Origin of the sequence: Neisseria arctica, from assembly GCF_022870905.1 — a bacterium.
Classification (GTDB): Bacteria; Pseudomonadota; Gammaproteobacteria; order Burkholderiales; family Neisseriaceae; genus Neisseria; species Neisseria arctica.
In genome coordinates, this window is sequence record NZ_CP091510.1 from 346,028 (window position 1) to 403,698 (window position 57,671).

The window sequence follows — 57,671 nt, forward strand, 5'->3', positions numbered from 1 at the left end:
TCGCAAAACATCATTTTGGGATCCTGTTTCAAATCATCCGTTAGGTCTTGAGGAGATTTCAGGGCTTGGGCGCCGATTGCACGGCTACCGTCATACGGTTTGACAAAACACGGGAATACAATGTCTCCCAGCTGATAAATCTTGGGCGCTTTGATATTGTATTGTTGGAAAAGGTCAACGCTTTTACGCTTATCGCGGCAGTATTGCAAGAGTTCGCTGTCGGATACGATCAAATGGATATTTGCGGCGGCAAAACGATCCCGTTCTTTTGCCAGCTTCATCAATTCAGTGTCAATTGTCGGTATGATTAAGCCGATTCCTTTGGCAACGGCCAGCTCGAAAATAGCATCCGTGTAATGGCTGTCACTGATACGGGGAACAGCAAATGCTTCATCCGCAACATGGCAGGCAGAGGACAGCTTGGGGTTCAAATCTGTACAATACACCCGAATATTTCCAGAAAATTTCGCCGCTTCGGTTTTGAAGCTTTCAACCAGTTCGACGCGTCGTCCGGCCGATAAAATTAGGATATTGTTAGGGGTATTGGTATTTCCTTCGAAAAACGGCATAGTCGCATCTCCTTGGGCAGAAATTCCTTCGCGGATAAATACTTTTTTAATGGTTAGAAAGAGTATTTTTATATCTAATAATAGGTTTTGGTTTTCTACATACCATACGTCGTGTTGGAATTTTTCATCCCAAGAAATCGCATTTCTACCGTTTACCTGTGCCCAACCGGTGATGCCGGGTTTGACCTCGTTGCGGCGGCGTTGGAAATCATTGTAGAGCGGGAGATACTGCATCAGTAGGGGGCGGGGTCCCACTAAGCTCATTTCCCCTTTTAAAACATTCCAAAGTTCGGGCAGTTCATCTAAGCTGGTAGCACGCAGCTTTTTGCCGAAAGGAGTGAGCCGTTCGCTATCTGGTAATGGTTTGCCTGATGCATCAACGGCATCTCGCATCGAACGGAATTTAATCATCTTAAACGGCTTGCCGTCTTTACCTGGGCGGGTTTGGGTAAAAAAGACAGGAGAACCCAAATTTTTCCGGATCAAATAAATAAGCAGCAGGAATACGGGTGAGAGCAGAATCAGCCCGGCGGCGGCACCAACTATATCCAATAAACGTTTGAGCAGATTATTCATGTGCAAGCTTCTCAATCATGTTAACAATTTTTTGGTAAGCCACATCACGTTTGAAGCGGTGTACGATCTCATCCGACTGCACAGGATCATTTTTGTGTTGCAAAATACGGCGGGCCGCGCCGATAAAGCTATTTACATCTCCTGAGGTATAGTTTGCATGCGGAAGCAGAGTAAGTACTTGGGACACTTCATCATTAACTTGGCTGTTTAAAATGGGCTTTTGCAGGGCCATGTAGTCCGACAGTTTGTTGGTGATGGATTGCATGGCGTAGGAATGGATGGGGTTCACCGAAATATCACAACCTTTGGCAATCGACATCATTTCCGCATAAGGCAGATAGCCGTAGAAAATAATTGATTCGTTGGCGTAAGCCTTTAATTTTTCTAAATCCGGGCCGCCACCCATAATGTGCAGCTCAACTTCCTCTCCTGCATCCAAGAGGGCTTGGATACCTTTGCAGACTGTTTCTACGTCGTAACTGAAGCTCAGAGTGCCTAGATAAAAAAAGCGTGTCGTGCCGGTGGCGAAGGCTTTGGCTTCAACGGAATCTAAAGTGTTGAAGTCGGCACCGATATAAACGACTTCGCCGGGTACTTTAGGATTGGCTTCTTTGGCACGGTCGAGATAGGTTTGCGACACTGCCACTAGGCCGTCCGCAGCCGCATAGGCAGTATTCGCACGGTATGCGAACGGCAGTAGGTTGTGAGGTATTTTTTTCAAAACGGGCACGACGGATGAAAATGATTCCGGCCATACGTCTTGTACATCAATAATCAGTTTGTAGCCTAAGCGTTGTTTATGTTTGCCCAGCAATAGGTTGGTTGCTATAAGGGGATAGGCCGAAAAAACGATATCTTGATCGCCCGGGCGGCAGCTTTGCAGCCATTGTTCGAAATTTTTGACAAAAACATGATGGCTTTGAACACGCTGTAACGAAACGTTTTTCTGATATCCGCTTTCGGCCAGCAGTTTGACTCGCAATCTGCCCTTGGAGGCATTTTCCGCATCTTCAGGCCGTCTGAAAGATTTGTCATAATGTTTGAAATTGCTGGTTAGCAATAAAACATCATGTTTTTGGCTTAATAATTCTGCTAAATACCAAAAGCGGTTGAAATGCGGTTCGCTAGGTAGGGAGCAATACGGGGCGACAATAGTAATTTTCATGTTCTACCTTACATATTGTATGCAGCAATAGTGGTACGGTAAATTTCATCGTCCGAGCACAAGGTTTCGACATGTTTGTGCAGAGCTTGGCCTAATTGACGGCGTAAGTCTTTGTTGTGCACCAATTCAGTAACGGCATCGGCAAACTCTTCGGCATTGCCCAGAGGAATGCAGTAGCCGGTTTGTCCGTTGATCACCATCTCCGAGATACCCGCCATGTTGTAGGTTACTACCGGAGTATCATACAGGCCTGCTTCGAGAATATTATTACCAACGCCGGCTCCGTGATCTCCCGCGCAATTGGGCGTATTTACCAAAATATCCACATCTTTGAAGTAAGCGGTTAAATCGCGTACACCGCCTAAGAAGGTAACTTTATCGGCAATACCCAAATCATATGCCTGTGCCTTGAGATTATTCATTTCTTCACCGATACCTGCGATCGAAAGACGCACAGGCAGGCCGCGATCTACCAGGGTTTTAAAAATAGGCAGCATCAGATGTACGGCACGCACTTTATCTAGGCGAGATAAGGTGCCGAGCATAATGTAGTCTTTTTCAGTTTTTTCCGGAACATAGTCGGGTTTGTGCAAGGCATTATAGGTGTATGTAATACGGTTGGCGGGAAAGCCGTAGCGGATCAGTTTTTCTTGTTCGTGTTTACAGTTGCCGATAATGTAAACGCCTAGCATTTTGAATAATTTGGCAATTTTAGGGTAGGTTTCCGGATCCAAGCCGCGGGCGTGATAAAAAACTTTAGTTTTGGGAGAAGCGATTTTTGCCGCCAAAGCACATGCAGGCACAATGCGTGCCATTTGGCAGTGGATAATGTCGGGTTTTTCCTCTTTCAGCATTTTTGTATATGCAGCCATACCTTTCAGATAACCCGCTAAGCCGCCTTGGTAGAAATTTATTTCATACCAGCGGATACCTAATTCTTGTGCCTCTGCAATAAGTGGGCCGTCTGAAGATGCCAAAACGATATCATGCCCCCGGCTTTTCAGGAGGCGGCTTAAGCGAAAGGTTGCATTTTCAGTGCCGCCGAGGCCGCTCATAGAGGTAGTTAGTACAATTTTCATAATGTATAGCCTCGCTTGGTTTGTAAGTGTTTGTTTTTCAAATTAGCTGCTAAATAGATGAAAATGAAGAAGCAGGGCAGCCAAATGAAAGGTAATCGCAAAATAGTAGAAGGAATGAATCCGGCAATTAGGAAAATACCCATGCAGGCCAGGCCAAACACACGTTGTTTGGAAACCAAGCCGGCAGTCGTGAGAATAACTTTTGCATAGCGCAGTAAATAAGCCAAAAAGCCCAATAGAGAAGCCATACCGAAGCCTAGGTACAATTCAATGATAAAACTGTGCGGATTGGCAAAACCGAGGCTGTCGCTTAAGTGCCCGCCGAAGTATTCTTGGAAGTTTTTAGGCCCATATCCCAAATATAAAAACGGAGGGTTGTTCCAAAAGTAATTGTAGATTTCCTGACGGTACGAAATGGAGTTGTCGCTTTGAAAATCATATAAGAACAGATACAGCCTGGATGAAAAACGTTCCAAAAACTCATTGCCGTTTAGAGAAAGGAGAAAATCTTTAATCCATTGGTCAGGAATCATCATTAATACGCAGACGGCAGTGGCAATCGCTATTAAGGTGGTTAGGCCGTTGTTGCGGTAGATGAGATTGAGTGCGAGCAATAGCAGATAGCAGGCGATAGCGGTACGCGAAGCACTGGCGAAGATAACTGCGCCCAATAGGATAAACAGCAGCCAGCCGCGCAACATATCTTTACGGCTTTGGGCAAGCAGGTTGAAGAAAATGAGAATAGCAGGCGCGGTACATAATGCCGTAGCAGCCAAGTTGTTCGGATTAAAGAACAAGCCTTTCAAACTACCGCTGTCCAGAGACAGGGTTTCATCTGAAGCGACGAATTGAAAGCCCAGAATCAGTTCGAGAAATGGGGGCACCGCTATAAAAAGAGCAAAAATTGTTAAAAATTTACGGATGAACTGCAGCGGATCGCGATGGCGGGAAAGTATCAGATATAGAGCATAAAACAGCGGAGGGAGCACCATAAAAAACATGATGTCCATAAATTGCGTCGGTGTGAGCGGAGAAAATAGGAGATGCATCAAACTCCAGCCGCTCATAACAGTAATGGCAAGCAAAGCTATAAGGATATCCCGTGGAATCCGCTTACTTTCAAAGATAGCGGCCATCCCCATCGCGGCGATAAATAATACCGTTAAAGGATTATCGATTCGCGGAATGCCGGCTACATAGGCAAGTGTAGGCCCCAGCATGTAGGCACAAATGATGCTGTAAAATAAAAAAATGTATAGTTTCTGAGAGTTGATTTTCACAATTTTCCCAAGTTTTTATTAGTTTTCTTGCATTAGGTTCGTATCTGATTAACCTGATGGTTTGGTGCAGGTTTTAAAATCAGTTTCGACCGGTTACTTGCCGGTAAATTGCTTGTAGTTGTCCGACGATGCTCTTTTCACCAAATTCGGCCAAGCAGTTTTTGCGCAAAACTTCGGGGACGTAATTGCCGCTGTTGACAGCCATATCCAGTAAGGCGGTAGTCAGTGCTGCTTGATCTTCAGTATCGACCAAGATACCGTTTTCATTTGTGACGATACTTTCGGGGCCTCCGCATCGGGTAGCAATAACGGGCAGTCCTTGGGATAAGGCTTCAATAAATACTACGCCGAAGGTTTCGACCCTGCTGGCTAAAACAAAAGCATCGCTGGTGTACATCAGATTTAATACTTCTTCATTTTTTAAGCCGCCCAAGAATTCCACTTTATTGCCTAGATTTAATGAGGCTGCCAGTTGGTGAAACTGAGCTTCGTCGGGGCCTGTGCCGCCGATTTTTAACTTCATATTCGGGTTGGTTTTTAGAGCATCGGCAAAAGCGGGTAATAAAATATCAAAGCCTTTATTCAACCGCAGGTGCGCCACCGAACAGAATGTAAACTCTGGGTTTCCCTGTTTATTTTGTAAGTTGACGGGCGCTTCGAATTTGTTAGACAAGATATTTGGTAAATATTTCCACTCCAAACCTTGATATTCTTTTTTCAACAGATCGCAAAAATCATGGCTGACGGCAAGGCGCGCCGCACAATGCTCGGCGGCCGGCTGCATAGCGGGTCGTTGCCAGTCATGAATTAGCTTTCGTGCATAGGTAGAACTGTGCTCTGTGATAACGTAGGGGATGCCTGTTTCTTGATAAATAGCATATGCTAAAAGGCCGCCGTAATTCATGCAATGCGCATGTATGAGGTCTGGTTTGCCATGTTTTGTGACATAGCGCATGAAAAGCTTTTTTCCTGCTTTGAGCCAACGGCTACGGTCAAGCTGAAGGCGAGGGAAGAAATACATGGTTTGATAAACGAATGTCGGTATGCCCTGTTCGACATAATCTTTGTAACCGTACATCTTTGAAAAGATTGTATCCGGGCGTCCGCGTAGAGAGCGAAACTGGGGAGCGATAACGCCTACAGTTACCCCCGCTCTTTGCAGCGCCTGTGCCTGTTGTCGGAAAAAGATACCGTCAACATCATCGGGAGTTTCTGGATACCAAGATGGTAGGATTAATACATGCATAACTATTATGTTTTCCCTTGGCCATTAATTGCTTTTCAGACGGCCTCTAATCATTAATATCATAGTGTGCAGTTGGTGCTTGTGCCGGAGATACAAGCCGATTGTCACGAGCAGCCAAAACGCCGCAAAAATAAAATAGTTTGTCGGATTACCCCAGCAGGTATAAGCAATACACGATATTAAGCATGCCAAGGTAGTGCCATACAGCTTCTTACGCGGTAGCGGCTGCCAAAGACGTATCGAACATTCGGTTTTCATAACGAAAAACAACCAAAATGAAGTTGCTGTAGCAACTGCCGCGCCTCTGGCTCCAAAAAGCCGGATTAACCAATATAACAACGCCAAGTTGCAAACTAAGGCGATCAGGGAAATAACTGTAATCAGCCATGTTTGCTTACTCACATTAATACCGATGCCGGTTACTTCTGTTAGGGTATACAGCAAAGGAAACAAAATGCTCGAGAGTAGTATAAATTGCACAGGTGCATAATTTGCCGGCAAAATCATCGGAACCAACGGTGAGAATAGTCCGATGACACATAAAATCATGACGATCAAACTCAGCATCGAATCAACAATGGTGCCGATTTTTTTAAAATTTTCCTGCTCACCTTCTATCCATTTAAATACCATCGGTGCCCAAATGGTAGAAAAAATACTTTGAAAGATTAAAGCAATAGCCCCAAAGCTGACTGCCATGGAATAGACGCCCAACTCAGAGAGGCCGGCTAGTTTTTTTAAAGCAAACCTATCTATTGAAGAAAGTCCCCAGTAGGCTAATCCGGCGGCTGCCAGAGGGATGCCATAACGTAGTGTCTCTTTCAGTTGCTTAGTGTTTCTCTCGGCTTTCGCAGCGGCCAGCAATTCGTGCCGCGTTTGCCACATTAAAATGACTGCGCAACACCATTGGGCTACGGTATAGGCAGCAATCAAATAAAATGTGGTTTTAGGTGCTTGTACGGCTATGTATAGTAAAACGAAAAATAAAATTAAAACCTTGGGTGTAAATTGGCTAAGGGAGAACGCAAACGCCCTTTCTTGCATACGCAGTATCAAAGAAAGGTAACGGGGTAGTAAGATGCCTCCGAAAAACAATAAACACCACAAACCTAATGTTGCATCGTCGAGTGCCAGTATTTGTATTGATAGCCACTCCGGATACCAAAATACGGCAAACATACCGGCAAATGCAAGAATCATAGGTGGTACTACAATAGTTTTAAACAGTTGTGCCTTATCGGGCGCACTGTAATACTCGCGTATATATGCTTGATCCAAACCTAAGCCAAGTACCAATAATGTCAGGCTCGATACTGCTTGCAGCAGCACGATCCGCCCAATATCATCAGCACTGAAATACCAAGAGATCAGCGGCAAAGATAATGCGCTTGCGGCGGCACTACCTAGGGGGCCTAGGGCGTAACCAAATAATTTTTTTGCATTCATGCTGCTGTATATAGGGGATGGCAGATTTTGCGATAAAGCATTTTATCGATTTAATCAGCCATACCCCGGGTTATACCGGGATACGGCTGTCGTTCAATATCAGGCTTTTACTACATTGTCTGCTTTGCCCGGGAAGCGTCCGCGGGTATCTACGATCAATTTGGCATGTTTTTTCAACAATTCATAATCAAATTTATCGTGATCTGTAGTCACTACGATGCAATCAAAATTAGCAATATTTTCAGCTGTTAGGTTTTCACTCTTCAGATCAAAGTAACTATGGCCGGGAATGTGCGGGAATACCGGAACATGAGGATCGGAATAGGCAATCTTCGCACCCAGTTTGTGTAAGCGCTCCAATACTTCGACAGACGGGCTTTCACGCATATCGTCAACATTTTTCTTATAGGCGATACCCAGTACCAAAACTTTGCTGTCTTTGATAGATAGGTTGCGTTCGTTGAGAGCCAAGCTGATTTTGCTGATTACATAATCAGGCATGGCAGAGTTTACTTCGCCGGCCAATTCTATGAAGCGGGTATTCACACCATATTCACGAGCCTTCCAAGTCAGATAGAATGGATCGATCGGAATGCAGTGGCCGCCTAAGCCAGGACCCGGGTAGTAGGCGACAAAGCCGAAAGGTTTGGTAGCTGCGGCACCAATCACTTCGTGAATATCGATATCCATTTTATCTGCCACGATTTTCATTTCGTTTACCAGGCCGATATTAACTGCACGGTGAATATTTTCCAGCAGTTTGGTTAATTCGGCGGCTCGGGTGGAACTCACCGGTACAACGGTATCGATTGCAGGTTGGTAGAGGGCGATACCCACTTCCAAACATGCGGGAGTGTGGCCGCCGATTACTTTGGGAATGGTCCGGGTTTCAAAATTGGGGTTACCCGGATCTTCGCGTTCGGGTGAGTACACCAAGAAAATGTCTTTACCGACTTTCAAACCACCTTCTTCGGCGCGCGGCAATAACTCCTCTTCGGTTGTGCCAGGGTAGGTGGTTGATTCAAGTGATAATACTTGACCGGCGCGCAGATATGGTTTTACTGCATCGGTAGTATCGATCACATAGCTCATGTCCGGCTCGCGATATTTATTTAGAGGAGTAGGTACGCACAAAATAATGGCTTCTACTTCGCCGATACGGGAAAAATCGGTAGTTGCTTCAAACAAACTGTTTCGAGCCGCAGCAATTTTTTCGCTGGGGATGTGTTCGATATAGCTTTTACCTTCGTTAAGGCTGGCAACCTTACCCTCGTCAATGTCAAAACCCAATACTTGATAGCCTATGTCAACATAGCGCAGCATAAGGGGCAGGCCAACATAGCCTAAGCCGACGATGCCGATCTTGGCAGTTTTATCGGCAAATTTTTGAATGGTAATATTTTTCATGACAGTTCTCTGTGGGGTAAGTTAACAAAATAATGATTGTGAAGCTATTGCCGATCTTTGAAAGGCCGGCAATGTAAATAATTTTTCTTATGTTAAAAATAGTTATTTAAGTAATTAGATTTATTACTCAATTTCATATAATAATATACGCAGGAAGTGTACGAGACAATAGAGATGTTGTTCGGTAGAGAAAAGGTACTTACTTAATGGTTGCATAGGAACTGATGAAATAATTAATGAGTTTATTTTTATTTGTTAAGATTATTTTTAAAGTTTTCGGTTTGAAGAGGGAGTGATTTTTGTTCTCTAAGCAATTAGTATCGGTGGGATAGTCGGAGTACATATGTTCATAGGGCCAAAGGTTATTGACGTAGTATCCAACGGATATCGCATCCTATCGTAGTGACCCCTATGGTTTGCCAATTGCTTTTCTGAGTTAATACTTGCGGTCGTTCGGAAAGTATGAACAGACCTCTGCCAGCTCCTCCTAATATCTTAGGCGACTGATAGACTACAATTTCGTCTAAAAGTTCCTCTTCTAGAAAAGCACCTGCCAAAGTAGCACCTGCTTCCACCATGACTTCGCCGAAACCGAGATCGGCTAATTTTCCGAGTAGTTTGGGGAGATCGATCCTGCCGTTTTTTTCGTTTGCGGCGATCACAGATACATGGGGATGATGCAGATATGGTTGGAGTTTTTCGGTTTCCGTTACTAAAGTAGCGATAATAGTGGGAGCGGTGCCGTTTTGGATCAGGTTGCTGTTAAGAGGAGTTTGCAGACGGCTGTCTAAAACTATGCGCGTAGGTTGGCGTAGCGTAGGGAAGTCCCGAACATTTAATTGCGGGTTGTCGGCTAATACTGTGCCGATGCCGGTGATTACGGCGCAACTTTCCGCACGTAGAATTTGTACGTCAGCCCGTGCTTGCTCGCCTGTAATCCATTGGCTTTGGCCGTTTGCAAGTGCGGTTTTTCCGTCTAGGCTGGCGGCACATTTAAGACGCACAAACGGCCTGGCTCTTTCGATGCGGGATAAAAAGCCACGATTAAGTTCTCTGGCCTCGTTCTCCAAGAGGCCGCAACTCACTGCGATACCTGCTTTTTGCAGCATTTCCAGTCCTTTGCCGCCCACAAGGGGATTAGGGTCGCGCATAGCGGCGACAACACGAGATACGCCTGCCTCGATCAGGCTTTGGGCGCATGGAGGCGTGCGCCCGTAGTGGCTGCACGGCTCCAGAGTAACGTAGGCAGCCGAACCTTGAGCCAAGCTGCCGGCTTGTCTAAGGGCATGCACTTCGGCATGCGGCCCCCCGGCCATGATATGAAAACCTTCTCCTACAATTTGGCTGCCTTTGGCCAATACACAACCGACCCGAGGATTCGGAGAGGTTGAAAAACGCCCTTGTCGTGCAAGGACAAGGGCGCGGTACATCATTTGGCTGTCGAGTTCGCCAAATGTATCAGCATGTTTATGCATTTCAGACGGCCTTATTTGATCAGGTTGACATCTTTCAATACGCCGGCCAACTGTTCTTGCGTTGCACTTTGGCTGTTGGCGCATACATTGAACAAATTGTTGCTCTCGATGATGGCGATGCAGTTTTCTCGTAGCTCGTCACCATCTTCGGCAGCTTGACTGAAGCGGTAGTTCATGCGGTTTTCAGTGGCGGCTCCGACTTGTACGTTGCTGATTCCCTCGGCTTTATTCAAGGCTTCTTTGAGGTCGTTAAAATAGGTTTTGCCATTATTTTTAACTGTGCCCAGGTTGGTTACATAGATTGTGATGTCGGATGTTGTATCACGTTGGAGTAAGGTTAATTCTTCTTTGCCGACTCCGTCCGGGCGTGCGGATTCATCGTTGCTAATATCGGTGAACTGTCCGCCTTGGATCACGATGCGGATTCTGTTGTCGCTGCTGTCGAGTGTTTGGACGGTATTGGCCGCTTGTTGTGGGGTTTGTGTCGTAGATGCGGCATTTTCGGAAGTAACTGAAGTTTCGGCTTGTTGTTTACAGGCGCTCAGTCCGAGTACGGCGACGGTAATGAGGGTGAGTGCTTTCAATTTCATAATTATTGTCCGTGCAGTGGAGAAATAGCTTGGATAAAAATCAAAAGTATAGCTGTTTTGATAAAACCTTTTACCCTATGCGGGCAGCTTGGGTGCTGCATAGGCTTTTTTTGTCAACTTAACTTTCCAAGAAGCCTCAGTATAGCAAAATAAGCTTATGCTTGGGGCGGATTATTCGATACAAGAGGTAATGTGGCGATGGCTTGCGTAAATTCGGAAACATCGTTAAAGCTTTTGTACACGGAGGCAAAACGTACATAGGCAACTTGGTCGAGTGCGGCCAGAGCCTCCATCGCCATTTCGCCGATCAGCCTTGAGCTGACTTCTTTTTGGCCCAAACGGTAAAGGCGTAATTCGATTAGTGCGACCGTATCATCTATTTGTTCGTCATCTATGGGGCGCTTATGTAAGGCGCGTGCCAAGCTGGTTCTCAGTTTGTGGGGATTGAAGGCGACTTTGATTCCAGTACTTTTCACAATTTGGGGCATCCGCATTTCTACCGTTTCAAAAGTGCTGAAACGTTGGCCGCATGTCGAGCAGCGCCTTCTGCGGCGAATGCTGTTGGTTTCTTCCAGTAAGCGCGAGTCGGTTACTTGGGTGTTGGAATTTTGGCAGAAGGGGCATTTCATAGAAGGTCGGGTTGCATATGTGAAGCATTATATTGTAACGCAAAGGCTGTTTTTCTGTCAGCCGCCCGCATAACGGGCAGGGAACTGCCGTCGCGGAAGGATAATTATGCTGAAAACATACTGTGCTTGCGTAGCTGCTTGGTTTCAGACGGCCTTGTTTGCTTAGCGCTTGGATGGCTTGCTAAACCGATACACCTGCCGCCCGGGCGATGGCAAGCCCCTCTTCAATACTTAAATAACGCGGAGAAGAGGGAATATCACGGCGGATAATGTCGCCTTGCCGGAACATCACCAATTCATTTTCGGCTAATTGTGTCCAATGTTCATTGACAGTCAGCGGCAGGGTGGCAATGACGGCGACTTTATCGTTGGGTGTGGTAACAGCAGAAAAGTCGATGGCGACATCATCATCCAACAATTTCGCTTCGCCGAAAGGCGCTTTTCGAACTATATAGTGCAGCAGGGTGCTGGCATGCGCCATCATAAATTCGCCGTTGGATACGACGAAATTAAATAAGCCGTGGTTGCGTATTTCGTGGGTAAGCGATGCGATTGTTTCAAATAAGGTTTCTTCGTCGGGTTTGTGGCGGAAGCGTTGGCGCAATTGTTCCAAAATATAGCAAAACGCGCGTTCGGAATCGGTATTGCCAACCGGGCGGTAATATTCTCCGGCTTCGGGGTAGAAGTTTTTCAGATGGCCGTTGTGGGCAAACAGCCAGTATTCGCCCCATATTTCACGCATAAACGGATGCGTATTGGCCAAAGAGGTTTGGCCTTGGGTGGCTTTGCGGATATGCGCTACCACATTTTCGGATTTGATTTGATAGGCGCGTATCAAATCGGCTACGGGGGAGTGTGCGCTCGGTTTGTCGTCATGAAATAGGCGGACGCCTTTGCCTTCGAAAAAGCCGATGCCGAATCCGTCGGCGTGGTGGTCGGTGAGGCCGCCACGCAGGCGGAAGCCTTCAAAGGAAAAAATAATGTCGGTAGGTGTGTTGCAATTCATGCCCAAAAGCTGGCACATGGTGTTCCTTATTATCTAAAAATAGTGTGATTGGGGCGGTACGGTTAAAAATGATAAAACTACCCCGATTGCATCAGATAGTCAAATACCGCCGAGAAGATTTCACTTGATAATCGGTTTTATTCAAAACGACGAAAATATAGAAAAAGGCGGCGGTTGCAAAAGGTGAGGATAACCGGCAGGCCGTCTGAAAAAACAGCGGATCGGCGGTGGCTTTATATTTGCCGAATCGTCGGTGGAAGAATATATAGGTTTTCAACCATACGGATCGGACTCTTGATTTTCAACGGTATGCAACCATATTCGGAGTCAATCGAATGAATTATACACAGAAAGAAATCCTATGACTGCAAAGACTCCTGCAGCTGCCGTCAACCACGCCGACTGCCGCACGCGTTTTATTTTTGACGATATGCCCGTGCGCGGCTTGCATGTTCGTTTGGAAGACGTTTGGCAGCATATTGTCAGCCGCAAGCATTACCCTGTTGCTATCCGTAAAGCGTTGGGCGAATTGTTGGCGGCAGGCGCACTGCTTTCTAGCAATCTGAAAATAGACGGCACGTTGACAGTGCAAGTGCAAGGGCAAGGCCGTTTGAAAATGCTGGTTGTGGAAGCGACTTCGGAGCAAACCTGCCGCGCGACCGCCCGCTGGGATGAACAGGCTGAAATCGGTGATGAAGAAAGCTTGTCCGAATTATTGGGCGAGAACGGCGTATTCGTGATGACTTTGCAGCCGCAAGACGGCGAACCTTGGCAGGGTGTGGTGCCTCTGGAAGGCGGTATTATAGCCGAATTGCTGATGAATTACATGAAACGCTCCGAGCAGCTGGATACGCATATCACTTTGGCCGCTTCGAATGAAGTGGTAGGCGGTTTGTTGTTGCAGCGTTTGCCTGAAAAAGAAATAGACGCCGAGGCGTGGAATCATGTAGAAACATTGGCTCAAACGGTCACTGCCCCGGAGTTAACTTCCTTGGACGCGCAGCATTTGTTGTACCGTTTGTTCCATGAAACCCCGCCGCGTGTTTTTGAGCCCGAAAGTTTGGAATTTGCTTGTACTTGTTCGCGTGGAAAAGTCAGCGATATGCTCTTGATGCTGGGAGGTCAGGAAGTAGGTGAAGTTGTGGCCGACCAGGGAAGCGTAGAAGTGGACTGCGATTTTTGTAACGAAAAATATGTATTTGACGAAACAGATGTTAACGCACTGTTTGGTACGGATGTGGTAAGCGCGGCTCGTTCAGAAAGACAGCGTTTGCAATAATCCGTGGGTAAGGCTGTTCATCGGCCAAATAAAAGCTGTTTTGATATTTTATGAAAAATGCCGTCTGAAAAATTCAGACGGCATTTTTTCAGGCGGCCTTTGATAGCCGTTTATTTTTTAGCAAGACCTTGTTTTTGTAAAAACGGCAGGATGTCGGGGCGGACTTCGCGACAGAGCGTATCACGTACTTGTGCCGACCAATCCAAATCCAGATTGCTGCGACGTTGGTAGTAATCGTATACTACCTCGTCGTAGGCTTCCAGCGTTTCACTATCGAGCGGTTTGTAACAGTTTTCAGAAACGATGGTATCCAGAGGCAGACGCGGACGGTAGAGGGGATCTTGGGCTGGATGACCGAGACACATGCCAAACAGCGGTACGACATATTCTGGCAGGTTGAGCAGCTCGGCGACACGGTTGACATCGTTACGCAGGCTGCCGATATATACGCCGCCTAAACCCAGTGATTCGGCGGCCAGCAAAATATTTTGCGCCATGATGCCGGCGTCTACGGTACCGATGAGGGTAACTTCAGTCCAATCGGTTTGTACCCCGGAATCCACTTTTTTATGCTTGGCGAAGTCCATACAGAAAACCAGAAATTCGGCACAGTTTTCGATATAACGTTGATCTGAACCGACAGCCCGCAAGCCTTTGCGTAATTCGTGATCGGTAACGCGGACGATATGTACGACTTGTAAAAAGCTTGAAGAAGACGCTGCACGGCCGGCTTCTAAGACTGCATTAAGCATCTCGGGTGAAATTGCTTCATCGGTGAATTTACGGATAGAGCGGTGGGCGAGGGCGGTTTCTAATACGGGTTTGCTGGGTAAAGTAGTCATTAAAGTATCCTCTTCGGTGTGGGTAGGTGTTTCAGACGGCATGCAATCACAACAAATCAGGTATGGCAGGGGTATATTGCCCGTCTTACGGATGGTCGGTATAGGCCGTCTGAAAATTAGCGGGCCAGTTTGAGTGCCAATTCGGCCAGGCGTTTGCCTTGGGCAAATGCGGCTTGCTGTTCGTCTTGGCTGAGCCGGTTGTCGGGGGTGCTGCCGGCTACATGTGATGCACCGTATGGTGTGCCGCCCGTTTGAGTATGATTGAGGGCGGTTTCGCTAAACGGAATACCGCTAATAATCATGCCGTGGTGCAGTAGGGGCAGCATCATCGTCAGCAGGGTGGATTCTTGCCCGCCGTGCATGCTGGCGGTACTGGTAAATACGGTTGCAGGTTTGCCGATCAGTTCGCCCGACAGCCATTGGGCAACAGTGCCGTCAAGAAAATATTTCATCGCCGCTGCCATATTGCCGAAGCGGGTCGGGCTGCCCAGAGCGAGGCCGGTACAGTTTTTCAAATCTTCGGCAGTTGCATAGGGTGCGCCTTGCGTAGGAATGTCGTCTTCTACGGCTTCGCATACGGCAGATACTTTTGGAACGGTACGCAGTACGGCTTCGCAGCCCGATACGCTGTCGATACCGCGGGCTATTTGGCGGGCAAGGTTAAGGGTAGAGCCGTTTTGCGAATAGTATAAAACCAGAATTTTCAATGGATTTTGGGTCATTGCCGGGTTTCCGTTACAATAATGTCAGTTTGATAAGAGGAAAGAGTATGCTGAATTTGGAACGCTGGCAAGCCCTACTTGACTCGAAGCCGGTCGGGTTTGCACGGTTTTTGTTGCGGCGGTTTGTGGAGGTACGCGTACCTCAGGTATCGGCCAGTCTCACGTTTACCACGTTGTTGGCATTGGTGCCGGTTTTAACGGTCACACTGGTGGTGGTCTCGGCATTTCCGATGTTTGATACATTGTCGGAATCATTCGTACAGTTCATCAACCAAACTCTGGTACCGCAAGGCGCCGGCACGATTTTCAGTTATATCGACCAATTCAAAGGTAAGGCCAGCAATCTGACGGCAATCGGTATATTGATGTTGCTGGTGACTTCGTTACTGTTGATTCAAACCATAGATCAAACATTTAACCGTATTTGGCATGTGAAGGCACAGCGTCCTTTGTGGATGCAGTTTTTGGTATATTGGGCATTGTTGACTTTCGGGCCGTTGGCATTGGGTATCAGTGCGACCGCATGGGCGCTGGTGTTGAAAGAAAGCCGCCTTGATATATTGTTTCCGGTGTTGGCCGAGGTGATGAAGGTTGTCACATCAGTATTATTCAGTACGGTTATCCTGTGGTTGTTATACCGTTTGGTGCCGAACCGTTTTGTACCGGCCAAGCATGCTTTATTGGGTGCGGCGGTTACGGCGGTATTATTGGAGGTAGCCCGTGCCGGTTTTGCCTGGTATGTGAGTACGTTTAACGGCTATACCTTGATATACGGTGCTTTCGCGGCTATTCCGGTATTTCTGTTGTGGCTGAATTTATTGTGGATGCTGGTGTTGTCGGGTGCGGTGTTGACTGCGGCTTTGTCTTATTGGCAGGGAGATGCTTTCCGCCGGGGTTTCGATTCGGCGGGTAGGTTTGATGATGTGTTGAAAATTTTATTGCTGTTGGACGATGCTCAGCAGGAAGGCAAAGCATTACCGGTACAGGCGTTTCGCAGCCATATCAATATGGGCTACGATGAATTGGGTGATTTATTGGAAAAATTGGCACGGCACGGCTATGTTTATCAGGGTAAACAGGGTTGGGTGTTGAAAACCAATGCCGATAGTATTGAAGTGGACGAGTTGTTTAAACTGTTTGTATACCGACCGGCCAGATTAAGCCAAGATCATGTGAACGATTCGGTAGAGCAAATTATGCAGCCTTGTTTGGCAGCGATGGATATTTCGCTAGCTGAGTTCAGCTGTCATGCCCAGGCAAATAAGCGTAAGCGTTTGCAGGGGGAGCATCAACAATTATAGAGTTGTGTTTGATTGTTATGTACGAAGAATTGAAGCCGTCTGAAATTTTACAGGCGGCTTTTGATAACGTTGGAGTGTGAAATACAAGTTAGCATTGTTATTTTTAGTATTGGTATTTTGTTATTACCTGATGAAAACATGCCGTCTGAAAAGTTTCAGACGGCATGTTTGATTATCGGTTAAATAAGCCGATTAATAACATTTTTATTGTTGTTGTGCAGCGCGTACGGCGTTGTGATCAGGATTGATCAGGATTTCAACACGGCGGTTTTGTGCGCGGCCTTCGGCGGTAGCGTTAGAGGCAACCGGTTGGCGTGAACCATAACCCACTGTACTCAAGCGAGCAGTAGCTACACCGCGTTGGTTCAAGTAGCCTGCTACCGCTTGTGCGCGGCGTTGAGACAATGGCTCGTTGATCGCATCGCTACCGGTATTATCGGTATGGCCGGCTACGGTCAAAGTGGTATCGGGGTATTGAACCAAAGTTTGAGCGGCTTTGGTCAATGCATCTTGTGCAGAGGTGCTTAATGATGCGCTATTGGTAGCGAATGTTACGCTCTCAGGCATCACCAGTTTGATTTGGTCGCCTTGGCGGCTTACTTCCACGCCTGTGTTAGCCAGGCTCTCACGCAGTTTTTTCTCTTGGTAATCCATATAACCGCCAACACCGGCTCCGATAGCGCCACAAGCTAAAGCGGAATTACGCGCGCCTTTGCCGCCGTGAGTGAGTGCGCCTACGATGCCGCATACTGCCGCACCGCCTAAGCCGTAGGCGGCGGTTTTACTGATTTGTTGTTGTCCGGCAGAGTTGGTAACGCAGCCAGCCAAAGCAACGGAAGCCATAGCGGCAAGAGCAACGGGTTTCAAAATTTTCATAGTTTTCCTTTCGGTTAGGTGCGGGCGGCTGTTGATATGTAAGCCGCGCTTGCTTGTTTGTAATGGTATGTTCAGATACCGTTGGTTTCACTATAGTCCACAATTTGGGCAAATTGAAGCGGTCTTAACTTGATATTACGCGACACTACTTTGCCTTTACGGCAGATGCCGCTTATCTGTTTTTTATGAGGACAAGTGGCAAAAAAAGCGTACCGTAAACGATACAGTACGCTTGATTTCGACAGTTGGTGTAAAAATGAAGTTCCTCAGGAAAGTATTTTTCCGACGATTTCGGCTACATCTTTGGACAGACCTTCTTTATTACGGATACGTGACAGTTCTTTTTGCATTAATGCACGACGGTTGGACTCGAGTTTGTTGCAGATGTTGAAAGCCTGCACCAGACGGGCAGCTACCTGCGGGTTGAAACTGTCGATTTCTATAACTTTGTCAGCAATAAAAGTATAACCGCTGCCGTCTTCGGTATGGAAATGGGGAACGTTGCGGCTGAAACTACCTAAAAGCGCGCGCGCTTTATTGGGGTTTTCTAAACTGAATTTAGGGTGATTAAGTGCGGCTTGGGTTTGAACCAAGGTGTCCGACCGCCAGCTTGAACCGATCAGCATAAAATATTTGTCCATAACCAGTGCGTCATCGGCATAGCGTTCGGCGAAGCGGTTGAGCAGTAAATCACGGCCTTCTTCATTTAGGTGGTTGACGGTGTGGAGGATGCTCATTTCATGTGTCATGTTGGGGGTGAGCTGCTCATATCGCGTGATGTAGTCTTGCAGTCGTGCACATACGGTTTTTTGGTGTGCCGCGTTTTGTTCGTCCGAGTAGGCGGCAATGTTCATCATGCCGTGCTGCTCTTCGCGGATGGTGTAAAGACGTACGGCAGCCAGCAGTGAACGTATACCCGCCAACTGAGGGTGATATTCGTAAGGAGCTTTGATACCGCTGAGTGCTTCTTGTTCCAATGCCCATGTACGGATATAGACGAGGCTTTCCAAACATTGTTTGGCGATCTCATCGAGTAAGGCTTCTCGAGCCTGATGGTAGTGTATGGGATTGATGTTTTCCGAACCTTCCCATAATTCAGAGGCGGAAGGCATTTGCAGCAAGACTGCTTTGAAAGCCGGATCGATTTCTTGTTTGAGCATATGTTTGAATGCCTCAATCAAACCGTTGTGGGCAGGCAGTGGGGTGCCTTCCTCAATGGCGGCAAGATTGGCGGATACGGCGCGGCGGTAGAGTGTTTGCATAGCTTCCCAACGGGCGAACGCATCGGTATCGTGCGCGGCCAGTAAGTTGAGTTCGTTCTCGCTATACGGATATTCGAGATATACGGGAGCGGAAAAGCCGCGTAGGAGCGATGGAACGGGCTCTTCAGGAATTCTGTATAGTACGAATTCTTGTTCGGCTTGGGTTAAAACCAATACGGTTTCGGTTTGCGAAGGAGCATCCGCCTGATCGGAAAGCGTAAATGGCAATGCCTTGCCTTGCCGGTCAAGCAGGCCGATTTTCACGGGAATCAACATCGGCTGTTTATCCGACATATCCGGTGTGGCGGGGATAGTTTGGCGGATGTTGAAAGTAAGGGTTTGGCGTTGGCTGTCGTAACGGCTGCTCACTTCAAGTTTGGGCGTGCCTGCCTGGCTGTACCATAGAGCGAATTGGCTGAGATCGGTTTCGTTGGCATCAGCCATCGCGGCGAGAAAATCATCGCAGGTAACGGCTTGGCCGTCATGGCGTTTGAAGTACAGCCGCATGCCTTTTTGAAAGCCCTCTTCGCCTAAAAGCGTGTGATACATGCGCACGACTTCGGCGCCTTTCTCATACACGGTCATGGTGTAGAAATTATTCATTTCTTCGTATGAGGCTGGACGTACGGGATGTGCCATCGGCCCGGCATCTTCGGCAAACTGAAGCTGGCGCAGCAGGCTGACATTCTCGATACGGCGTACGGCACGGCTTGCCCGGTCGCCTGAAAATTCTTGGTCGCGGAAAACGGTCAGACCTTCTTTGAGGGAAAGTTGGAACCAATCTCGGCAGGTTACGCGGTTGCCTGTCCAGTTGTGGAAATATTCATGGCCGATAACAGATTCGATGCCTTCGAAGTCTGCATCGGTGGCGGTACGGCTGTCGGCTAAAACGTATTTGGTGTTGAAAATATTGAGGCCTTTGTTTTCCATAGCGCCCATATTGAAGTCGCCGACGGCAACAACCATGTAAATATCCAAATCGTATTCGAGGCCGAAGCGCTCTTCATCCCAACGCATGGCATTTTTCAGTGATTCTACGGCAAAGCCGGCCTTGGATTTGTCGGCTTCGCTGGTGTAGAACTCGATAGCAACTTCACGTCCGCCGCGGGTGGTAAAAGTTGATTGGGTAAGTGCCAATGTGCCGGCTACCAATGCGAACAAATAGCTGGGCTTGGCAAAAGGGTCGATCCATTTTACCCAATGTCGGCCGCCTTCGAGATCGCCGCTATCGATTTTATTGCCGTTGGAGAGTAAAACAGGATAGCGTTTTTTGTCGGCAACAATGGTTGTGGTGAATTTCGACATTACATCGGGGCGGTCGATGTAATAAGTGATTTTGCGGAAACCTTCGGGTTCGCATTGGGTATAAAGGTTGCCGTTTGAGCCGTACAGCCCCATTAGTGATTTGTTTTCGTAGGGGCGGATACGGGTTTCTACTTCCAATACGAAACTTTCAGACGGCGCGTCGGGTATGGTAAGCGTATCGTCCGCAAGGCTGTAATGATTGATGGTTTCGCCGTCGATTTTCAGAGAGACCAGCTCTGCCGAACCGTTCAAGACAAGCGGGGCGGAGGTTTTCGGAATGACAATCATGCGAGCTTGAACAGTGGTTTCGGTTTCGCCTATATCAAATCGTAAATCGGTTTGCCGGATAGTATGGGCCGGTGCTTGGTAATCTTTTAAGTAGTGGACGGTTTGCGCCATGTTTCGCTCTTTTCTCTGTGTGTGACAAGATTAAATGACGCATCTTAGATGATTTTCAGGTCGTCTGAAAGCTTTGTAAACAACCGCCCGTATCTTGATAAGAAAGGGCGGTTGCCGGGTATTGTTACGCTTAAAACCGTAAATAGAATGGAGGGGTTAATTATTACAAATTTTTTTTGCAGGTATTAATGCCCAACAGGGTATATAAGCCGCACCATCCCAACAGGCCGGTAGCCAAAGGTATCAGGCCTAGCCATCCCCAGAGGGTTTGCGGGCCGACAAATACCAAACTGATGAGGATAATGCCGATAACGATACGGATGATCCGGTCGGAACTGCCTATATTTTTACAAGCCATATTGATTCTCCTTGATGACTGTTGCCGCCTGCTTTCAGACGGCTATTGGTGGAAATAGTGTTCAAACGGCAGGCCGCTTGGTTTGGGTAGTGGTATTTGATGCCTAAATGAAAATTTTTAAAAACATAATAACATGATTTTTAAATATCACAAAGAGAGATTGCCGTATTGGTAATAAAATTTTAAAATGACATTCTCTCAATTCGTCGGATGGAATACGATCATGCAAGATATGCTGCACAATACGACTAAAGCCGCCGCTTTGCTAAAGCTGATTGCCCATCCTCACCGGTTGTTGATTCTCTGTCTGCTGCTGGAAAGTGAAAAAAACGTAACGGAATTGGTAGAGGCGATCGGAATCAATCAAACAGCGGTTTCCAATCATTTGGCCAAGCTTCGAAGTGAAGGTGTAGTGGAGTACACCCGTTATCATCGGGTTTTGCAATACCGTTTAACTTCACCGGAAATCGAAGCGATAATCGCAACATTGCATAAGATTTATTGTTCCGATTGATTTTTCCCACCTGTCGCTCAAGGCCGTCTGAAACTGTTATCATGCGGCCTGTTTTATTTTTGTCGGAAAACTTATGAAAATCGCTACCTGGAATGTGAATTCGTTGAACGTGCGCCTGCCTCAGGTGCAGGAGTGGTTGCAACTGCACCAACCCGATGTTTTGGCTTTGCAGGAATTAAAGCTGGATCAGGACAAATATCCGGCGGCTGTTTTTCAGATGGCCGGTTGGCATACGGTGTGGAGCGGTCAAAAAACGTATAACGGCGTGGCATTAATCAGCAAGCATCCGATTGAAGACGTGCATATCGGACTGCCTGAATTGCCTGATGATCCGCAACGTCGGGTCATTGCTGCTACGATCAACGGCATGCGTGTGATTAATGTTTATTGTGTAAATGGCGAAGCGCTTGATAGCCCCAAGTTTCTTTATAAAGAACAGTGGTTTGCGGCTTTGAATAAATTTGTACGCGGCGAGTTGGAAAAATACCCGCAATTGGTACTACTTGGTGACTTTAATATTGCTCCTACAGATGCCGATTGCTACGATCCTGAGAAGTGGTTTGAAAAAATTCATTGCTCGAGTGTCGAACGCAGTTGGTTTAAAGATTTGCTGGCACTGGGATTAACCGACAGTTTGCGCCAAGTGCATCCGGAAGGAGCGTTTTACACTTGGTGGGATTATCGTGGCGCTATGTTCCAGCGTAAGCAAGGATTGCGTATCGACCATTTGCTGGTGTCTCCGGCGTTGGCAGCCAAACTGCAAGATGTACAAGTGGACTTGCAAGCACGCGGGTGGGAGCGTCCTAGCGATCATGCGCCGGTATGGGCATCCTTTGCCGATTAAGGTTCTGCCTTTGGGAATAGTTGAATGGGCATAGGTTTCGGATGTTTTGAACTGTTTTACCAAACCTTTGATTTTTAATTTGAACAAGCCTATATAGAAATGCCGTCTGAAAGTTTTCAGACGGCATAATTATTTTTAAGCACTGATATCTTCGAGTTTACGTCCTTTGGTTTCTTCTCCGAGTACCATAATGACCGCAGCCACCAACAGCATCACTGCAGTAAACATAATAAATATTTTATTGAAGCCTCCGGGTAGTCCGATCATGGAGGCGACGACCATCGGTGCCAAAATACCGCCGATACGGCCAACCGCACCTGCCCAGCCTGCCCCAAACGCTCTGAAGTGCACGGGATAAAGCTCGGGAGTGTAGGTATATAAAACTCCCCAAGCACCTAAGTTGAAAAACGACATCATGCAACCCCAGAAAACCACTGCCGAAATGCTGCCGCCTTGTCCGAAGAAATAAGCACACACGGCACAGGCGGCTAAAAAGCCGGCTAGTGTGGCTTTTCGGCCGATTTTCTCAACCAAAACCGCTGCGGCGAAGTAGCCCGGAAGTTGGGCCAAAATCATCACCAATACATATTCGAAAGTTTTGACGACCGTATAGCCTTGTTCTACCAATAATTTCGGCAGCCAGGTAAAGATGCCGTAATAGGAAAATACAATGCCGAACCATACTAACCAGAGCATTAAAGTGCGCTTGGCGAAGGGGTGTTGCCAAAGCTGGCCGAATTTTGTCGGTTTTTTTGTTATTGCTTCAGCAACTACCGCTTCAGACGCTACCGGCAGGCCGGCTTCTGCTTCCAAGCGGCAGACAAGGGCGTGTGCTTCTTGTATCCGTCCTTTATTAATCAGATAGGGTACAGATTCGGGTACATATTTCCAAATTACCCAAGCATAAAATACGGGTACGGCACCGATTAAGAATGCACTGTGCCAACCGTATCGGGGGATAAAAAAATAGGAAATCAGTGCTGCGGCAAGCCAACCCAAGCCCCAAAAACTTTCCAGCAAAACAATAAAGCGGCCGCGCACTTCAGCCGGAACGTATTCGCTTACTAATGTGACGGCAACCGGTAACTGTGCGCCCAAGCCGATACCGACTAAAAAACGAAATAACAACAGCCATTCCAGATTAGGTGCCAATGCGCACAAACCAGTGGCGATACAGTAAATCACCAAAGTGGCTGCCAAAACAGTTTTCCTACCGATTTTGTCTGCCGCTTTACCGCCGAAAACAGCACCGATAGCCATGCCTATAAATCCGGTACTGACTACCCAGCCCAGTTCTTTGGGCGTAAGCGCCCATTCTTTTCCAAGAGTTGCCAATACAAAAGAGACTAAGCCCGTATCCATAGCATCGAACAACCACCCTAGTCCCACCAGCACCAAAAGCTTGTAATGAAATTTACCGACCGGCAGATTTTGCAGGCGGGAAACGATATCGATATTCATATTATGTGAATTTCCTTGTATCAGGTGTGTGCGGCATGATTGAAAACATAGTGTTAAAAAAGGTAAGCGCAAAATATAGAGATAGTGCGGATTGAAGAATACAGTATTTTTTTGATTTTACAAGAATATATAGGTGGAAGGAGCTTTTAGGCTTTCAGACGGCCATTAAATTAAAGGGAAGTTCCATCGTGATATTTTTCGAAGGGATTTACTGTCTGTTTACAATAAACCCGTTATGTTGCTGTTACTATCGCTATGAGTAATTTACCGTAATAGATTTGGTTTGGTATGGATAACTCCCATCAAGTTTTTGATTAATATCAATATATTATTTAATCCTACATCTATTGCGGCATCTATTGTGATTAATGCTTGCTATTATAAAAACAAATCGAATTTATAGTTTTAATAGCTAAAAGTTTTATGTATAGTGTGTTTCATCAAAGAATAACCTTCTTACAGGAATCAAAAATGTACCAGTATGAAAACACTTTGCAAGATACCTGCTATACCTATGCTTACCAACAAATAGCTGTTTAAACGATTTTTACCCAAGGCGAAAAAGGAGCCAAATTATGTCTAAATGCCCAGCAACCCACTTAACCACCAATGGCGGAGCCCCCGTAGTTGATAATCAAAACAGCCTGACTGCCGGCCCTCGTGGCCCTTTGTTGGCTCAAGATTTATGGCTTAATGAAAAGTTAGCCAATTTTGTACGCGAAGTTATTCCCGAGCGCAGAATGCATGCTAAAGGTTCGGGAGCGTTCGGTACTTTTACCGTTACCAATGACATCACCCGTTATACTCGCGCAGCGATTTTCAGCCAAGTTGGTAAAAAAACGGAAATGTTCGCGCGTTTTACTACTGTAGCTGGTGAACGCGGTGCAGCCGATGCCGAACGCGATATCCGCGGTTTTGCCTTGAAGTTTTACACCGAAGAAGGCAACTGGGACATGGTCGGCAACAACACACCCGTATTCTTTTTGCGAGACCCGCGTAAGTTCCCCGATTTGAACAAGGCGGTTAAGCGCGATCCGCGTACCAATATGCGCAGTGCTACCAATAACTGGGATTTTTGGACACTGCTGCCTGAAGCTCTGCATCAAGTTACCATTGTGATGAGTGACCGCGGTATTCCTGCCAGCTACCGCCATATGCATGGTTTCGGCTCGCATACCTACAGCTTTATCAATGCACAAAATGAACGTTTTTGGGTGAAATTCCACTTCATTACGCAGCAAGGCATTAAAAACCTGAGCAACGCCGAAGCGGAAGCCTTAATCGGTCAAGACCGTGAAAGCCATCAGAAAGATTTATACGAAGCCATTGAGCGCGGAGAGTTTCCGAAATGGAAAATGTGTGTGCAAATTATGCCCGAAGCTGATGCGGAAAAAGTACCTTACCATCCGTTTGATCTGACCAAAGTATGGCCTAAAGGTGATTATCCGCTGATTGAAGTCGGTGAGTTCGAGTTAAACCGTAATCCGGAAAACTTCTTCTTAGATGTCGAACAATCTGCCTTTGCTCCAAGCAATCTGGTTCCTGGTATCAGCGTATCGCCTGACCGCATGTTGCAAGCACGTCTGTTCAACTATGCAGATGCGCAACGCTATCGATTGGGTGTAAACCACCATCAAACCCCGGTAAATGCAGCCCGTTGCCCCGTGCACAGCAACCACCGCGACGGTATGGGTCGTGTCGATGCCAACTACGGCAGCGCCCCGCATTACGAACCCAACAGCTTCGGCCAGTGGCAGGAACAACCTCAATACAAAGAACCGCCGCTGAAAATCAACGGTGATGCCGACTTCTGGAACTACCGTGAAGACGATGCCGACTACTTCAGCCAACCCCGCGCCTTGTTCAAATTAATGAACGATAAGCAAAAGCAAGCTTTGTTTGATAATACCGCTGCTGCAATGGGCGATGCTCTAGACTTTATCAAATACCGTCATATCCGTAACTGCTATGCTTGCGATCCGGCTTACGGCGAAGGTGTGGCTAAAGCACTAGGCATGACGGTAGCTGATGCTCAGGCGGCTCGCGAAAGTGACCCGGCGTTAGGGCAACCGGGTTTGCTGTAAACGGATGAATTTCGTTATCGGGAAATGTAAAGGAGTTTGATGATGAGTATGTGGAGTGATATCGGTGAGTTATTACTGGAAAATCTCCGCCATTATTGGCCTGATACAGAGTCTCGATAAGCGGACTTCTAAAGTCGGCTGGCTGATTATAGAAGTAGTCTTTACAAGCATTGTTGAAACCATAGATTAGTTGATTGTCTAATGCTGTTATCGCCTGTAAACGTAAGGTTTACAGGCGATTTTATTGATTTTTGTTGAAAGATATTTGTCAAGACCGTGTTACATATTTGATACATTTTTTCAAAAATATAAAAATATTTACATTTGAAATTTATATAAAAATCAGTACTATAATTTAAATTATAGTAACAAAAGTAATGATAATTAAAATTACATTATATAATCCACACTCCTAACACATTAGAGATCGTGGAGTTTGTAATGGCTAACAACATTAATATTATTCGTCAGCAGTCTCCGGAAAACGCGCTTAATAATTCGGAGATGCTTCAAGAGAACCTGCCGATTGATGATGCAGGTAATGAAATTTTGGGTGTTGAAAAAGTTGGATTTGCGGATAAAGAATCCATTGTGTTGGGGAATTTATCTGTAGAGGAAAAAACATATCAACAATCTTCTGCTTCTTATCCGAAAACAGTTTTTACAAATCAGGATGTTATTGTAAATGTTGAAGATGCACCTCAGGTGAAAACACAATTGGCGGAAGAAGTGGTGAAAACCTCAGGTGCTGTAGCTTCATCAGGCTTGAAACCAATGCATTTGTTATTCGGTTTGCTGGGGGCGTCTGCCGTTGGTGCTGCAGCTGGAGGTGGTAGCGGAGGAGGTTCTGAATCTGGTTCGGCTAAACAAGATAAGACGGTAGAAACTACAGTAGTCGAAGCGAAAAAAAATACCAATATTTCTTCTTCGGCAACATCTATTACTTTATCACCTGTTAAGAGCGTATCGGCAGATGAGCAGGTTTTAGCTGTTAACGCTAAAGATGTAGAAAAAAATGTATCTGAGTCGGTATTGGTAGATAAAGCCAAAGCAGAGGCAGCCTCTAGTTCGCTTGAGGCTGAGAAATCTCCTGCTCCGCAGAATAATGCTGCCAAACCTGTGGTTAATGAAACTGTGGAGAAATCTGTTGGTGAGCAGCAGGAAGTAGTTGTTTCTAAGGTTGCCCAATCCTCTGTTGGCGTTACTCAAAATAAGGAAATTCCAACGTCTACTTTATCACCTGTTAAGAGTGCATCTGCAGGTGAACAGGTTTTAGCTGTTAACACTAAAAATGTAGAAAAAAATATATCTGAGCCGGTATTGGTAGAAAAAGCTAAAGTAGAGGCAGTTTCCAGTTCACTTGAGGCTGAGAAATCTCCTGCTTTGCAGAATAATGCTGCCCAACCCGCTGTCGAAACTATTCAAAACCAACCGTTACCGGTAGAGAGTAAAACAACAGAAATCGTAAAAGAAAATGTTGCGGCTAATGAGGCCGTAGCGATTGACGCAAAACCCCTCCAAACAACTACTCCGATGCCTGTTGAATTTGCGAATCTCAAAACAGATACCGCGTCAGTTGGTTCAGAAAATTTAGTGACTGCTAAAGATGTATCGTTACAAACATCCGGTAATAATATTTCAGACGGCCTTGCTACCATAGAGAAAACTGATACGGCAGTATTTGGGGTTATTGGCGGCTACAAAGTGTATACGCATACTTCGTATGGAAAATACGTGGATGCCCGTGATTTCGGTAGTGACCCCAGTGGCAAACAAGACAGCTATGCCGCAATTAAAGCTGCATTAGCTGCTGCACACCAAGTCGGGGCCGGTGTATATCTGCATGGAAAACTGTATATTTCCGAGCAGTTGGTAATTGATAAAAATACCAGCGGAGTTACCTCGCTGTTTGGTGACGGCATGGGTAAAACGGTTATTTCTTTTGATAAAGCCCAAGTAGGTGTATTTAATCCCAATAGTAACGATACCGAGATTCGTAAAGATGCGGGTATTTTGATTGATGGGCAAAACGGTAAAACAATAGCCGATTTATCGGTGCAATACACCAATAAAGATTTCTACCGCCCAGGGGAAAGCTATTTTGGCAAAGTATGCGGGATATTAGTTAATGATGCCAGCAATACGCTGATCAGTAAGGTAGAGGTTTCGGGCGCCAACCGTGCCGGCATTATGTTCTCATCTACGGCGGCATTAACTGTTGATCCAAGCGGCAAAGGGAAAACTTATAAAGCCCGTTTGATTCATGATGAAATTTCGGAAGATTATCCGAATTTGCCTGTAGGTGAAAATAACCGTCTGGTTGACAGCTATCTGCACCATAACCGTGTAGCGGGTGCGGGTGTGGCCTATCAAAAAGACTTTATCGCAGAGGGAAATACATTCTCTTGGAACGGCCACGAAGCCGATGGTGGTACGGGTTACGGTATTATGGCTATGGCAGGCAGCTATAATTTCGGAGTAACTTTTACCAAGAACACCACCGACCACAACTACCGTAAAGGTTTGGATGTACACGACGGTAACGATATCGTGATTACGGACAACGTTGCCATTGGCGACCGTTTATATGGTATTGCCGTATATAACCGCCAATTTACCATGAATAATGTAAAAATCAGTGGTAATGTGATTGAGCAAGATCCTAATTTCCGTTTGGAAGCGGATGATAATCTCCAATACAAAAACAGCTACCATACTTATTCAGGTATTCAAATACAAACCAATACCCAGTTGAAAAACCTGCACAGCGATCCTAACGGTTATTTTGAAATCAGTAACAATACGATTAAGAACCTGACCTTATATAAGGATGCCGTTCAAACCTATGCGATCGAATTCCGTAACCATGAGCAGGCTATGGATTACACTTTGAATATTAAAGATAACCATATCAGTGGAGAATCTACTAAATATCTGATTGGTATCATTAATAATACCAAAGACTATATTACCCAGACCAACGGCCCAGGCTCCGGCAATATCAATATTACCGGTAATATTGCCAGTATTGGTGAAATCGCTCAGACTACTATGCCGATTTTTATCAATGAGCATAATACGGATGGTAATTTACGCGGTGCGGTAACGATTCAGGACAACTATATTACCGTTCGTGAAAAATCTAATGGAGCGGTAGAGGGTATCCAGGTAATCGGCAATGCCACACAGTACAATATTATTGATAATGTATTTGAACTGCATGGTGTGATAAATCATTCGATTATCAGTATCCACGGTCATCGCGGAGAGGTGCAACCGGAACTGAATGTAACTGGAAATCTGGTATTTACCGATTACAATCAGCTTTCCAACCAATGGATTGAATCGGTGCGCGCAACCGTGAATGCTTCCGACAACAAACATAACGATGCAGAAGCTTTGGCAGAGAAATTGGCTGCAAAAAACCAAACGACATCAGAAGAAAACGTTGTAGAGGTAGCTGATGAATCTATTGGAGAAGATATTATCAGCGGACCGTTATCGGTAACAGAAACCGCCAATACACAGCTTTTCGATATTGGAAGTGATTCGGTTGGCGATAATGATTCCGCACTTACTCAGCCTGCTGCTGGAGTGCTTCCGGATACAGTAATTACCGAAAACGGCAGTACGTTGACTTTATCGGATCTACTAGATACAGGTAATACTATCGAATTAGCAAGTCTGCTGCCTTCTGGCAATACTTCTGCTGCCCTACAGCCGGGTACAACAGATGCGGCGTACTTTCCTACTTTGCCTGTCACGGAAATCAGTTATACGGAAGACATCGGTAATACTGTGATTTTCTAACAAATTAATAAACACATTACGGGAGGCCTACTTTAAATAAGTAGGCCGTTTTTTTATGGCGATTAATAGGTTGGCTAATATACTTGTATTCTGGAGTAATCCGTTCTTTATATTTTAGGATAATGATTCTTTGGGAACAGGTGGGCATGAATAAAAGGCCGTCTGAAAGTTTGGAAAGTAACTTACGAAGAGACGGGGTTTCCATTAAATCGAACATGTGACTGAGCGGGATCCATAATGCCGGCACTTAATAGCTTTGCCTTATGTGAGGATATATTATTGATGTAGCCGCTTCCGTTGAATGCAGACGGCAGTCTAATAATACAAAGATAAGCAGGCAATAAAAAACACCCGTCCGGCTTATCCGGCGGGTGTTTGTGGAGTTGTGATAATAGGTTTTTCAGATGGCCTTATTATCACCGTATCAGGTATTAGAGGTTTACTTTCTCGGCAACTTCATTATAGCTGTCGATTTCGTTGAAGTTCATGTAACGGTAAACTTCCGCACCTTTTTCGTTGATGATGCCGATATTGGCTTGGTATTCCTCAACGGTCGGGATACGGCCCAGTTTCGAACAGATAGCCGCAAGTTCGGCCGAGGCTAGGTAAACATTGGTATTTTTACCCAAGCGGTTCGGGAAGTTGCGGGTAGAGGTAGAAACCACGGTAGCACCTTCACGTACTTGTGCTTGGTTACCCATACACAGCGAGCAGCCCGGCATTTCCATGCGCGCACCGCTACGGCCGAGAATACCGTAATAGCCTTCTTCCGTAAGCTGTTGGGCATCCATTTTGGTAGGAGGAGCAACCCAGAGGCGTACCGGGATATCCGATTTGCCTTCCAACAGTTTGCCGGCTGCGCGGAAATGGCCGATGTTGGTCATGCACGAACCGATAAATACTTCATCGATAGGTGTGCCGCTTACTTCAGACAGGAATTTCACATCATCGGGGTCGTTCGGGCATGCAACGATCGGTTCTTTGATGTCATCCATATTGATTTCGATAACGGCAGCGTATTCCGCGTCTTTATCTGCTTCGAGCAATTGAGGATCGGCCAGCCATTTCTCCATGGCTTTAATACGGCGCTCCAGAGTGCGCGGATCTTTGTAGCCGTCGGCAATCATGTTTTTCATCAACACGATATTAGATTTCATATACTCGATAACCGGCTCTTTATTTAGTTTTACGGTACAGCCGGCAGCAGAACGTTCGGCAGAGGCATCCGATAATTCAAAAGCCTGTTCTACTTTCAAATCCGGCAGACCCTCAATTTCGAGAATACGGCCAGAGAAAATATTTTTCTTACCGGCTTTGGCTACGGTTAGCAAGCCTGCTTTGATGGCATATAGAGGAATAGCGTTTACCAAGTCGCGCAGGGTAACACCCGGCTGCAGTTTGCCGCTAAAGCGTACCAATACCGATTCCGGCATGTCTAGAGGCATTACACCCGTGGCCGCTGCAAATGCTACCAAACCTGAGCCGGCAGGGAATGAAATACCCAGCGGGAAGCGGGTATGTGAGTCACCGCCGGTACCTACGGTATCCGGTAACAGCAGACGGTTAAGCCATGAATGGATTACACCGTCGCCCGGGCGCAGAGAAACACCGCCGCGGGTGGAGATAAATTCCGGCAGCTCTTTATGGGTTTTCACGTCTACCGGTTTGGGATAGGCGGCAGTGTGGCAGAACGACTGCATTACCAAATCGGCCGAGAAGCCCAAACAGGCCAAATCTTTCAATTCGTCGCGGGTCATCGGGCCAGTAGTATCTTGCGAGCCTACTGTGGTCATCTTCGGTTCGCAGTAAGTGCCGGGCCGTACGCCTTGACCTTCAGGCAGTCCACAGGCGCGGCCAACCATTTTTTGTGCTAAAGAGAAACCGGTAGTGCTTGAGGCAGGAACTTGCGGCAGACGGAATACGGTTGAAGGCGGCAGCCCCAATACTTCGCGTGCTTTGGTAGTCAGTCCACGACCAATAATCAGGTTGATACGACCGCCTGCCTGTACTTCATCCAGTAAAACTTGCGATTTCAGTTCGAATTCGGCAACGGTTTCGCCGTCTTTCACAATCTTACCTTCGTAAGGCAGAATGTCGACAACATCGCCCATATTGAGTTTGGATACGTCTACCTCGATCGGCAGTGCGCCTGAATCTTCTTGGGTATTGAAGAAAATCGGTGCGATTTTACCGCCTAAGCATACGCCGCCGAAGCGTTTGTTCGGAACATAGGGAATATCGTGGCCTGTGTGCCAGATTACCGAGTTGGTAGCCGATTTGCGTGAGGAGCCTGTGCCGACTACATCGCCTACATAGGCCACAGGATTACCTTTGGCTTTTAATTCTTCGAGCAGTTTGATGGGGCCGATTTCACCCGATTTGTCGGGATCAATACCCGGGCGTGGGTTTTTAAGCATGGCCAGTGCATGCAGCGGGATATCGGGACGGCTCCACGCATCGGGTGCCGGAGAGAGATCGTCGGTATTGGTTTCGCCGTCTACTTTGAATACGGTAACGGTGATTTTTTCAGGTACTTTTTCACGAGAGGTAAACCATTCGGCATTAGCCCATGATTCCAACACGGCTTTGGCATGGGCGTTGCCTTTTTCAGCTTTTTCCTGCACGTCGTGGAATGAATCGAACATCAGCAGGGTATGCTTCAAACCTTCTGCTGCAATCGGTGCCAGTTTTTCGTTGTCCAGTAGTTCGATCAGCGGGTAGATGTTGTAGCCGCCGAGCATGGTTCCCAAAAGTTTAGTAGCGTATTCAGGAGAAACCAACGGACTGGTGGCACTGCCTTCTGCAATGGCGGCCAAGAAAGAGGCTTTGACTTTAGATGCATCGTCTACACCGGGAGGAATGCGATTGGCCAGTAAGTCGACCAAAAATTCGCCTTCGCCTTCGGGCGGGTTTTTTAACAACTCAACCAAATCAGCAGTTTGCTGTGCGGTGAGGGGAAGGGCGGGGATACCCATTGCTTCGCGTTCTGCGGCAGCTTTACGATAGGCTTCTAACATCTCTTCGTTCCTTTTTTGTGCAGTTTTTCTTCTGGTGGGGATACGCATATTGTAGTATGCAGTAGCATTCCAATCATAAACTAATTCGTTATAAATAGGAATACTTTACAAGGTAGGAATGAGGGATAGCTAAAATGATTCGTTTGGTTTGTGGCCGGCGTAAGGTCGGGGGGATATTTAAGTTTCGGTAGTGTGTTTCTCTAAATAGGGAAGGCCGTCTGAAATGATATTCAGACGGCCGGATAATGGTAGCTGGCTAAGAGTCATCAGCGGCGGTTTTGCTGGTAAATCGGCATAACTTCCGGAAGCATCTTGCGGATAGAGGCAATACGCGCATTATTGGTGGGGTGGGTGGAAAGCAACGCATTCAGTGTCGTGTTATTGTTTTGGATTTTGTTCATTTTTTCCCAAACCGTAACTGCGGCAGCGGGGTTGTAGCCGGCTTGTGCCATCAGGCGTAGGCCGCCTGCATCGGCGTCGCTTTCCTGATTACGCGAAAAAGGCATATTAAGACCCAGCTCGCCAAGCAGGCCGGTAGAAAAGTTGGCTGCATCGGTACTGATGCCGGTTTTGGCACTCAAAACACTGCTGCCGATATCGGCGGCTAAGCCCGTGAGGACTTGTTGGCCGACTGCTTTTTTGCTGTGCTCGTGTAAGGCATGGGTCATTTCATGGCCGATTACAGCAGCGATCTCATCATCGGTCAGATTGAGCTTGTCGACCATGCCGGTATACATGGCCATTTTTCCACCGGGCATGGCCCAAGCGTTGGGTTGGTCTGATTTGATTACGCTCATCTGCCATGCAAACGGAATGCCCGTGGTATTAGCCCGCTCCGCATAAGGCTTCATACGGTTGAATACGGCATGAATGCGGCGGGAGGTTTGGGAGGTCGTATCCAACAAATCTTTCGAGCGCGCTTGGGTGATGACTTTATTGTAACCTTGGGCGGCACTCGCATTTAAAGTGGCGGTGTCATAACCCGCCATATCGGCAACGGCGGTACAGCCGCTAACGGCTAATATTGCAGCGGTGGTCATTGCAGTAAACTGTACAATTTTGTTTTTCATGATTTCTCCCGATTTATTGCGGCGTGATATGCCAAAAGGGCGTATATGTCCCTTTCGGCAAGTTGTTTTATTACAGTGGCGGGTTTACATTTGAATCGTGCCGTTTACGGTAATACTGATGTCTTCGGTACCGGGGTTGGGAGCTTCGGCTATTTCTCCTGCACTATCTGACATTTTCATAGTACGCATGGCGGCAACGGGAGCGGCATATTCCAAGGGTTGGTTACCGATTTGGCCTAAGTTGAGGCGTACAATTTTATAGCCTGAAAATCCGAGGGTGCGGCTTAGTGTATCGGCACGGTTTTTAAAGCGGTTGAGAGCGGCTTTGCTGACTTCATCTATCACTTCTTCGCGTTTTTTGTCGGATATGCTAAATGATGTGTCGTTTAGCGAGGCTTCGTTTTGTGCTTCGGCAATCAGGCGGTTTAAGGCGGTGAAATCTTTGCTCTCTACTTTAATTTGCGCGCTTTCCTGCCAGCCGATTTGGGTTTGCTTGCCGTTTTTGTATTGGTAGCGGGGATAGGCATTGCGGTTTAACAGTTCGTTCTTGAATGCGCGGTTGCTTTCGAGACGGCGGTTCAGCGAATTGTATTTTTGTACAAATGCGCGGTTGACTGCAGCACGGTCTGCACCTTCTTCATTAATAGTCAGGCGGATGGTCATGATGTCTCGTGGAACTTCAATGCTGGCGCTTTCCGAAAATTCAACGATATTATAATTCAGGGTTTCAGCCTGCGCGGGTAGGGCAGCGGCTGCAGCCAGCATACCGAGTGCCAATGGTTTATTCAGCATGTGTTTTTCCTAGGTATTAGGGTTGAGAGAATAATTTAACATACTGTTTTGTAGTCGGGTTGATAAGATATGTGAAACATTGTTTGCATCCGAAGCGATGCAGTAAAACACGGTTTGTATATGATAGTAATGAATCATGCCGTCTGAAAATAATATTTCAGACGGCATGATTCATAAATGGTATGTGTGGTGAGAGTTAACACAGGAGGAGGGGCATCTGGGTTATATGAAATCACCCCATAGGGTCTGCATGGCGGCAATGGCGGCCAGAGATGCGGTTTCGGTGCGTAATACACGCGGGCCTAAGGTAACGGATTGGAATCCTGCGGTAAATGCTGCCTCTTCTTCGGCTTCGCTCCAGCCGCCTTCGGGGCCGACCATAAAAGTTAGGGATTGGGGGGCGGTAGCAGAATCCGCAAGGCTGAGGGCACGGTTCAAGCTCATCAGCAGGCGGACATCAGCAGGTGGCAGCTGTGCCAATGCCTCACGGTAGGAAACCAGCGGTAATACGGGGGGAATGATATTGCGGCCGCTTTGCTCGCAAGCGGCGATAACGATTTCCTGCCAGCGTGCGACACGTTTGTCGGCGCGTTCACCCGAAAGCCGGACAATACTGCGTTCGCTGATAACAGGCCGGATTTCGGTAACGCCCAGCTCGACACTTTTTTGCAGGGTGAAATCCATGCGCTCGCCGCTGGATACGGCTTGAATCAGCGTGATTTTTAGGGGTGATTCGTTATCCGGTGTTTCACGGTTCAGAATTTCGGCATGTGCGCGTCGTTTTTCAAGTAAAGTAAGGCGGGTGGGATAGCTATGGCCGTTGCCGTTGAATAGGGTAATCATTTCGCCTGCCTTAACCCGCAGAACATGCAGGTGGCGGACAACGGTATCGGGTAGTTCCAACACTTGGGCGGGATTTAATTCTGCGGGAACGTAAAAACGTGGCATAAAGGCAGGGTGTATATTGGTTGTTAAAATGGTAATATTGACTTCTATCCGCACAAATATCAAGTATTAGTAGTTAAGGACGAACCACAGTGTTAAACCGATTACAGTCGCTGGTGCGCGAGGTGGCGCAAACCGAGGTAATGCCGCGTTTTTTGGATGCGGTCGTGAGCCGTAAATTAGACGGTTCTTTGCTGACCGAAGCTGATTTGGCGGCTCAGTCTGCTTTTGCGACTGGGTTGCCTGCAATTATCGATTGTCCGATGCTGGGTGAGGAAATGACGGCTGTTGAACAGCGCGAGTTATGGCACTACAACGAAGAGGGCTTGTGGGTAGTCGATCCGATAGACGGTACCAATAATTTTATCAACGGCCTGCCGCATTTCGCACTTTCGGCGGCTTACATCAAACACGGGCGGACACAGTTGGGAGTGGTATTCAATCCGGTAAGCGACGAATGCTTTTATGCAAAGCGTGGCGAAGGGGCGTTTCTAAACGGCCGCAGCCTGCCTTTGCGTAGTGTGCACAAGTATCTGCATGAGGCAATCGCCGGTGTGGAAATCAAATATCTGCGTTCGGGAAAACTTTCGAGCCGGATGAATACGTTGGCGCCGGTAGGCAGTATCCGCAGTTTGGGTAGCAGCACTTTGGATTGGTGTTATTTGGCAGCCGGACGGTATGACGTATATGTGCACGGCGGACAGAAATTGTGGGATTACGCCGCAGGCGCGTTGATTTTTGAAGAAGCTGGGGGATGTTTGGCTACTTTGGAGGGAGATGACTTCTGGAGCGGTGAGCATGTATTCAGCAGGTCGGTGATTGCAGGTTTGCAGCCGCAGGTGTTTGCGAATTGGCTCAAATGGATAAGGGATAACCAATAATCATCAGGTGGTTTTGTTTAATTGAAGATTCCGGGCGAAGAAAAATAATAATGCAATAACGTAAGTAAAGCTTAGGCTGAATTGATATAACGATTGCACAGTTTAACGCTATTTAAAACTGAAATAGTTACAATATAAACCGCTGACAGAGATTGCTTTTCCTTGAAGTGATCGAAGTAGTGAGTAAGACGTTTTCCCGCAATGTATTGACCATTCATGCTTCTCCCTTGGCGTGAATGGTTTTTTTTGTCTGGGAAATTTGCACTGCTTTGCTTTCGGCGGATCTGCCATCTTTGTTTTTATTATTATATGTATGAGTGCTTATCCGGATTTCAGACGGCCTTAAGTGAGGCAAGGCTTATTTGAAAAACTGTCCGCAGCACGCTTTAAATTTTTTTGCCGAACCGCAAAAACAAGGTTGCTTCATACCGGGGAGGGGAACCGTGGGGTCTATGAAATACCAATCTTCCCCAATTCGCACGAACGCGGAAAGTTCGTGATGAACTTGTGTTTGGCCGTTCTCGCTATAAAGGGCTTTAAATTCTACTTGTGCATGGTTTTTCGAGATATTCGGATGATGGGCCAATACGTTTAAGCCCTGCCATCGGGTGGATTCGCTCCAATGCTGTATCGCGGAGCGGTCGAGCAATGGTTGCTGGGCCGGAACGGTAGTGTCGATAATATAATCAATGTGATGGAGTACATAAGCGCAATAGCGCGAACGCATCAATGCTTCGGCATTTGGGGCGGTAGCCGTGCCATTGTGAAAAGGTTGGCAGCATTCCGTATAGGGAATACCTGATTGGCAGGGGCAGGCGGTAGTCATATTGTATTGAGAGGCGAAATAAAGTGGCAATTATAGCCCAAGCGTTTGGGTAAAACCTATTGCTCTGCCTGGGGTAAACCGGGCGCATAGTTTGAGCTATAATCATTGGGTTTGGTTTATCAATTTAGGCCGTCTGAAAATAATTTTTCAGACGGCCTCTTTATAATGCTTTACTGCTTTAGCTGATTGTAATCCAGCATCATATATTTTGCCGGCCTTTTCTTTTTTTCATTGCCTTCATCGCTCATAATCATTAGTCGGGATTCTCCGTTGATGGTAACGGAATCTATGGATTCGACATTGTTGAGGTTGATGATTTCGGGTAGGGCGAGCTGCTCTGGTTCGCTTTGCGGGTTACCATTCCAGGTCCACAGCTGCGAATAGGGGTTGTCTTCGTAGCCGGTAATTTCATTAACAATCATGAATGTATCCAGCACCGGGTCATAGCTGAGCGCCCGAATGCCGCCGCCGTTGAGATTGAGAAAAATTACATCGGTGAATTCAGGCTTTGCTTGGTTTTCAAATATTTCTTTCGGATTGCCAATCACTACGATCATGGAAAGCTCGTTGACCATTGGTTCGCGGAAGCCCAGCATCAGGCGGTTTTGTTTGCGGTCATATAGTAATCCTTCGATATTGATTTTTTCAAAATCCACTTGCGCGTTGATTTTCGAACGGATGAGTTTGTCGAGTGTATCCGATTCGGCAAGGGTATCGGTCAGGCCGGAGAAGTAGCGTAGGTCGTGCACGTTGTTGCCTTCGATTTTGAAGCGCAACATATGCTCCCTGTCTGGGCGGCGCTCTCCTTTTTTATTGCGAGAATGCGAGGTGGTAGCGTAAATATAGCCTTCGTTATCGCGTGCCAAGCCTTCCAAATCACTGAGCTTTCGCTGAAAGCTTCGGATAAGCCGCAAATCCAGTGCTTCATCTTCATACAATGTGCCGTCTTCGGTGAATTTCACCAGACTGAAGGCACGGGAAGGTTCGTCTTCCACTACCAGCAGACGACCGTCGGGCAGTTGTTGGACGGCGGAAGGTTCGTAGATATTGTCGAAATCGTTAATACCTAAGTTGCGCAATTTGATGGCTTGTCCGGTGTCGGCCAGTACGGGCATGATGCTTTGGATGGATTTAACACCTACAAAGGCGATAACGGAAGCCAGCAGGCCCCAGCGGAAAACGGTATAAGACATATTCAGATATTTGAATTTTTTGTTGGCAATCATTCCCAGCCAGTAAAGCTGGTCGCTCATTTTATGGTAAACGTCGTGCCGGCTGGACAGTATTTCCTGCATCTGTTCCCAGTATTCGCTTTTGGAAAGCCGTGCGCGGTCCTCGTAAATCAGGATATTGGGTTGGCTGCTGCCGTCTGAAAAAGCACTGTCGGCATAGAGTATGCGTTGTTTGAAATCGTGTAGTTTTGCCCGACGGGCGGCAACGTCTTTTAACCATGCCCACACTGCACGCGGCAGCCCTGCCCGTTCGGGTGAAGCGGAAATCAGTGCAAATACGATGGATGCGGCGGCGGTAAACATAAAAATGCCCGCAGGGACAAGAAAAGCCGGTGACGAAGCGAAAATAAACGCTCCCGAAATCATCAGAGCCGATACGATAAAACCGTTGAGCGAAATCATGATGTTCGCTTTAGTGGCGGCTAGGGCAATTAGTTCCAATTCAGTGCGAAAGGCGTTTCGGAACATGGTTTCTACACCTTTTGAGGTGCCGATGTTACTGGTGTTGCCGCTCTCAGGTTGGGTGGTGGTATTTTTTGTTTTTCTACTGCCGCTTTTTTTCTTTTTGACTGTGGAGCGGGCGGACAGTCCGATATTTTGCTCTGACGCAGCAGCAGTGTCGCTGTCGGGCAGTAACGGCATGCTTTGGGAATCGGCAGCATTTATATCATTCGGCTTGTCGGGCGGTAGCAGTGGTGGGGGCGGCTCGGCAGTCATGACGTCGGGTACTGTCTTTATAAATGGATAATCGGAAAAGTATCTCAATGAGTTAAATGAATGGGTATTTACCAAGCCGCCTGAAAATTTTCAGGCGGCTTGGTAAATGATGAAAATCAATTCATTGGGAATCATACTTGTTCGATGGCATTTATATGTGCAAGGTTCCTTTGTAATGAAAAATGCCGTCTGAAATCTAAAGTTTCAGACGGCATTTTTAAGCGGTATGTTTAAACCACGATATTGACCAATCGCCTGGGAACAACGATAACTTTCTTGGCAGGTTTGCCTTCCATGAATTTCACCGCGCCGTCGGAAGCCAGGGCGGCTGCTTCCACGGTATCTTTTGATGCATCAGCTGCAACAGTGATTTTTCCGCGTAATTTGCCGTTTACCTGCACCATGATTTCGATTTCCGATTTCACCAATGCATCTTCGTCGGTTTGCGGCCAGGCAGCTTCCCATAATGCGGTACCGGGACGCAGTTCGCTCCAAAGGGTTTCACAAATATGCGGCACTATCGGCCACAGCAAGCGCACGGCGGCTTCGAGTACTTCTTGGGCCACGGCGCGGCCTTCGGCGCTGTCGCAATCACCATTTTTAACGCAAGCGTCGTATTGGTTGAGTAATTCCATCACAGCGGCAATGGCGGTATTGAACTGTAGGCGGCGTCCGTAATCGTCGCCTACTTTGGCAATTGTGCTGTGCAGTTTAAAGCGCAATTCTTTCAGTGCTTTGCTCAAACCGCTTTGGTCGCCTGCGAATGCGGCAACTGTATTGTCTTTTGTAGTGTATTCGTACACTGTGCGCCATAAGCGGCGCAGGAAGCGGTGGGCGCCTTCTACACCGCTGTCGCTCCACTCCAACGATTGCTCGGGCGGTGAGGCAAACATCATAAACAGGCGGGCGGTATCGGCTCCGTAGGCATCAATCAGAGCTTGCGGATCGACGCCGTTGTTTTTTGATTTCGACATTTTTTCAGTGCCGCTGATGATGACGGGCAAACCGTCCGCTTTCAATACGGCGGAAACGGGGCGGCCTTTTTCGTCGAAGGTTAGTTCGACATCAGCGGGGTTAATCCAGTTTTTGCTGCCGTTTTCACCTTCGCGATAGTAGGTGTCGCATACCACCATGCCTTGGGTGAGCAAGCGTTCAAACGGTTCGTCTACATTAATAAGGCCCTCGTCGCGCATCAGCTTGGTGAAGAAACGCGCATAGAGCAGGTGCAAAATAGCGTGTTCGATACCGCCGATGTATTGGTCTACCGCACCCCAATAAGCGGCTGCTTGCGGCTCCACCATGCCTTCTTCGAAGCGGGGAGACATATAGCGGAACGGATACCAGCTCGATTCCATGAAGGTATCCATTGTGTCGGTTTCGCGTTTGGCAGGCGCACCGCATTTTGGACAGGTGGTTTCATAGAATTCGGGCATTTTAGCCAGCGGGGAGCCTGTACCATCGGGAACAACGTCTTCAGGCAGTACGACAGGTAGCTGCTCGGCTGGTACGGGGACATCGCCGCAGCAGTCGCAATGGATAATCGGAATCGGGCAGCCCCAGTAACGTTGGCGTGAAATACCCCAGTCGCGCAGACGGTATTGGGTTTTCGGTGCGCCTGCATGGGCAGCCTGTAAGTCGGCGGCCATTGTGTCGAAGGCCGTCTGAAAATTCATGCCGTCGTACTTGCCGCTGTTGATCAGTGTGCCGTTTTCTTTATCGGCATACCACTCCTGCCATTTGGTAGCGTCGAAGGTTTCTCCGGCAACAGCAATCACTTGCTTTATGGGCAGTGCGTATTTGGCAGCAAATTCGAAATCGCGCTCGTCGTGGGCGGGAACGGCCATGACGGCGCCGTCGCCATAGCCCCACAATACATAATTGGCAATCCAAACTTCGAGTTTGTCGCCGTTTAGCGGATTGATGACATAGCGGCCCGTAGGTACGCCTTTTTTCTCCATTGTCGCCATATCGGCTTCGGCGACGCTGCCGGATTTGCATTCGGCGATAAAGGCTTGCAGTTCGGGTTTGTCGGCCGCGGCGGCGGTAGCCAGCGGATGCTCGGCAGCTACGGCAACGTAAGTGGCGCCCATCAGGGTATCGGGGCGGGTGGTGTAAACCTGTAAATAATCGGCATATTCGCCTTCCAAACCGCTGCGGCTGTCTGCATCGACTTTAAAGCGGACCTGCATACCGCGTGATTTGCCGATCCAGTTGCGTTGCATGGTTTTTACTTGTTCGGGCCAGTTTTCGAGCTTGTCGAGATCGGCCAGAAGTTCCTCGGCGTAGTCGGTGATTTTGAAGTAATACATGGGGATTTCGCGTTTTTCAATCAACGCGCCCGAGCGCCAGCCGCGACCATCTATTACTTGCTCGTTGGCGAGTACGGTTTGGTCTACCGGATCCCAGTTTACGGTGCCGTTTTTGCGGTAAACGATGCCTTTTTCAAACAGTTTGGTAAATAGCCATTGTTCCCAACGATAGTATTCGGGGGTGCAGGTGGCGATTTCACGCTCCCAATCAATGGCGAAGCCCAAGCTTTTGAGCTGCTGTTTCATGTAGGAGATATTTTCGTAAGTCCATTTTGCCGGCGCCACTTGGTGTTTCATTGCGGCATTTTCAGCCGGCATGCCGAAGGCGTCCCATCCCATGGGCTGCATGACGTTGTAGCCGTTGAGTAGTTTGAATCGGGAAAGTACGTCTCCAATGGTATAGTTGCGTACATGTCCCATGTGCAGCTTGCCGCTGGGGTAGGGGAACATGGAAAGGCAGTAGTATTTGGGTTTGCTGCTGTCTTCGCTGACATTAAATAAGCGCGCTTTTTCCCATTTTTCCTGGGCGGCGGTTTCGATGGCGGAAGGTTGGTAATGTTCTTGCATGATTTGGCTTTTATATGCTTAAAAATAGAAAATCAGGGCGGAATTATAGCAGTTTCGGCAGGGAATTTTGTAAATAATGCAGATTGCGGGTATGGGATATTTCGGGATGGCGGTATTCAGACGGCCTGATATTGCTTGTATCAGGCCGTCTGAAAATTTTATAGGGGTGGTTTAGATGTCGCTTTCTGCCGCATTGATGATTTTGAGCAGTTTTTCGGTTTTTTCAGGATCTTCGTTTCGCATCAGTTTGACGATATCTCCTTCAAGCGTATCCGTATTACTGTGTAAAACGATGTCTTTCACCGCCAGCAGATTGTTGGGATTCATGGAAAAACGCCGCAGACCCATGCCCAGCAGCACCCGGGTAAAGGTGGTATCGCCGGCCATTTCGCCGCAGACGGATACGGTTTTTCCCATGCGGTTGGCGGTTCGGATAACGTGCAGTATCAGCTTGAGTACTGCCGGGTGGCCGGGTTGGTAAAGATAGCTGACGCTGTCGTCGCCGCGGTCTACCGATAAGGTGTATTGGATCAGGTCGTTGGTGCCGATGGATACGAAGTCTACCAGTTTCAGCAGACTGCTTACCGTTAGTGCGGCTGACGGGATTTCAATCATACAGCCAAGCTCTACCTCGCCGTATGTTTCGCCGCGCTCTTCAAGTTGGCGTTTGGCTGTTTCGTAGTGTACGAGGCATTGTTTGAGTTCGGACAGAGAGGTGATCATCGGCCACATCATTTTTACTTTGCCGTGTACGGAGGCGCGTAAGATGGCTTTCATCTGTGTGCGGAACATGACCGGTTCGGCCAAACATAAGCGGATACCGGTCAGGCCAAGGGCAGGGTTGAGGCTCCCGTTGGGCGTGGCGTTTTGGCCGAACCAACGCGGGTTTTTATCAACACCTAAATCTACGGTGCGGATGGTGAACTGCTTGCCTTTGAGTTTTTTAATGATGGCGGCATATACTTCGTACTGCTCGTTTTCATCGGGTAGGTTGTCCCGGTTGAGGTAGAGAAATTCGCTGCGGAACAGGCCGACGCCGTCTGCACCCATATTGTGCAGTGATTTGATGTCTTCAACCGATTCTATATTGGCCAGTAATTCGATATTGATGCCGTCTTCGGTAGTAGCGGCGGTTTTTTTGAGCTTGTTTAACTCCCGCTTGCGCAAACGGTATTGGCGCATACGTTGGCGGTATTCTGCCAAAACCAATTCGTCGGGGTTAATAATCAGAATACCGTTAATGCCGTCAACGATAACCCATTCATCTTCGCTGATGAGTTTACGAGCGTTGTGCAGGCCGATAACGGACGGGATATCGAGGCTGCGCCCTAAAATAGCGGTGTGGCTGGTAGAACCGCCTGCATCGGTTACGAAGCCGGCAATACGCTGTTCTTTAAAATGCACTGTATCGGCGGGGGAAAGGTCGTGCGCGATCAGAACGGTGTCATCAAGCAGGTTGGTTTGCAGGTTGATTTCGTTGCCTTGTCCGATGAGGTTGTTGTGGATACGCTCAACCACTTGCAGCATATCTTGTTTGCGCTCGCGCAGATAGGCATCATCGATTTCGTCGAATTGTTTGGCCAGTTTGTCGGTTTGCAGTTTTAATGCCCATTCGGCATTAATGTTTTGCTCTTCAATGATATCGACGGGATCGCGTGAGAGGGTAGCATCGGTAAGCAGCATCAAATGCAGAGAAATGAATGCACCCAGTTCCGCTGGCGCATTTTCGGGGATGGCGCTGCGAAGTTGTTCCAGCTCTTTACGAGTAGCCTTAATGGCGGCTTCGAAGCGTGCTTTTTCAGAAGCCAATTCGTTGGGTAGTATGTCGAATTGCGGTACTTCGTTAATGCCGCGTGCAATCAGGTGGGCACGCCCAATGGCAATGCCTTTGCCTGCGGCGATGCCGTGCAGCACGATACTCATGGTTATTCGCCTTCGCCGAAATAGTCGTTGATCAGGTTGGTGAGCGCTTGCATGGCGGCAGCTTCGTCGGGGCCGTCTGTTTCGAGTTCGATAATGCTGCCTTTGGCGGCTGCCAACATCATCAGACCCATGATGCTTTTACCGTTTACGCGGCGGTCGTTTCGACTAACCCATACTTCGCTTTGAAAGCCAGATGCAGTTTGGGTGAATTTGCTTGAAGCCCGTGCATGCAGGCCGAGTTTGTTGATGATTTCGATTTCTTGTTTCAGCATGGGCGGCAAGCTCCTTCGGGCGGGGTGGTGATGTCGAGAATACCGTTGATGCCGGCGCTCTTTACCGTTTGAATGAATTTAGTCAAATCGGTTTCTTGGGTACTGTATTGGGTGGCTTTGAGCATCATCGGAGCGTTGATTCCGGTGAGTATGGCCACTTCGTTTTCTCGAACAAGCTTTCTGGCTGCGTTACAGGGTGTTGCACCGAATATATCGGTTAATACTAAAACACCGCAACCGCTGTTGATTTCGTGGATAACCGACTGGGCGCGTTGGATGATGTCTTCATGGTTTTCATTATGCTCTACGCCGAGAATACGGATATTTCCCGGCGGCTCGCCCAAAAAGAAATGTTGTGCCAGGCTGCGGTAGGCTTCGCCTAGGGTTTCGTGGGTAATGATAAGTAAACCGATCATATTGGAATTGTGGCTTTCTTGTTTGGCTGTATATCAGGCTGTTTCAAATATGGCTGCATACGGATAGTTTGGAATAATGCAGACTATAAGACTAATCGGGCCGTCTGAAAAGAGGGTTTCAGACGGCCTGGAAAGTGGTTTGTCAGCTTTCGTTTTTCAGTGCGTAAATTTCACCGAGATTGCGCCAGGCGCCGGCCGCATCCATACCGTAGCCGAATACGTAGCGGTCGGGAACGTTTAAGCCGATATAGTCAGCGGTGATAGGCTTGGGTTTGCTGATTAGTTTATTGGCGAAGACAGCCGCCGAGCAGCTGGCCGCGCCCATTTCCAGTAGTTTTTCTTTAATGGCCGCCATGGTATGTCCCTCGTCGAGAATGTCATCGAGTACTACGACATGGCGCCCCCGGATGTTTTCGGGCTGGGGCATGCGCAGCCAATTGAAGTTGCCGCCTTCGAGTTTGTCGCCGTAGCGAGAAACGTGAACATAGTCGAAATCCAGAGGAAAGCGTAACAGTGGCAGCAGTTGGCCGGTAAAAACAACAGCACCGCCCATTACGGGCAGCAGTAGAGGGTATTTGTCGCCCAAGTCGGCACTAATACGGTCGGCAAGGTTTTGCAAGGCACTTCGGCATTGGCTTTCATCGAACAATAAATCGGCATTGTCGAGCATGGCTTGGGTGTGGCTGCGTTTGGTGTCAATGTTCATGATGCAATCTTTAATTTCTTTATTAATCTTTGAAACAGCATGCCGGACGATTGTCCGGCATGCTGGCGGTATTATACGCCCGTTTGGTTTTTATGGGCGGGACGGGCGACGGACAGAGCACCCCGCTTGCTGTTTGCGGGATCGGTAATGATGCAGAAACTCACCTCCGCATAAATATATTTGCCTGTTTTATGCAGGGCTTTGGTGCGTGTGGCTTGTCCGCCGCTTCGGGTTGCCCCCGTCGAGATTGCGGCATGGAAACCCTTCCAGTGCGGAGCGCGCAATTTTTCGGGAATAATGATATCCAAACTTTGGCCAATGGCTTCGGCGGCACTAAAACCGAACATTTTTTCTGATGCATGATTCCATGTGCGGATAATGCCTTCAGAATCGGCATATATGACGGAATCGGTCATTTGTTCAATCATGGCTTGGTAGGGTAGGGCATTCATTGCACATCCTTTCATAGCAGAGAGTGTTACGTATTATAATCGCCTTTTTGCTTTCAGACGGCCTCTTTACCCATGCAAGATTTTATGCAAGACCCTTATTCTTATCTGCACGATTTGTCTTCCTCCATTACCCGTGAGTTTGCTTCTGCCGCGCATGCCGAAACTTTAGCGCGGTTTTGTAATGATGATACCTTTCTCTCGATGGCGGATGATATTACCCGTCAGCTGCAAGACGAAAGGCAAATTCCCTTTTGCCAAGAGCATCGGGGGAGGATGTATCACTTCCACCAAAGTGCGGACTACCCCAAAGGAGTGTACCGGATGTGTACGGCAGCATCTTTCCGGGCGGGGATTCCTGATTGGCAGATATTATTCTCAGTTGCTGATTTTGATGAAATTTTGGGTGACGATGTTTACTTAGACGGTGTGTCGCATTATGTGGAAGCACCCCATCAGGTATTGCTAAGCCTGAGCGTGGAAGGCAGTGATACGGCTTATACGCTCGAATTTGATTTGAACAAGGGTGCATTGGTTGAGGGCGGTTTTCATTTTCCGGCGGGAAAAAGCCATATTGCTTGGCGGAATGCCGACAGCGTATGGGTTTGTCCTGCGTGGGACGAAAGACAGCTCACCCGTTCCGGGTATCCTCGGGAAGTATGGTTGATGCGGCGGGGGCAAAGTTTTTCGGAAGCTCAGCCTGTTTATCAGATGGATTCAGAGGGCATGATGGTCAATGCCTGGCGTTATTTGGACGGTCAGGGTGCGCCGATAGATTTAATCGAAGCGGCCGGCGGCTTTTTTACTAAAGACTATTTTCAAGTGTCGGCCGAAGGTTTGGTGCAGCGTTTGAACCTGCCTGCAGATTGCGAGATCAGCGGATATCTTGCTGGTCAGCTGATGCTGCATTTGCGCAGTGACTGGCAACGCGCCAACCATTGTTATCCGGCGGGCAGTTTGGTTGCGGTAAAACTGAACAAGGGAGAGCTTGGCGGTGCGCAATTGTTATTCTTACCTAATGAAAGACAAGCATTGGAAAGTGTGGAAACCACGAAGCGTTTTGTGGTGGCGGCTATTCTTGATAATGTTTCAGGCCGTCTGAAAGCGTGGCGTTTTATTAACGGACAATGGCAGGAAACCGAAGTGCCTGCCCTGCCTCAAGGTGCTTTGGAAATTACCGATCAGCCGTGGGGAGGGGATGTGGTTTACATCGCCTCCGGAGATTTTACGACACCGCTTACCTTGTTTGCACTTGATTTACAAGTAATGGAACTGACTGTGCTGCGCCGCCAGCCCAAGCAATTTGATGCAAAGGATATCAGGGTAGGGCAGTTTTACGCCTATTCGGCGGATGGTGTACGTATCCCGTATTACCACGTAGGCAAAGAATCGGGTGTGCATACACCTACTTTGGTGTATGCATACGGCGGTTTCGGTGTGCCCGAGTTGCCCCACTACCTCGGTACGATAGGCCGGCATTGGTTGGAAAAAGGATATGCTTTCGTTGTAGCTAATATCCGTGGTGGCGGCGAGTTCGGGCCGAATTGGCACCGTGCAGCGCAGCGGAAAAACAAATATAAAAGTGTTGAAGATTTGGTAGCCGTAGTGCGTGATATTGCCGCACGAGGTTTGAGTTCACCTGCCCGTATCGGTTTGCAGGGCGGCAGCAACGGTGGCTTGATAACTGCGGCCGCATTTGTGCGCGCACCCGAAAGTATCGGTGCACTGGTGTGCGAAGTACCGCTTACCGATATGCTGGCTTATACCCAATTGTCGGCAGGTGCAAGCTGGACCGATGAATATGGAGACCCTGATAACCCCGATGAAAAAACAGCTTTGGCCTCGTTGTCTCCTTATCATCATCTTTCAGACGGGCGGAAATATCCGCCGGCACTGATCACTACCAGTTTTTCTGATGATAGGGTGCATCCTGCGCACGCCCTTAAGTTTTATGCCAAACTTCGTACAATTTCTCCTCAAAGTTGGCTGTTTGCTCCGCAAAGCGGGGGGCATGTAGGAAATACTACTCAGACCCAAACAGCAGCCGAGCTGGCTGGCGTGTTGTACTTTTTACAGCAAAATTTAGCATGAGGAATTGTTGCCAGATGGGGTGGAATACGGCTGAAATCGGTGTACGGAAAATGGTTTTTGGGGTTTTCTACCGGTGTAAATGTTTGATAAATATATGGGATGAAAAGCAGCTTGTGGTTCAAAATAAGCCTATGATAATATGCCCTGTAACGCTATTTGCGAGCAGGCAGATATCACGTAACTGCTGAAGTCATATAGCAAAGCGAAAATTTAGATGGAAAACTCTAAACTGATTCGGTACAATACGCCGAATTAATAATTTTCTTAACCCGCCTTAATTTTGCAAACTTAAGGCATATAAGGACTGACCAACATGTCAAATATTGAACAACAAGTTAAAAAAATTGTTGCCGAACAATTGGGTGTGAATGAAGCTGAAGTTAAAAACGAATCTTCATTCCAAGACGATTTGGGTGCCGACTCTCTGGATACCGTTGAGTTGGTAATGGCTTTAGAAGAAGCTTTCGGCTGCGAAATTCCCGACGAAGAAGCTGAAAAAATCACTACCGTTCAGTTGGCGATCGACTATATCACCGCTCACAACGGTTAATTTGCATTTAATGCAATAAATCGGCCTCTGCTGCGGGTTTGCCTGCCGACAGGGGCTTTTCCTTACTTATGTACCGTCAATTTTGAATTTCAGACGGCCTGCAGCCGGGAGTCATTAAGGTTGCAGCCATCCTAACCTAAATATAATAGTGAGACAGCTATGAGCCAGAGAAGAGTGGTCATTACCGGTTTGGGACAAGTGTCGCCGGTGGGCAACGATGTGGCAACCGCATGGAACAACCTGTTGGCCGGCCGAAGCGGTATCGATACCATTACCCGCTTTGATGCCTCTGAGCTAAACTGCCAAATCGCGGGTGAAGTAAAAGATTTCAATATCGGTGACTATATCAGCGCTAAAGAAGCCCGCCGTATGGATGTTTTTATTCATTACGGTATCGCAGCTGCTTTACAGGCCGTCGCCGATGCGGGATTGGATGATATTGAAGGTTTGGACAAAGACCGTGTAGGCGTCAATATCGGTTCGGGTATCGGCGGTTTGCCTAGCATTGAAGCAACCGGCACTGCTGTACAAGAAGTCGGCCCGCGGAAAATTAATCCCTTTTTTATTCCCGGATCACTGATTAATTTGATCGCCGGACACGTTACTATTCTCAAAGGCTATCGTGGTCCCAGCTATGGTATGGTTTCCGCTTGTACCACCGGAGCGCACGCTATCGGGGATTCGGCACGCCTAATCAAATATGGTGATGCCGATATTATGATTGCCGGCGGCGCAGAAGGTGCGATTTGTACTCTCGGTATGGGCGGTTTTGCTGCTATGAAGGCTCTCTCTACTCGTAATGATGATCCTAAAACTGCTTCACGACCATGGGATAAAGGCCGGGATGGTTTTGTAATGGGCGAAGGTGCCGGTATTTTGGTATTGGAAGAATTGGAACATGCGAAAAAACGCGGTGCCAAGATATATGCAGAGCTGGTTGGTTTTGGTATGAGCTCGGATGCTTATCATATTACCGCTCCGAATGTGGAAGGACCAGCTTTGGCGATTACACGTGCTTTGCATGATGCCGGTTTGAATGCGACGGATGTGGATTATGTTAACGCTCACGGTACTTCTACGCCTTTGGGTGATGCCAATGAAACAAATGCTTTGAAGTTGGCACTGGGAGAAGAACATGCGCGTAAAATCGTTGTGAACTCTACCAAATCAATGACCGGTCATTTGCTGGGTGCGGCAGGTGGTGTTGAAGCCGTGTACAGCGTGTTGGCCGTTCACGAGCAAAAATCGCCGCCGACCATCAACATTTTCGAGCAAGATACTGAATCAGGCTGTGATTTGGATTACTGTGCCAATGAAGCTCGTGATGTGAAAATCGATGTGGCTATTTCCAATTCATTCGGTTTCGGCGGTACGAATGGTACGCTGGTATTTAAAAAGTTTACTGATTAAAAATTTTAGATAACTCGAAATATTGTTTTTTAAAGGCCGTTTGAAATATTTTCAGACGGCTTTTTCATTTTTATATAGATTTGGTTACGCTCCATATATGTCGTTAATCATAGATGAGGTTGGTTTGCGAGTGAGAGAATAATTGGTTAGGTAGCCATACTGTTGGAAATACCCGGGTTGGCTTGAGGGTTATACTTTGGACAAGCATAGCCTATTAGATTAATAGAGTTAAGAGATGGTATGTGCAAAAGCAAAGCTACTTTGGGAAAATATAATGCCGTCTGAATTAATTCAGACGGCATTGGTTTGGGCGGTTCAATATTTCAGACTAGGAAAAATCCAAATATTGAATTCACTTACTTATCTGTAGCAGGGCGGGCTTGCTCTGCGGTTGACGAAGGCAATACCGGCAATACGCGGGCAGACTCCGGAGCAGGAGCAGTGAGTGTGCCGAGGAAGGCAACGATATTGTCTACATCTTCTTTAGGCAATTGTTTACCCAGTTGGGCTTGTCCCATAATTGAAACGGCTTTATCTAATTCCCAAACGCTGCCATCGTGGAAGTATGGGTAAGTTTTGGCGACGTTGCGAAGGCCGGGAACACGGAATACGAATTTATCACTTTCTGCTTTGGTAACCTGGAAGCGGCCTTCATCATGGTTTTTGCTGCCGGTGAATTTCCAGTAGGGGCCGTCAACCAAACCGAATTTTTGGAATGAGTTGCCGCCTAAGGTAACGCCCGAGTGGCAGGCAATACAGCCGTTGTCGATAAATGCTTTTACACCTTTTCGTTCTTGGTCGTTCAAAGCACTGATATTACCTTTGAGATATTCATCCCAGCGGGTTGGTGTCAGCAAGGTGCGTTCGAATGCCGCAATTGCGTCAGTGATATTGGCAAAGTTGATCTCGCCGCCTTTATCCGGATAGGCGGCTTTGAACATTTCTTGATACTCGGGAATATGAGAGATTTTGGCCGCAACGGATGCTTCGTCAGGCATCGCCATTTCTACCGGATTGAGTAACGGGCCGCCTGCTTGTGCTTCTACATCGGGTGCACGACCATCCCAGAATTGGCTGCCCAGCAAAGCTGCATTTAGGGCAGTAGGTGAGTTGCGGGCACCTAGCTGGCTTTTATCACCGGGACTAGTCGGTAGGTTGTCAACGCCATAAGAAGCCAAGTTGTGGCAAGAGTTGCAGCTAACAGTATTGCCGCGTGATAAGCGTGGTTCATACCATAATTGATGCCCTAATTTGACTTGCTCGTCTGTGAATGGGTGGATTTTCTCCATTTCTGAGCGATCGGGTAGTGGTTGGAAAATACCTTGTGCTTTGGTCAGCAGATCTTTATCTTCAGCGGAGGCATTGCTATTGTCATATTGGGCTTGTGATGCTGATGCGGTTGGAGCCGATGCGGCACTTGCAGCTGCAGGTTGCTCTGGAGAGGATGCGGATTGCTGTTGGTTACAGGCAGCCAAAGCAAATAGCGTAGCTAATCCCAGTGCGGACTTTTTCATAGTAAGTTTCATTATGGTTCCTTTCTGAATATTTTGATTGTGTTCGTCAGGTAGTGGCAGATATGGTAGTTTTCCCTTTGGGTAGGTATCGTTATGTGCTTGGTTAGAGTATAGAGTGGTTGTTTCTTGGAAACTTTGCCTTAAGTCAATCTTAAAATTAGGTATGCTTATGCTATTGGTTTATTTTATCAGGGCAATAGTTTTAGGTTAAGTGTGGCGGTACTCAAAATGTAGCTGAGGATTATTAAAAAACAGTGATGAAGTACAACATTTGATTCCTTTGTTGACTTTAGGATGTAGCGTGTAAAGGAGGGGGTATTAAAGCTTGCATGCGGGGCATGATTGTTTTAAAGTTGGCGGCAGTTTCGGAAAGTGAGAATGAGATGAAAATTACAGTGATAGGTGCCGGTGCTTGGGGAACAGCGTTGGCTATACATTTTTCCAAGCAGGGTCATGAAGTTTCTATGTGGGCGAGAAATGAAGCACATATGCGTGCTTTGCAACAAGATAGTGAAAATAAGCGATACTTGCCCGGATTCGAGTTACCAGAGGCTTTAAAGGCATGTACTTCCTTATCCGAAGCATTAAGCGGGAGCGAATTGGCTTTGATCGTTACCTCCGTAGCGGGTTTGCGTGATAGTGCCAAACTGTTGTCAGATAACGGCTATTCCCACCTGCCTGTTTTGGCAGCTTGTAAGGGTTTTGAACAAGATACCGGTTTGCTCACTTTCCAAGTTTTGAAAGAGGTTTTACCCGGTAATGATAAAGTCGGCGTACTTTCCGGCCCTAGTTTTGCACAAGAATTAGCTAAACAGTTGCCCTGTGCGGTAGTGCTGGCTTCAGAGAACAAACCATGGATCGAGAGCGTGGTACAGCAATTAAATTCAGGCGTGATGCGTTTGTATGGTAGTGAAGACGTTATTGGTGTGTCAGTTGGTGGAGCAGTGAAAAACGTCATGGCTATTGCCACAGGTCTTTCAGATGGCCTTGAATACGGTTTAAATGCACGTGCCGCTTTGGTAACCCGTGGTTTGGCTGAGATAACCCGACTGGCAGTGGCCATGGGCGCGCAGCCGAAAACCATGATGGGTCTGGCCGGCATGGGCGACTTGATTCTTACCTGTACCGGAGCGTTATCCCGTAACCGTCGGGTGGGGCTGGGGTTGGCTTCGGGTAAGGAATTGCATCAAGTGTTGGTCGAAATCGGTCATGTTTCCGAAGGTGTCAGCACTATTGAAGAAGTATTTAACACGGCGTGTAAATATCAGATCGATATGCCGATTACCCATACATTATTGCAACTTATCCGTAAAGAATTGACGGCCGAGCAAGTGGTTGAGCGTTTGATGGAGCGCGAAGCACGATTCGAATAAAGCCAATTCGGTAAATTTTCTAAGGCCGTCTGAAAAGATTTTCAGACGGCCTGATTTGACAGTACGCATACATCAATCTATGCTTGCAGCCATAATTTATTTTCCTGGTATGACAAATTATGAACCAGTCTTTGGAAAAACTTGAGGTCAGCGTTTATCAGCTGGCACAGAAATTTGAAACCGTAGTCGGTGAGAACAAGCGTCTGCATGAAGAAATTGCCCGTTTGAAGGCAGAACAAACCCAGCAGAAAAGTGAGCACCAGGCGGCCGTTGATGAATTAAGCGAAGCATTATTGGTGCAAGTGGGTAAGTTAAAAGAGGATCTGCAGAGTAAGATCGACGGATTAATGGTAGAAAACCAACAATACCGCGATTTATTAGAAGGTAGCGCAATGCATATCCGGACTTTGTTGGCAAGATTGCCGAAAGAGACGCAAGAATATGAGGGTGAATTATGAGCCATGAGCAAGTCAGTATCCATATCATGGGACGCCAGTTTAATATCGGTACTCCTCCGGAAGAAAAGGCTACCTTACTGCAGGCAGTCGAGTTATTAAATCAAAAAATCGATGCAATCAAACAAAACGGCAGAATTGTTGAAACCGATAAAATCGCAATTATGGCCGCCTTAAATGTAGTACATGATTTATTAAAAATGTCACTTAAAGATGATTTGGCAATCGGCGAATTTGAGCGTAAAATAAATGGCATGGTTGAGGTTTGCGATAAAGCCCTGTCAAGGCTTTCGAATTAAATCAACAACCAACAGTTTCTTCTTTTCCCTGCGGTGTTCGCGAAGGCATACATTCCTTTGAACCAATAAGTTCGCTTCAGGTTGCCGAGAGTAGTGATGGGAGCGAGCGTCGTTTATAGTCGATGCACCCGAAATCACCCCGAGGTGACCGCCTTGTCAGCAAGGTTCAAGCGGATTCAGCCTAAACGACATTTGCGGGGATTCAATTTTAAGAAATACCACCTATTGGGTGGTATTTTTATTCTATGGTATATCATGACATAGCACTTGCCGGGGCTTAGAAATGTATCGTATGCCAGACTCTTTGCGTTTTAAAATTTAAATGATGTTTTAAGCTGATGCTTGAAATACAACACTTTGGATTAGCCCTATTCTTAGAGAACCGGTAAATACTTTATACGGCGTCAATTTGATTGACAGAAAACTGATTTATCACTAGAATCGGTAGCTTTCTATATATTTGTTTGGATTCCTCCTTATGAAAACCTTTTCAGCCAAACCGCATGAGGTGAAGCGCGAATGGTTCGTTATCGACGCTCAAGATAAAGTTTTGGGTCGCGTTGCTGCCGAAATCGCCCACCGTCTGCGCGGTAAACACAAGCCAGAATATACTCCTCACGTTGATACCGGTGATTACATTATTGTAATTAATGCCGACAAATTGCGTGTTACCGGTAACAAAGCGTTGGATAAGAAATACTACCGCCATTCAGGCTATCCCGGTGGTATCTATGAGCGTAACTTCACCGAAATGCAAGAAAAATTCCCTGAGCGCGTTTTGGAGAAGGCCGTAAAAGGCATGTTGCCGAAAGGCCCCTTAGGTTACGCCATGATTAAAAAATTGAAAGTGTATGCAGGTGCCGAGCACGGCCATGCCGCACAACAACCTAAAGTATTGGAAATCTAAGGACACGACATGAACGGTAAATATTACTACGGCACTGGCCGCCGCAAAAGTTCAGTGGCTCGTGTATTCCTGCAAAAAGGTACAGGCCAAATCATCGTAAACGGCCGCCCTGTTGATGAATTTTTCGCACGTGAAACCAGCCGCATGGTTGTTCGCCAACCTTTGGTATTGACTGAAAATGCCGAAGCGTTTGATATTAAAGTAAACGTAGTTGGCGGTGGTGAAACCGGCCAATCTGGTGCTATCCGCCACGGTATCACCCGCGCTTTGATTGATTACGATGCAGCTTTGAAACCGGCTCTCTCTCAAGCTGGCTTTGTTACTCGTGATGCACGTGAAGTTGAACGTAAAAAATTCGGTTTGCGCAAAGCACGCCGTGCGAAACAATTCTCAAAACGTTAATTGTTTATCCAAAAAAGCCCCACAATGTGTGGGGCTTTTTTTATTTTCTACTGTTACCGTGTAAGCTCATAATTTTATTGGGCGAGATATGTTGATTCCATAATGCCGACTATTATTTTGTTGTTGGGGAAGGTTTTAATGGGAGATAAGATGGTTCATAAGTTTGTTATATACCGGGTTGAGGTAACAAAGTTGTCGGTGTCTAAATGAAAGATTTTGATCTTCTGTTGCTTATGGTAATCATATGTTCGGCAATATAAATAAGGCTGAATGTTTATTTTGATTAAAATATTGTACTTTATGAATTTTTGTAAATTTGTGCAATTTCACTACTGATTTTGGAGAGACTTGGTATCCTGTACTGGAGATATATAAGCTTTATTGTCTTTGAAATGGAATGCTAAATAAAGCGGAAGTATGTGTAACTAAGTTATGTTATAAAGCTTATGCTTGCTGTTAGCGATTAGCTAGTAATTTTGAAATATTTTATTAGAATGGGAAAAAATTATGGGTTGGTTAGGTACTATTATTGTAGGTTTTGTCATCGGTATATTGGCTAAGATGTTACACCCTGGTAAAGACAATTTGGGTTTTATTATGACCACTTTGTTAGGTGTGGGTGGTTCTTTATTGGCCGGTGCGGTTGGTGAGGGATTAGGCTGGTATCATGCAGGTGAAGGGGCTGGTTGGATTGCATCAACTATATTTGCAGTGATTATTTTGGCTATTTATACACGTGTGGTTAAGAAATAAGCATTTGTTTGCTGGACTATAAAGTTCATTTTGGGGCGGGGATGGAGTTTTCGGATTTCATCCCTAAATTTTTTATACATATGGCCCGATATGACAAAATTTTCAGAATCGATTCAGTTTTATTAAAAAATGCCTATGCCGTCTTAAAAACAATTCGATAGCGGTTAAATAAAAATACGCAAACAATATAGGTTTGCGTATTTTAAAATATTTGATTCTCAAAATGGTGATTTGATTAGCTTAACGGCTCAAGCAATTTGGCAAATGCATCGTTGAATTGTTGTAAGCCGTCTTCTTGTAAGCGTGAAGCCAGCGCTTCTACATCAATCCCGAGAGCTTCCACTTCAGCTAAGTGTGCCAATGCTTCTTTAGTATTGGCTGTTAATGTATTAGTTGCTACGCCATGATCTATAAAAGCTTTTAATGTAGCATCCGGTACGGTATTAACTGTTTCTCGGCCAATCAGGTTGTCTACATAGAGAGTATCTGGATATGAAGGGTTTTTTACGCCGGTAGAGGCCCAAAGTAATTGGACACGGTTTACATTTTCGTTAGCAAAAAATTCTTGGCTGAAGAAGTTCTGCCAGTCAAGATAAGCGGCTTTTGCTAAAGCAATGGCGACTTTCCCTTGTAAGTGGCTAGGAAGTGTCGTATCCAGAGCATTATCAATGCGTGAAATGAAGAAACTGGCCACAACTTGTATGTGCTTGGTCGGTAAACCGGCTGATAAGCGTTTTTCAATACCACGTTGATAGGCAGCATAAGCTTTTAGTGTTTGTTTGCGTGAGAATAACAGTGTAAGGTTAATGCTGAGGCCGTCTGAAACCAATTGTTCCAGTGCTTCGATGCCTGCATCTGTGGCAGGTACTTTGATCATAACGTTTTTGCGATTGATTTCTGCATGTAAACGCTTGGCTTCGGCAACCGTACCTGCGGCATCGTGTGCCAAATCCGGAGATACTTCTAAGCTTACAAAACCGGTTTTGCCGCCGCTTGATTCGAATTCCGGCAGGCATACGTCGCAAGCGGCTTGTACATCGGCAACGGCCAGTGTTTCATATCGTTGTTTCGGGTTAAGACTTTGTTCTTTTAAAGCGGTGATTTCATCTTTGTATAATGCATCGCCAGCAAAAGCTTTCTGGAAAATAGCGGGGTTTGATGTTACGCCGCATACACCTTGTTGCAACATTTTTGCCAATTCGCCGCTTTGTATCAGCGAGCGTGACAGGTTGTCCAGCCAGATTTGCTGTCCTAAAGCTTTAACGTCGGATAAAATGGTCATCTCTGAGGCCTTTTTGAGTTGAGAATAGATGAATAATCCTACCTTGAAATGGCGTATTTGAATAGAGTAGGGAACCAAAAGAATGAAAAATCAGGCTGTACAATATTTGGATTGGGCACGTCAGGTATTGCAGACGGAAATACAAGCCTTGCAAGAAGTTACGGCAGACTTGGATGATAATTTTTCACAAGCCGTCGAGGTCATTAAAAATTGCCCAGGGCGTATTGTGGTGATGGGTATCGGCAAATCCGGACATATCGGCCGAAAAATTGCGGCAACGTTGGCTTCGACGGGTACGCCTGCATTTTTTGTACATCCCGCAGAAGCTGCGCACGGTGATTTGGGAATGGTGGTGGACGGAGATGTGGTTTTGGCTCTTTCGAATTCCGGGGAGAGTGATGAGGTAACCGCCATTTTACCCGCTATTAAACGTAAAGAGGTAAAACTGGTATGTATTACAGGGAAGCCGCATTCTACTATGGGGCGTTATGCCGATATCCATATTACTTGTGCCGTTTCCGCCGAAGCATGCCCGTTGGGCTTGGCTCCGACTTCCAGTTCGACGGCAATGTTGGCTTTAGGAGATGCTTTGGCGGTGGCCTTGCTGAGGGCTAGAGAATTTACACTGGACGATTTCGCTTTGAGCCACCCGGCCGGAAGTTTGGGTAAGCGCTTGCTCTTGAGGGTACGGGATATTATGCATACAGGTGAAGCCTTACCCTTTGTGTTAGAGGGCACTTCTTTAAAAAACGGCATTATCCGTATGAGTGCTACAGGATTGGGGATGCTGGCCATTGTAGATCTGGAAAACCGTATCAAAGGTATCTTTACCGACGGCGATTTGCGCCGTTTGTTTCAGCAACGTGATGATTTTACCGGTTTGTATATGGATGAAGTTATGCATTTGAGCCCGCAAACCATTTCTGCCGATCAGTTGGCGACAGAAGCCTTGAAGCAGATGCAGCAAACCAAAGTAAGCGGCTTGTTG

The 57,671-nt window shown here is 47.0% G+C and carries 48 protein-coding genes, 1 other RNA gene and 1 pseudogene (2 of these 50 running past the window's edge); 18 read left to right on the top strand and 32 right to left on the bottom strand.

What is annotated here, in order from left to right; all coding sequences use genetic code 11:
* The 12 genes and pseudogenes from LVJ86_RS01495 to LVJ86_RS01550 all read right to left on the bottom strand — a co-directional run.
* Positions 1-569: the 5' portion of an ATP-grasp domain-containing protein gene (locus LVJ86_RS01495; protein WP_047760056.1), read on the bottom strand. Its footprint begins 424 nt before the window's first position; only the first 569 of its 993 coding nucleotides appear in the window; the start codon lies at positions 567-569; its stop codon lies off the left edge, out of view.
* Positions 549-1,145, bottom strand: a pseudogene (locus LVJ86_RS01500) (sugar transferase); the annotation flags it as partial. The pseudogene LVJ86_RS01500 and the gene LVJ86_RS01495, both read right to left, overlap by 21 nt.
* Entirely contained in the window at positions 1,138-2,310 is a 1,173-nt protein-coding gene (locus tag LVJ86_RS01505) for a glycosyltransferase (protein WP_047759946.1), read from the bottom strand. The pseudogene LVJ86_RS01500 and the gene LVJ86_RS01505, both read right to left, overlap by 8 nt.
* Positions 2,311-2,318: 8 nt before the next feature.
* Complete coding sequence (locus LVJ86_RS01510) at positions 2,319-3,389, bottom strand: glycosyltransferase family 4 protein (RefSeq protein WP_047759945.1); 1,071 nt, start codon at positions 3,387-3,389, stop codon at positions 2,319-2,321.
* The gene (locus LVJ86_RS01515; RefSeq protein WP_047759944.1) at positions 3,386-4,669 is read right to left on the bottom strand and encodes an O-antigen ligase family protein; all 1,284 of its coding nucleotides are present in this window, start codon (positions 4,667-4,669) and stop codon (positions 3,386-3,388) included. Before LVJ86_RS01515 ends, LVJ86_RS01510 begins: the two co-directional genes overlap by 4 nt.
* A gap of 79 nt (positions 4,670-4,748) precedes the next feature.
* On the bottom strand, positions 4,749-5,915 hold the full coding sequence (locus tag LVJ86_RS01520) for a glycosyltransferase (protein WP_047759943.1): 1,167 nt from the start codon (positions 5,913-5,915) through the stop codon (positions 4,749-4,751).
* A gap of 24 nt (positions 5,916-5,939) precedes the next feature.
* Positions 5,940-7,361 carry a lipopolysaccharide biosynthesis protein gene (locus LVJ86_RS01525; protein WP_047759942.1) on the bottom strand — a complete coding sequence of 474 codons (1,422 nt, stop codon included), beginning with the start codon at positions 7,359-7,361 and terminating at the stop codon, positions 5,940-5,942.
* 99 nt (positions 7,362-7,460) lie between these two features.
* The gene (locus LVJ86_RS01530; RefSeq protein WP_047759941.1) at positions 7,461-8,768 is read right to left on the bottom strand and encodes a nucleotide sugar dehydrogenase; all 1,308 of its coding nucleotides are present in this window, start codon (positions 8,766-8,768) and stop codon (positions 7,461-7,463) included.
* 362 nt (positions 8,769-9,130) lie between these two features.
* Positions 9,131-10,243 carry a bifunctional diaminohydroxyphosphoribosylaminopyrimidine deaminase/5-amino-6-(5-phosphoribosylamino)uracil reductase RibD gene (ribD, locus tag LVJ86_RS01535; protein WP_047759940.1) on the bottom strand — a complete coding sequence of 371 codons (1,113 nt, stop codon included), beginning with the start codon at positions 10,241-10,243 and terminating at the stop codon, positions 9,131-9,133.
* Positions 10,244-10,254: 11 nt separating this feature from the next.
* Entirely contained in the window at positions 10,255-10,833 is a 579-nt protein-coding gene (locus tag LVJ86_RS01540; RefSeq protein ID WP_047759939.1) for a hypothetical protein, read from the bottom strand.
* Positions 10,834-10,988: 155 nt separating this feature from the next.
* Positions 10,989-11,462 (bottom strand): transcriptional regulator NrdR, encoded by a 474-nt coding sequence (gene nrdR, locus LVJ86_RS01545; protein WP_047759938.1) that lies wholly within the window; start codon positions 11,460-11,462, stop codon positions 10,989-10,991.
* 181 nt (positions 11,463-11,643) lie between these two features.
* On the bottom strand, positions 11,644-12,486 hold the full coding sequence (locus LVJ86_RS01550) for a class II glutamine amidotransferase (protein ID WP_047759937.1): 843 nt from the start codon (positions 12,484-12,486) through the stop codon (positions 11,644-11,646).
* Between the two features lie 343 nt (positions 12,487-12,829).
* Here LVJ86_RS01550 and hslO point away from each other — a divergent pair, with 343 nt between their 5' ends.
* The gene (gene hslO, locus LVJ86_RS01555; protein ID WP_047759936.1) at positions 12,830-13,747 is read left to right on the top strand and encodes an Hsp33 family molecular chaperone HslO; all 918 of its coding nucleotides are present in this window, start codon (positions 12,830-12,832) and stop codon (positions 13,745-13,747) included.
* Positions 13,748-13,857: 110 nt separating this feature from the next.
* On the opposite strand, the gene nfsA is transcribed toward hslO, so the two are convergent.
* Together nfsA and wrbA are read right to left on the bottom strand one after the other, a co-directional pair.
* Positions 13,858-14,589, bottom strand: coding sequence for an oxygen-insensitive NADPH nitroreductase (nfsA, locus tag LVJ86_RS01560; RefSeq protein ID WP_047759935.1), 732 nt, complete (start codon positions 14,587-14,589; stop codon positions 13,858-13,860).
* A gap of 116 nt (positions 14,590-14,705) precedes the next feature.
* Entirely contained in the window at positions 14,706-15,311 is a 606-nt protein-coding gene (gene wrbA / locus LVJ86_RS01565) for an NAD(P)H:quinone oxidoreductase (protein ID WP_047759934.1), read from the bottom strand.
* A 47-nt stretch (positions 15,312-15,358) separates the two neighbouring features.
* Here wrbA and LVJ86_RS01570 point away from each other — a divergent pair, with 47 nt between their 5' ends.
* Complete coding sequence (locus LVJ86_RS01570; RefSeq protein ID WP_047759933.1) at positions 15,359-16,612, top strand: YihY family inner membrane protein; 1,254 nt, start codon at positions 15,359-15,361, stop codon at positions 16,610-16,612.
* Between the two features lie 204 nt (positions 16,613-16,816).
* Here the strand turns inward: LVJ86_RS01570 and LVJ86_RS11040 are convergent, their stop codons facing one another.
* The 3 genes from LVJ86_RS11040 to LVJ86_RS01590 form a co-directional block, all read right to left on the bottom strand.
* Positions 16,817-17,488 carry a YiaD family glycine zipper/OmpA-like lipoprotein gene (locus tag LVJ86_RS11040; protein WP_047759932.1) on the bottom strand — a complete coding sequence of 224 codons (672 nt, stop codon included), beginning with the start codon at positions 17,486-17,488 and terminating at the stop codon, positions 16,817-16,819.
* 266 nt (positions 17,489-17,754) lie between these two features.
* On the bottom strand, positions 17,755-20,454 hold the full coding sequence (gene pepN, locus LVJ86_RS01585) for an aminopeptidase N (RefSeq protein ID WP_047759931.1): 2,700 nt from the start codon (positions 20,452-20,454) through the stop codon (positions 17,755-17,757).
* A gap of 163 nt (positions 20,455-20,617) precedes the next feature.
* Positions 20,618-20,812, bottom strand: a complete 195-nt coding sequence (locus LVJ86_RS01590) for a YgaP family membrane protein (RefSeq protein WP_047759930.1) — start codon at positions 20,810-20,812, stop codon at positions 20,618-20,620.
* Positions 20,813-21,035: 223 nt separating this feature from the next.
* Here LVJ86_RS01590 and LVJ86_RS01595 point away from each other — a divergent pair, with 223 nt between their 5' ends.
* Positions 21,036-21,326 (top strand): ArsR/SmtB family transcription factor, encoded by a 291-nt coding sequence (locus LVJ86_RS01595; RefSeq protein WP_152667018.1) that lies wholly within the window; start codon positions 21,036-21,038, stop codon positions 21,324-21,326.
* A gap of 73 nt (positions 21,327-21,399) precedes the next feature.
* Positions 21,400-22,170: an exodeoxyribonuclease III gene (xth, locus tag LVJ86_RS01600; protein ID WP_047759929.1), complete on the top strand. Its 771-nt coding sequence runs from the start codon at positions 21,400-21,402 to the stop codon at positions 22,168-22,170.
* A gap of 135 nt (positions 22,171-22,305) precedes the next feature.
* On the opposite strand, the gene LVJ86_RS01605 is transcribed toward xth, so the two are convergent.
* The gene (locus LVJ86_RS01605) at positions 22,306-23,625 is read right to left on the bottom strand and encodes an MFS transporter (RefSeq protein ID WP_047760053.1); all 1,320 of its coding nucleotides are present in this window, start codon (positions 23,623-23,625) and stop codon (positions 22,306-22,308) included.
* 581 nt (positions 23,626-24,206) lie between these two features.
* Here LVJ86_RS01605 and LVJ86_RS01610 point away from each other — a divergent pair.
* Positions 24,207-25,715 (top strand): catalase, encoded by a 1,509-nt coding sequence (locus LVJ86_RS01610; protein ID WP_047759928.1) that lies wholly within the window; start codon positions 24,207-24,209, stop codon positions 25,713-25,715.
* Positions 25,716-26,156: 441 nt separating this feature from the next.
* On the top strand, positions 26,157-29,525 hold the full coding sequence (locus LVJ86_RS01615) for a right-handed parallel beta-helix repeat-containing protein (protein WP_053008273.1): 3,369 nt from the start codon (positions 26,157-26,159) through the stop codon (positions 29,523-29,525).
* Between the two features lie 431 nt (positions 29,526-29,956).
* On the opposite strand, the gene acnB is transcribed toward LVJ86_RS01615, so the two are convergent.
* The 4 genes from acnB to LVJ86_RS01635 all read right to left on the bottom strand — a co-directional run bounded on the left by acnB (position 29,957) and on the right by LVJ86_RS01635 (position 35,352).
* On the bottom strand, positions 29,957-32,542 hold the full coding sequence (gene acnB / locus LVJ86_RS01620; protein ID WP_047759927.1) for a bifunctional aconitate hydratase 2/2-methylisocitrate dehydratase: 2,586 nt from the start codon (positions 32,540-32,542) through the stop codon (positions 29,957-29,959).
* 266 nt (positions 32,543-32,808) lie between these two features.
* Positions 32,809-33,612 (bottom strand): M48 family metallopeptidase, encoded by an 804-nt coding sequence (locus LVJ86_RS01625; RefSeq protein ID WP_047759926.1) that lies wholly within the window; start codon positions 33,610-33,612, stop codon positions 32,809-32,811.
* A gap of 84 nt (positions 33,613-33,696) precedes the next feature.
* Positions 33,697-34,404, bottom strand: a complete 708-nt coding sequence (locus LVJ86_RS01630; RefSeq protein WP_047759925.1) for an SIMPL domain-containing protein — start codon at positions 34,402-34,404, stop codon at positions 33,697-33,699.
* 222 nt (positions 34,405-34,626) lie between these two features.
* Positions 34,627-35,352 (bottom strand): 16S rRNA (uracil(1498)-N(3))-methyltransferase, encoded by a 726-nt coding sequence (locus LVJ86_RS01635; RefSeq protein ID WP_047759924.1) that lies wholly within the window; start codon positions 35,350-35,352, stop codon positions 34,627-34,629.
* Between the two features lie 89 nt (positions 35,353-35,441).
* Here LVJ86_RS01635 and LVJ86_RS01640 point away from each other — a divergent pair, with 89 nt between their 5' ends.
* Positions 35,442-36,230: an inositol monophosphatase family protein gene (locus tag LVJ86_RS01640; RefSeq protein WP_047759923.1), complete on the top strand. Its 789-nt coding sequence runs from the start codon at positions 35,442-35,444 to the stop codon at positions 36,228-36,230.
* 358 nt (positions 36,231-36,588) lie between these two features.
* Here LVJ86_RS01640 and LVJ86_RS01645 read toward each other — a convergent pair whose 3' ends face one another.
* The 8 genes from LVJ86_RS01645 to LVJ86_RS01680 all read right to left on the bottom strand — a co-directional run bounded on the left by LVJ86_RS01645 (position 36,589) and on the right by LVJ86_RS01680 (position 45,650).
* Complete coding sequence (locus tag LVJ86_RS01645) at positions 36,589-37,056, bottom strand: YchJ family protein (protein WP_047759922.1); 468 nt, start codon at positions 37,054-37,056, stop codon at positions 36,589-36,591.
* 170 nt (positions 37,057-37,226) lie between these two features.
* The gene (locus LVJ86_RS01650; RefSeq protein WP_152667017.1) at positions 37,227-39,005 is read right to left on the bottom strand and encodes a DUF3616 domain-containing protein; all 1,779 of its coding nucleotides are present in this window, start codon (positions 39,003-39,005) and stop codon (positions 37,227-37,229) included.
* Positions 39,006-39,235: 230 nt separating this feature from the next.
* A complete protein-coding gene (leuS, locus tag LVJ86_RS01655; RefSeq protein ID WP_047759921.1) occupies positions 39,236-41,881 on the bottom strand; it encodes a leucine--tRNA ligase in 2,646 nt (881 codons plus the stop codon).
* 171 nt (positions 41,882-42,052) lie between these two features.
* Positions 42,053-43,804 (bottom strand): phosphoenolpyruvate--protein phosphotransferase, encoded by a 1,752-nt coding sequence (ptsP, locus tag LVJ86_RS01660; protein ID WP_047759920.1) that lies wholly within the window; start codon positions 43,802-43,804, stop codon positions 42,053-42,055.
* Positions 43,805-43,806: 2 nt separating this feature from the next.
* Positions 43,807-44,076, bottom strand: a complete 270-nt coding sequence (locus tag LVJ86_RS01665) for an HPr family phosphocarrier protein (protein ID WP_047759919.1) — start codon at positions 44,074-44,076, stop codon at positions 43,807-43,809.
* A complete protein-coding gene (locus LVJ86_RS01670) occupies positions 44,070-44,492 on the bottom strand; it encodes a PTS sugar transporter subunit IIA (RefSeq protein WP_047759918.1) in 423 nt (140 codons plus the stop codon). The genes LVJ86_RS01665 and LVJ86_RS01670 overlap by 7 nt, the downstream gene beginning before the upstream one ends.
* A gap of 142 nt (positions 44,493-44,634) precedes the next feature.
* Positions 44,635-45,198 carry a hypoxanthine-guanine phosphoribosyltransferase gene (locus tag LVJ86_RS01675; protein WP_414629249.1) on the bottom strand — a complete coding sequence of 188 codons (564 nt, stop codon included), beginning with the start codon at positions 45,196-45,198 and terminating at the stop codon, positions 44,635-44,637.
* A gap of 71 nt (positions 45,199-45,269) precedes the next feature.
* Entirely contained in the window at positions 45,270-45,650 is a 381-nt protein-coding gene (locus tag LVJ86_RS01680; protein ID WP_047759916.1) for a PAS domain-containing protein, read from the bottom strand.
* Positions 45,651-45,734: 84 nt separating this feature from the next.
* Between LVJ86_RS01680 and LVJ86_RS01685 the strand changes: the two genes are divergently transcribed.
* The 3 genes from LVJ86_RS01685 (at position 45,735) to fabF (ending at position 49,698) form a co-directional block, all read left to right on the top strand.
* Positions 45,735-47,738, top strand: coding sequence for a prolyl oligopeptidase family serine peptidase (locus LVJ86_RS01685; protein WP_414629250.1), 2,004 nt, complete (start codon positions 45,735-45,737; stop codon positions 47,736-47,738).
* A gap of 313 nt (positions 47,739-48,051) precedes the next feature.
* On the top strand, positions 48,052-48,288 hold the full coding sequence (gene acpP / locus LVJ86_RS01690; protein ID WP_047759914.1) for an acyl carrier protein: 237 nt from the start codon (positions 48,052-48,054) through the stop codon (positions 48,286-48,288).
* A gap of 159 nt (positions 48,289-48,447) precedes the next feature.
* A complete protein-coding gene (fabF, locus tag LVJ86_RS01695; RefSeq protein WP_047759913.1) occupies positions 48,448-49,698 on the top strand; it encodes a beta-ketoacyl-ACP synthase II in 1,251 nt (416 codons plus the stop codon).
* Positions 49,699-50,054: 356 nt separating this feature from the next.
* On the opposite strand, the gene LVJ86_RS01700 is transcribed toward fabF, so the two are convergent.
* A complete protein-coding gene (locus LVJ86_RS01700) occupies positions 50,055-51,224 on the bottom strand; it encodes a cytochrome-c peroxidase (protein ID WP_082131220.1) in 1,170 nt (389 codons plus the stop codon).
* 371 nt (positions 51,225-51,595) lie between these two features.
* On the opposite strand from LVJ86_RS01700, the gene LVJ86_RS01705 reads away from it, so the two are divergent.
* The 7 genes from LVJ86_RS01705 to LVJ86_RS01735 all read left to right on the top strand — a co-directional run bounded on the left by LVJ86_RS01705 (position 51,596) and on the right by LVJ86_RS01735 (position 55,401).
* A complete protein-coding gene (locus LVJ86_RS01705; RefSeq protein WP_047760050.1) occupies positions 51,596-52,585 on the top strand; it encodes an NAD(P)H-dependent glycerol-3-phosphate dehydrogenase in 990 nt (329 codons plus the stop codon).
* A gap of 119 nt (positions 52,586-52,704) precedes the next feature.
* Complete coding sequence (locus tag LVJ86_RS01710) at positions 52,705-53,043, top strand: hypothetical protein (protein WP_047759911.1); 339 nt, start codon at positions 52,705-52,707, stop codon at positions 53,041-53,043.
* The gene (locus tag LVJ86_RS01715; RefSeq protein WP_047759910.1) at positions 53,040-53,339 is read left to right on the top strand and encodes a cell division protein ZapA; all 300 of its coding nucleotides are present in this window, start codon (positions 53,040-53,042) and stop codon (positions 53,337-53,339) included. Before LVJ86_RS01710 ends, LVJ86_RS01715 begins: the two co-directional genes overlap by 4 nt.
* Before the next feature lie 22 nt (positions 53,340-53,361).
* A non-coding RNA gene (gene ssrS / locus LVJ86_RS01720) (6S RNA) lies at positions 53,362-53,544 on the top strand.
* Between the two features lie 273 nt (positions 53,545-53,817).
* Positions 53,818-54,246 (top strand): 50S ribosomal protein L13, encoded by a 429-nt coding sequence (gene rplM / locus LVJ86_RS01725; RefSeq protein WP_047759909.1) that lies wholly within the window; start codon positions 53,818-53,820, stop codon positions 54,244-54,246.
* Positions 54,247-54,255: 9 nt separating this feature from the next.
* Positions 54,256-54,648, top strand: a complete 393-nt coding sequence (gene rpsI / locus LVJ86_RS01730; protein WP_047759908.1) for a 30S ribosomal protein S9 — start codon at positions 54,256-54,258, stop codon at positions 54,646-54,648.
* 507 nt (positions 54,649-55,155) lie between these two features.
* Positions 55,156-55,401, top strand: a complete 246-nt coding sequence (locus LVJ86_RS01735; RefSeq protein WP_047759907.1) for a GlsB/YeaQ/YmgE family stress response membrane protein — start codon at positions 55,156-55,158, stop codon at positions 55,399-55,401.
* Between the two features lie 235 nt (positions 55,402-55,636).
* Here LVJ86_RS01735 and tal read toward each other — a convergent pair whose 3' ends face one another.
* Positions 55,637-56,683, bottom strand: a complete 1,047-nt coding sequence (gene tal, locus LVJ86_RS01740) for a transaldolase (RefSeq protein WP_047759906.1) — start codon at positions 56,681-56,683, stop codon at positions 55,637-55,639.
* A gap of 82 nt (positions 56,684-56,765) precedes the next feature.
* Here tal and LVJ86_RS01745 point away from each other — a divergent pair, with 82 nt between their 5' ends.
* A protein-coding gene (locus tag LVJ86_RS01745; RefSeq protein ID WP_047759905.1) for a KpsF/GutQ family sugar-phosphate isomerase crosses the window boundary here: on the top strand, positions 56,766-57,671 show its 5' portion. The gene runs 72 nt beyond the window's last position; the window shows 906 of its 978 coding nt (coding positions 1-906); it begins with the start codon at positions 56,766-56,768; its stop codon lies beyond the right edge, outside the window.

Coding starts and splice junctions, on each gene's coding strand:
- LVJ86_RS01505 (WP_047759946.1), bottom strand. CDS start 2,310: ATGAAAATTACTATTGTCGCCCCGTATTGCTCCCTACCTAGCGAACCG.
- LVJ86_RS01510 (WP_047759945.1), bottom strand. CDS start 3,389: ATGAAAATTGTACTAACTACCTCTATGAGCGGCCTCGGCGGCACTGAA.
- LVJ86_RS01520 (WP_047759943.1), bottom strand. CDS start 5,915: ATGCATGTATTAATCCTACCATCTTGGTATCCAGAAACTCCCGATGAT.
- LVJ86_RS01525 (WP_047759942.1), bottom strand. CDS start 7,361: ATGAATGCAAAAAAATTATTTGGTTACGCCCTAGGCCCCCTAGGTAGT.
- LVJ86_RS01530 (WP_047759941.1), bottom strand. CDS start 8,768: ATGAAAAATATTACCATTCAAAAATTTGCCGATAAAACTGCCAAGATC.
- ribD (WP_047759940.1), bottom strand. CDS start 10,243: ATGCATAAACATGCTGATACATTTGGCGAACTCGACAGCCAAATGATG.
- LVJ86_RS01540 (WP_047759939.1), bottom strand. CDS start 10,833: ATGAAATTGAAAGCACTCACCCTCATTACCGTCGCCGTACTCGGACTG.
- nrdR (WP_047759938.1), bottom strand. CDS start 11,462: ATGAAATGCCCCTTCTGCCAAAATTCCAACACCCAAGTAACCGACTCG.
- LVJ86_RS01550 (WP_047759937.1), bottom strand. CDS start 12,486: ATGTGCCAGCTTTTGGGCATGAATTGCAACACACCTACCGACATTATT.
- hslO (WP_047759936.1), top strand. CDS start 12,830: ATGACTGCAAAGACTCCTGCAGCTGCCGTCAACCACGCCGACTGCCGC.
- nfsA (WP_047759935.1), bottom strand. CDS start 14,589: ATGACTACTTTACCCAGCAAACCCGTATTAGAAACCGCCCTCGCCCAC.
- wrbA (WP_047759934.1), bottom strand. CDS start 15,311: ATGACCCAAAATCCATTGAAAATTCTGGTTTTATACTATTCGCAAAAC.
- LVJ86_RS01570 (WP_047759933.1), top strand. CDS start 15,359: ATGCTGAATTTGGAACGCTGGCAAGCCCTACTTGACTCGAAGCCGGTC.
- LVJ86_RS11040 (WP_047759932.1), bottom strand. CDS start 17,488: ATGAAAATTTTGAAACCCGTTGCTCTTGCCGCTATGGCTTCCGTTGCT.
- pepN (WP_047759931.1), bottom strand. CDS start 20,454: ATGGCGCAAACCGTCCACTACTTAAAAGATTACCAAGCACCGGCCCAT.
- LVJ86_RS01590 (WP_047759930.1), bottom strand. CDS start 20,812: ATGGCTTGTAAAAATATAGGCAGTTCCGACCGGATCATCCGTATCGTT.
- LVJ86_RS01595 (WP_152667018.1), top strand. CDS start 21,036: ATGCAAGATATGCTGCACAATACGACTAAAGCCGCCGCTTTGCTAAAG.
- xth (WP_047759929.1), top strand. CDS start 21,400: ATGAAAATCGCTACCTGGAATGTGAATTCGTTGAACGTGCGCCTGCCT.
- LVJ86_RS01610 (WP_047759928.1), top strand. CDS start 24,207: ATGTCTAAATGCCCAGCAACCCACTTAACCACCAATGGCGGAGCCCCC.
- LVJ86_RS01615 (WP_053008273.1), top strand. CDS start 26,157: ATGGCTAACAACATTAATATTATTCGTCAGCAGTCTCCGGAAAACGCG.
- acnB (WP_047759927.1), bottom strand. CDS start 32,542: ATGTTAGAAGCCTATCGTAAAGCTGCCGCAGAACGCGAAGCAATGGGT.
- LVJ86_RS01625 (WP_047759926.1), bottom strand. CDS start 33,612: ATGAAAAACAAAATTGTACAGTTTACTGCAATGACCACCGCTGCAATA.
- LVJ86_RS01630 (WP_047759925.1), bottom strand. CDS start 34,404: ATGCTGAATAAACCATTGGCACTCGGTATGCTGGCTGCAGCCGCTGCC.
- LVJ86_RS01635 (WP_047759924.1), bottom strand. CDS start 35,352: ATGCCACGTTTTTACGTTCCCGCAGAATTAAATCCCGCCCAAGTGTTG.
- LVJ86_RS01645 (WP_047759922.1), bottom strand. CDS start 37,056: ATGACTACCGCCTGCCCCTGCCAATCAGGTATTCCCTATACGGAATGC.
- LVJ86_RS01650 (WP_152667017.1), bottom strand. CDS start 39,005: ATGACTGCCGAGCCGCCCCCACCACTGCTACCGCCCGACAAGCCGAAT.
- leuS (WP_047759921.1), bottom strand. CDS start 41,881: ATGCAAGAACATTACCAACCTTCCGCCATCGAAACCGCCGCCCAGGAA.
- ptsP (WP_047759920.1), bottom strand. CDS start 43,804: ATGAGTATCGTGCTGCACGGCATCGCCGCAGGCAAAGGCATTGCCATT.
- LVJ86_RS01665 (WP_047759919.1), bottom strand. CDS start 44,076: ATGCTGAAACAAGAAATCGAAATCATCAACAAACTCGGCCTGCATGCA.
- LVJ86_RS01670 (WP_047759918.1), bottom strand. CDS start 44,492: ATGATCGGTTTACTTATCATTACCCACGAAACCCTAGGCGAAGCCTAC.
- LVJ86_RS01675 (WP_414629249.1), bottom strand. CDS start 45,198: ATGAACATTGACACCAAACGCAGCCACACCCAAGCCATGCTCGACAAT.
- LVJ86_RS01680 (WP_047759916.1), bottom strand. CDS start 45,650: ATGAATGCCCTACCCTACCAAGCCATGATTGAACAAATGACCGATTCC.
- LVJ86_RS01685 (WP_414629250.1), top strand. CDS start 45,735: ATGCAAGACCCTTATTCTTATCTGCACGATTTGTCTTCCTCCATTACC.
- acpP (WP_047759914.1), top strand. CDS start 48,052: ATGTCAAATATTGAACAACAAGTTAAAAAAATTGTTGCCGAACAATTG.
- fabF (WP_047759913.1), top strand. CDS start 48,448: ATGAGCCAGAGAAGAGTGGTCATTACCGGTTTGGGACAAGTGTCGCCG.
- LVJ86_RS01700 (WP_082131220.1), bottom strand. CDS start 51,224: ATGAAACTTACTATGAAAAAGTCCGCACTGGGATTAGCTACGCTATTT.
- LVJ86_RS01705 (WP_047760050.1), top strand. CDS start 51,596: ATGAAAATTACAGTGATAGGTGCCGGTGCTTGGGGAACAGCGTTGGCT.
- LVJ86_RS01710 (WP_047759911.1), top strand. CDS start 52,705: ATGAACCAGTCTTTGGAAAAACTTGAGGTCAGCGTTTATCAGCTGGCA.
- LVJ86_RS01715 (WP_047759910.1), top strand. CDS start 53,040: ATGAGCCATGAGCAAGTCAGTATCCATATCATGGGACGCCAGTTTAAT.
- rplM (WP_047759909.1), top strand. CDS start 53,818: ATGAAAACCTTTTCAGCCAAACCGCATGAGGTGAAGCGCGAATGGTTC.
- rpsI (WP_047759908.1), top strand. CDS start 54,256: ATGAACGGTAAATATTACTACGGCACTGGCCGCCGCAAAAGTTCAGTG.
- LVJ86_RS01735 (WP_047759907.1), top strand. CDS start 55,156: ATGGGTTGGTTAGGTACTATTATTGTAGGTTTTGTCATCGGTATATTG.
- tal (WP_047759906.1), bottom strand. CDS start 56,683: ATGACCATTTTATCCGACGTTAAAGCTTTAGGACAGCAAATCTGGCTG.